Source organism: Paragemmobacter amnigenus, from assembly GCF_009908265.2.
Taxonomy (GTDB): domain Bacteria; phylum Pseudomonadota; class Alphaproteobacteria; order Rhodobacterales; family Rhodobacteraceae; genus Paragemmobacter; species Paragemmobacter amnigenus.
The window spans coordinates 166,486-214,291 of the sequence record NZ_JAAATX020000010.1 but is presented as its reverse complement, the minus strand read 5'-3'; the positions used below and the strand labels follow the sequence as shown (position 1 = coordinate 214,291).

The following is a 47,806-nucleotide window of genomic DNA, read 5'->3' as shown; positions in this document are numbered from 1 at the left end:
TCGAAGGACGTGTTCTTCACCACGCTGTAATCCCGGATCCAGTCAACCCGACGACCCTGCGCACGCCAGAAACCCTCGGGATCCGAAACCGATTCGCCATAAAGACGCTCATAACCAGACGCATCAACATGCGCCCCGGAAATGAAATCGGCCGGGGCCGTGTAGACCCCCGTCTGCTGTAGGGTATCCGCCATCGCGTGTCCTCCGGGTTTCGCCGCAGGCGGGTGTCCGGCTGCCGCCTTTGCGGCAAAGTGCCCTTCACGCCCCCGCGATCTGATGTGACCGGAGTTAAATTCAAATCAAACCATTGATGTCTATCGGAATTTTAGAAAATATCATGACAGGACTGTTTGCAAAAATGTCAATAAATTTACGCGCCACGGCTAAATCCCAGATTATCCAAGCATTCCGGTCCAGCCGCCTCCCGCCCCGTCAAGGCGCCTGGACAAACTGTCGCATCATTATCCATGCATGTGTCATGCGCTAACGGAAGCGCCCTTCCGGCGGTTCAGACCGGCAGGCCCGAATCCGCCTTGGGCTGGTCCATCACGATCTGGCTTTGCACCCGCGCCACGGCGGGATGCGGCAGCAGGCGGTGGTGGATCAGCTGGTTCAGCGCGGGCAGATCGGCGCACCAGACCCGCAGCAGGTAATCCGCCTCTCCCGTCAGGGTCCAGCAACCCACGACCTCGGGCAGGGTGCCGACCAGCCGCACGAAGCCCGCCGCGTTGTCCGCGCTATGCGCCGCCATCTGCACCTGCACGAAGGCCTGCACCGCCAGACCCAGCCGCGCCGGATCCAGCCGCGCGCGATAGCCGGTGATGACCCCCTCCGCCTCCAGCCGCGCCCGCCTGCGCGCCGCCTGACTGGGGGACAGGTTCAACACCTCGCCCAATTCCTGCGCCGTGAGATCCGCCCGCCGCTGCACCTCGGCCAGCAATTTCGCATCCACCGAATCCATCGCGCGCATTTCCCGCATGAAGACGCCATTTCACGCAGTATCCGCGCAAACATACTCGGATCAAGGCCGCACTTTGCGCGCAAACCCCGCGCGTCCCATGGGAAAGTTGACTCCGCCACACCCCTTTGCACGAGGCAGAAGATGGGACCCTTTCCGCATGACGCCCCCCGCGCCGCGATCACCGCGGCCAATCCCGCCGGGACCGACGGCTTCGAATTCGTGGAATTCGCCCATCCCCGCCCCGATGAGGCGCGCGCCCTCTTTGCCCGCATGGGTTTCACCCTGACCGCCCGCCACCGGACCAAGGCCGTCGAACTCTGGCAGCAGGGCGACATCACCTACATCCTGACCGACGAGGCAGGCAGCCACGCCCGCCGCTTTGCCGAGGAACACGGCCCCTGCGCCCCCGCCATGGGCTGGCGCGTCGTGGATGCGCAACACGCCTTCGACCACGCCCTCCGCATGGGCGCGACGCCCTATACCGGCGCGGACAAGACGCTGGACTGGCCCGCCATCGTGGGCATCGGCGGCTCGCTCATCTATTTCACCGATTGCTACGGCGCGGGGGCCAATCCCTATGCCGACGATTTCGACTTCGTCACCGCCCCGAAACCGGCGGGCGTGGGCTTCCACTACCTCGACCACCTGACCCACAACGTCTTTCGCGGCAACATGGACCGCTGGTTCGACTTCTACAGCCGCCTCTTCAACTTCCGCCAGATCCGCTTCTTCGACATCGAGGGCAAATATACCGGCCTCTTCTCGCGCGCCCTGACCTCTCCCTGCGGGCGCATCCGCATCCCGATCAACGAGGATCGCGGCGAAACCGGCCAGATCGTCGAATACCTGCGCCGCTACAACGGCGAGGGGATCCAGCACATCGCCGTGGGCTGCGACGACATCTACACCGCCACCGACGCCATCGCGGACCGCGGCCTGACATTCATGCCCAAACCGCCCATGGCCTATTACACCCTGTCAAAAACCCGCGTCGCGGGGCATGACGAACCGCTCGACGCACTGGCAAAACACGGCATCCTGATCGATGGCGAGGGCGTGGTGGATGGCGGCGAGACGCGCATCCTCCTGCAGATCTTCTCGAAAACCGTCATCGGCCCGATCTTCTTCGAATTCATCCAGAGAAAGGGCGACGACGGCTTTGGCGAAGGCAACTTCCGCGCACTGTTCGAAAGCATCGAACAGGACCAGATCGACCGCGGCGTCCTTTCCACCGCATCCTGATCCCCGCAGGCGCAGGGTCACTCCCCCTGCGCCCCCGCCTCCAGCCGCCGCGCCGCCACGGTCCCCGCCAGATCGGCGCGGCTCTTGGCAAGGTCCCACGCCGTCTGCCCCTGCCCGTTCCGCACCGACGGGTCCACCCCCGCGTCCAGAAACGCCTCGATATTGGCCGCACCCGCCCCGAACATCGCCGCCCGATGCAGAGGGGTCTGGCCATTCGCTTCCACCACCGACGGATCAGCCCCCGCCGCGGCAAGGATCGCGATGTTTTCGGCATGGCGCGCGGTTGCCGCCGAAAACAGCACCGACTGCCCGTTGTCGCACAGGCTGCGCACATCCGCCCCCGCCGCGATGAGGACTGGCAGCATATCCGCCTCCCGCGCCCCCGCCGCATAGTGAAGCGGCGTGCAGCCGTTGGAATCCCGCGCCTCGATCTCCGCTCCGGCGGCCAGCAGGGTTTCGGAAAACTCCGGCCACCCCGTCGCGGCATAGTGCAGCGCGGTCTGCGCGTCCTGCGTCCGCAGGGTGACGTCCGCCCCCGCCGCCAGCAATGCCTGCATGATCTCCACCGGTTTCGCCGTGGACAGGTGCAGCGCGCTCAACCCCGTGGCGTCCTGCACATTCACATCCGCGCCCGCTTCGATCAGCGTCATGGCCGCATCCGGCGTCCCCGCCTGCATGGCCCAGATCAGCGGCGTCTTCCCCTCGGCATCCCGCGCATTGACGTCGATGCCCACCAGCCCCTCAAGGATCAGCGCCTCCGGCTGCACCCAGAACGCATAGCTGCACACCGCCCCGCACTCCGCCGCCAGCCCCGCCACCGGCCACAGCGACACCACCGCCGCCCAAACCCTCACACTCACCCGAAACCCTCACACCTTCTGAACCAGCAGCTTGTCGATCCGTCGCCCGTCAAGGTCCACCACCTCGATCCGCCAGCCGCCAAGTGTCACATGCGCGCCCACATCCGGCAGGCTGCCCATCGTGTCGATCACCAGCCCCGCCACCGTCTCGAAATCGCGGTCCGGCTTCAGCGTCAGCCCGATCCGGTCCGCGAACTCGTCCACCGGCATCCAGCCCGCCACCAGCAGAGACCCGTCCTCGCGCATGACGACCTTCGGCTCGTCCTCGGCATTGTCCGAAAATCCGCCCGTGATCGCCTCCAGCACGTCCATCGCCGTGACGATCCCCTCGAAATGCCCGTATTCGTCATAGACCAGCGCCATGTGGGCGGGCGACTGGCGCAGCATCTCGATCACGTCCAGCGCGGCCATCCCGTCGCGCACCACCGGCGCGGGGATGATCAGCGCGCGCAGGTCGAACGCCTCGCCCCGTGGCCGCGGGTCAAGGAAATCGCGCGACGACAGCACGCCGATCACATTGTCCTCCTCGCCGTCCCGCACCGGCAGGCGCGACCGCTTCGTCTCGCGGAACCGCCGGACCACCTGCGCCGCCGTGTCGGTCACATCCACCAGATCGACCTCGTGCCGCGGCGTCATCAACCCCCGCGCCGTGCGGTCCGCGATCCGCATCACGCCCGCGATCATCTCGGTCTCGGCCTCTTCCATCACGCCCGCCGACTGCGCCTCGGCGATGACCAGCTTGACCTCCTCGTCGGTCATGTTCCGGTCGGCATCGCCCGACTGGCCCAGCATCGCCAGCACCAGCCGCCCCGACCGGTCCAAGAGCCAGACCAGCGGCGCCGCCGCGATGGAGATCCCGCGCAAGAGGGGCGCGATCCGCACCGCCGCCGCCTCGGGCGCGCGCAGGGCCACCTGCTTGGGCACCAGTTCTCCGAAGATCAGCGCGACATAGGTGATGGCCACCACCACGCCGCCCACGCCCAGCGCCTGCGCCAGATCCTCGCCCATCCCCGCCGCCTGCAACCCCGCCGCCGCCCGCACACCCAGCGTCGCGCCCGAGAACGCGCCCGACAGCACCCCCACCAGCGTGATCCCGATCTGCACGCTCGACAGGAACCGCCCCGGTTCCTCGGCCAGCCGCATCGCCATGCGCGCCCCGCGGCTGCCATTCTCTGCCATGACCTTCAACCGCGCGGGACGCGACGACACGATCGCCAGCTCCGACATCGCCAGCACCCCGTTGACCAGCGTCAGGACGAAGACGATCGCAATTTCCAGAAACAAAACCGGCCCTTTCCCGCAGCCCGCACGCAAGTCCGCTATAGAACATCACCCGCGCCACCCCCGCAAGTCCGCGCCCCGCGATCCTTTGGACCAAGGTCCAAAACATCACGGGACCTTGCGTCGATGCCCGCCCCGCCCGCACCTGCCAGATTACATTCCAGACGCCCGCAACAGGTTCCGCCATGCCCCGCCCCGCCAAAGCCCGCATTTCTGCCGCCTTCCCGCTTCCGGGCCTGTCCTTCGGCCTTGTCTCGCTTGTCGTGGTGGGCGCGCTCCTGATCCTCGACCGCCTCGTCTGATCCCGCGCGGCTGGAACCCGCTGCAGGAGATGCTAGCTTCTGTCCCGCAGGGCAAAGGGGCGGACATGGCGCGTTGGGTGGTGGCGGTTGTTGCGGCGGTACTGGTCGCCCTGTCCCTGTGGCAGCTCGAACGCCCCCGCGCGGGTCTGGTGATCGAACCCTTCCCCATCGCGGGCGGCCCCCCCGCCACCCTCTTCCACCTGCCCGACGCGACACCCGCCCCCGTCGTCGTCATCGCCCACGGCTTCGCCGGCTCGCGCCAGTTGATGGAGCCTTTCGCCCTCACCCTCGCCCATGCGGGCTATATGGTCGTCACCTTCGACGCGCTGGGCCATGGCCGCAATCCGCTGCCCATGTCGGGTGACGTCACCTTGGTCGACGGCACCACGCGCCTGATGGTCGACGAACTCCGCACCGTCGCCCGCGCAGCACTGGCCCATCCGCGCAGCGACGGGCGGCTGGCCTATCTGGGCCATTCCATGGCCTCCGACCTCGTCATCCGCGCCGCGCAGCAAGAGCCGCGCGCCAAGGCGACCGTCGCCATCTCCATGTTCTCGCAGGCCGTCACGCCGACCGATCCCGCCAATCTCCTCATCCTCCCCGGCGAATGGGAAACCCGGTTGGGGGTCGAGGCGATGCGCGTCCTCCACCTGACCGACCCCGCAGCCACCGCGGACCAGACGGTGGGCGACCCCGCCCGCGGCACCGCCCGCCGCGTCACCATCGCGCCGGGCGTGGAACATGTGGGCGTGCTCTATTCCGCCACCGCCCGCCGCGCCGCGACCGATTGGCTGAATGCCACCTTCGGCCGCGACATGCCCGCAGAGACCGATGCGCGCGGCGGCTGGATCCTGCTGCTGCTCGCCGCCATCACCGCGCTGGGCTGGCCGCTTTCGGCGCTCATGCCAAAGGGGCAGGGGGCACCCGCCCCCATCCCGTCCCGCGCCTTCTGGACCGCGACCCTTGCCCCCGCGATCCTGACACCGCTGATCCTCGCCCCCTTCGACACCCGCTTCCTGCCCGTGCTGGTGGCCGATTACCTCGCCCTCCACTTCGCCCTCTATGGCGCGATCACCCTTTACCTCCTCCACCGCGCCCGCCGCCTGACCGGCCAGTTCCCCGCCCGCGTCCTGCTCCTGTCCCTCGCCCCCGCGATCTTCGGCATCCTGATCCTTGGCACCGCGCTCGACCGCTACGTTGCCTCCTTCGTCCCGAATGCCGAACGCGCCACGATCATCCTTGCCCTCGCACTCGGAGCCGTCCCCTTCTTCCTCGCCGATGCCCTGCTGACCGAAGGCGGCCGCGCCTCGGCCTTCCGCACCCTCGCCGCGCGGGGGGCCTTCCTCGCCTCGCTCGTCCTTGCCGTGGCGCTGGATTTCGACCGGCTGATGTTCCTGCTCATCATCCTGCCGGTGATCCTCCTGTTCTTCCTGCTCTTCGGCACGCTCTCCGGCTGGATCGGCCGCCGCACCGCCCTGCCGGCCATCGCAGGGCTGGGCTTTGGCCTCACGCTGGCTTGGGCGCTGGGCGTGACCTTCCCGCTGTTCCAGGCCTAGCGTTTCCTGTCGCAGGAAACGCGCCGATTTCTGCGCGCAGAAATCGCCCTGTGCCACGTGTCGGTTCTGAAAGACCTCGTGGCGGAAACGAAAGGCTCATTTCCCCCCCGCAGGCGCATATTCCCCCCAACAACAACCGTGGGAACCGACCATGCGCTATTCCGGCTTCCGTGTGATCGCCGAGGCCCTTACCGGCCACAAAGGGTGGAAACCCGCATGGCGCGATCCCGAACCGCAATCCTCCTACGATTACGTCATCGTGGGCGGCGGCGGCCATGGCCTTGCCACGGCCTATTACCTCGCCAAAGAGTTCAAGCAGGCCCGCATCGCCGTGCTGGAAAAGGGCTATCTTGGCGGCGGCAATGTGGGGCGCAACACGACCATCATCCGCTCCAACTACCTGCTCGACGGCAACGAACCCTTCTACGAATTCTCGCTGAAACTCTGGGAAGGGCTCGAACAGGACTTCAACTACAACGCCATGGTGTCCCAGCGCGGGATCATCAACCTCTACCACACCGACGCGCAACGCGACGCCTATACCCGGCGCGGCAATGCCATGATCCTGCACGGGGCCGATGCGGAACTGCTGAACCGCGATCAGGTCCGTGCGATGTATCCCTTCCTGAACTTCGACAACGCCCGCTTCCCCATCAAGGGCGCGCTGATGCAGCGCCGCGGCGGCACCGTCCGCCATGACGCGGTGGCATGGGGCTATGCCCGCGGCGCGGACATGCGCGGCGTGGACCTGATCCAGAACTGCGAAGTCACCGGCATCCGCACCGAAGGCGGCCGCGTCACAGGCGTCGACACCACGCGCGGCTTCATCGGCGCAAAGAAGGTCGGCGTCGCCGTCGCAGGCTCCTCTTCCAAGGTCATGTCCCACGTGAACATGCGCCTGCCCATCGAATCCCACGTCCTGCAGGCCTTCGTGTCCGAGGGTCTGAAACCCCTCATCGACGGCGTCATGACCTATGGCGCGGGCCACTTCTACGTCAGCCAGTCCGACAAGGGCGGCCTCGTCTTCGGCGGCGACATCGACGGCTACAACTCCTACGCCCAGCGCGGCAACATGCCCGTGGTCGAAGACGTGGCCGAAGGCGGCATGTCCCTCATGCCGATGATCGGCCGCGCGCGCCTGCTGCGCTCATGGGGCGGGATCATGGACATGTCGATGGACGGCAGCCCCATCATCGACAAGACCGATATCGACGGCCTCTATTTCAACGGCGGCTGGTGCTATGGCGGCTTCAAGGCCACCCCCGCCTCCGGCTGGTGCTTCGCGCATCTCATGGCCACCGACAAACCCCATCCCACCGCCACCGCCTATCGCTTCGATCGCTTCCGCAAGGGGCTGATGATCGACGAAAAAGGGCAGGGCGCGCAGCCCAACCTGCACTGAGGGCAAGCCATGATCATCAACCACCCCCTCCTCGGCCCCCGCGACGCGCAGGAATTCACCTATCTCGGCGATGCCGCCCTGATCGACCGCCCCGACGGCCTGTCCTTCCCCGACGCCACCGCCGCGCAGGACGCCTTCCACGACTACCTCTACCTGCGCGACAACCCTGCGGGCGAACACCGCGAGCTCTGGTATCACGAACAGGGCGACCGCTCATGGCTGGTCGTCACCCGCAACACCGTGACCCACGAAATCACCAAGGTCGAACTCGCCCGCGATGTGGCGCGCGCACGGGGGCGCAGCAAATGACGCAAGACAACCGCATCAAGGGCGGCCAGATCGACCGCACCAAGACCCTCCGCTTCACCTTCGACGGCCACCCCTACACGGGCCACCCCGGCGATACGCTGGCCTCCGCGCTGCTCGCAAACGGCGTCCGCCTCATGGGCCGCAGCTTCAAATACCACCGCCCGCGCGGCCCCATCTCGGCAGGGTCGGAAGAACCCAACGCCATCGTCGAACTGCGGACCGGCGCGCGGCAGGAACCCAACACCCGCGCCACGGTGGCCGAACTCTTCGACGGTCTGGAAGCCAACAGCCAGAACCGCTTTCCCTCGCTCAAATTCGACCTGATGGGGATCAACGACCGCCTGTCGCCCTTCTTCGCCGCGGGCTTCTACTACAAGACCTTCATGTGGCCCGCCGCCTTCTGGGAAAAGGTCTACGAACCCATCATCCGCCGTGCCGCGGGCCTTGGCTCGCTGACCCGTCAGGACGACCCCGACGAATATGACAAGGGCTTCCTGCACTGCGACATCCTCATCATCGGCGCGGGCCCCGCGGGCCTGATGGCCGCGCTGACCGCAGGCCGCGCCGGTGCGCGCGTCATCCTCGCGGATGAGGATTTCCGCATGGGCGGCCGCCTGAACGCGGAGACCCTGACCATCGGCAACCATTCCGGCGCCGACTGGGCGGCAGAAACCGTCCGCACGCTGGCGCAAATGCCCAACGTCCGCCTCATGCCGCGCACCACCGTGGTGGGCGCAATGGACCACGGCATCTATGCCGCCGTGGAACGCGTCTCGGACCACCTGCCCGTGCCTGCGCCCGGCAAACCCCGCCAGATCCTGTGGCGCATCTATTCGGCCCACGCGATCCTTGCAGGCGGCGCCACCGAACGCCCCATCGCCTTCGAAAACAACGACCGCCCCGGTATCATGCTGGCGGGCGCACTCCGCACCTATGCCAACCGCTATGCCGTGGCCGTGGGCGACCGCGTCGCCGTCTTCACCAACAACGATGACGGCCTGCGCACCGCCACCGACCTTCAGGCGAAAGGCATCGACATCGCCGCGGTCATCGACACCCGGCAGGAAGGCGAACTCCTCTCCGGCATCCGCCACCTGAAAGGCGCGCAGGTGATCGACTCGTCGGGCCGCCTCGGCCTGAAATCCGTCACCATCCGCCACGCCAACGGGAAAACCGAAACCCTGTCGGTCAACGCCCTTGGCGTCTCGGGCGGCTGGAACCCCAACCTCAACATCGCCAGCCACCACCGCGGCCGCCCCGTCTGGAACGAAGCCATCCACGCCTTCACCCCCCCGACCGACGGCCCGAAGAACCTGATCGCCGCAGGTGCCGCCGCAGGTGCCCTGTCCACCCACGCCGCCCTTGCCACCGGCGCGGCGCAGGCCAACGCCGCGCTTGCGGCACTGGGCATGGCAACCCACAGCCCCGACCTGCCAAGGGCCGAGGACGCCCCCGTCAACATCACCCCCTTCTGGTATGTCCACGAAGGCAAGGGGCGGGCATGGATCGACCAGCAGAACGACGTCACGGTCAAGGACGTCAAACTGGCGAAACAGGAAAACTTCACCTCCGTCGAACACCTGAAACGCTACACCACGCTCGGCATGGCGACGGATCAGGGCAAGACCAGCAACATCACCGGCCTTGCCATCATGGCCGAACTGACGGGCCGCACGATCCCGCAGACCGGCACCACCATCTACCGCCCCCCCTACACCCCGGTCGCCATGGGCACGCTTGCCGGACGCTCGCGCGGGCACGAATTCAAACCCACCCGCCTGACCCCGTCGCACAAATGGGCCACAGAACAGGGCGCGGTCTTCGTCGAAGTCGGCATGTGGCTGCGCGCCCAGTGGTTCCCGCGCGCAGGCGAAACCACTTGGCGCCAGTCGGTCGACCGCGAGGTGCTGCAAACCCGCGCCTCCGTCGGCATCTGCGACGTGACGACCCTCGGCAAGATCGACATTCAGGGCCGCGACGCGGGCGCCTTCCTCGACAAGGTCTATGCCAACACCTTCTCCACCCTTCCCGTCGGCAAGGTCCGCTATGGCCTCATGCTGCGCGAGGACGGGATCGTCATGGATGACGGCACCACCGCGCGTCTTGGCGAAAACGAATGGGTGACGACCACCACCACCGCCAATGCCGTCCCCGTCTTCCGGCACATGGAATACGTGCGCCAATGCCTCTACCCGGACATGGACGTGCAACTCATCTCCACGACCGAAGCCTGGGCGCAATTCTCCGTCGCAGGCCCCAACGCACGGAAACTCCTGCAAAAGGTGGTCGATCAGGACATTTCCGACGCGGCCTTCCCCTACATGGCCTGCGCCAACATCACCGTCTGCGGCGGCCTGCGCGCCCGTCTCTTCCGCATCTCCTTCTCGGGCGAACTGGCCTATGAAATCGCCGTCCCCACCCGCTATGGCGACGCCATGATCCGCGAATTGATGAAGGCGGGCGAAGAATTCGGCGCCGTCGCCTATGGCACCGAATCCCTCGGCGTCATGCGCGTCGAAAAGGGCCACGTCGCGGGGAACGAACTCAACGGCCAGACCACCGCGCTCAACATGGGTCTGGGCAAGATGGTGTCGAAGAAGAAAGACGCCATCGGCATGGTCCTGTCGCAACGCGAAGGGCTGGCCCGCGAAGACGGCCTGCGCATCGTCGGCGTCAAACCCGTCGACCCGTCAAAGCCGCTCACCGCAGGCTCGCACTTCCTCGACAAGGGCGCAGCGGCCACGGCGGCGAATGATGGCGGCTGGCTCACCTCGGTCGTCTATTCGCCCCACCTCGGCTGCTCCATCGCGCTGGGCTACCTCAAGAACGGCCATACCCGCATCGGCGACCGCATGCGCGCCGTGAACCTGCTCGCCAAGACGGAAGTAGAGGTCGAAATCGTCTCGCCCCACTTCTTCGATCCGGAAGGAGAACGCCTCCGTGGCTGACCATCGCCTGAAACCGATCACCCCCCTTGGCCATGACGCCCCCCACAGCGTCACCATCGGCCCCGTGACGATCACCGAAGTTGTGGACACCGCGCTCGCCTCGCTCGCCGCGCGTCTGGGCGAAGCCAAGGCAGTGGCCGACATCGCGGAAACCGCAGGCATCCCCCTGCCACCCCCGGGCAAGGCGGCAAAGGCCGCGACCTATGCCGCCTTCTGGCTCTCGCCCGACATGTGGATGGTCGAGGCGCCCTTCGCCACGCATGAAGACATCGTCAGCGTCCTGAAACCCCATTTCGGCGAGGCCGCGTCGATCACCGAACAGACCGACGCATGGGCGCGCTTCGACGTGACGGGCGCGGACCTGCCCGCGATGTTCGAACGCCTCTGCAACTTCGACCTGCGCGCCCACGGCCCGGGATCGGCCACGCGGACGGTGATCGAACACCTCGGCTGCTACGTGGTTATCCGCGCCGAAGGCCACCTTTCGGTCATCGGCCCCCGCTCCTCGGCAGCGTCCGTTTTCCACGCCCTCGAAACCGCGGCACGCTCGGCCTTCTGAAACCCCGCGCGCCCCGGGCTTGCCCCGGGGCCTCCCCCTCCGGCAGCACACCGCCGGAAGCGAGGGGGTCCGGGACGGGACCGCCCCGACCCTTGACGCTCCCTTTCCCCGTCGCCCGCTGCGTGCTGACAGTTTGCGGCACAGCCATCGGCACAACCGTCGGCCTGTCGGTTTTGCCGACTTGTCCGGCTTCCATCTTTCCCTATAGTAAAAAACGTATCGCCTGTGTTCACTACGGGGACAGTATGGAAGACCTCGACAGCACCTCCGACGTCGCCCTCCCCAAGGCGAAGCCCGCCTTCGTGCAGGACCCGCACCGCGTGCGCGAACTGGCCGAGCGCAACCTCGAAGTGGCCATCGGCCGCTCCGTCCGCGCCTTCCGCCGCCAGCAGGGTATGACGGTGGCCGACCTCGCCGGCGTCACGGGCCTGTCCATCGGGATGCTGTCCAAGATCGAGAACGGCATCACCTCGCCCTCTCTGACGACCCTGCAAATCCTGTCGCATGCCTTCTCGACCCCCATCACCTCCTTCTTCCGGGGCTATGAGGAAAAGCGCGAGGTCCAGCACGTCAAATCCGGCGAACACCTTGAAATCGAACGCCGCGGCACCCGCGCGGGGCACCAGTACCACCTTCTGGGCCATATCGGATCGAACAGCTCGGGCGTCGTGGTGGAACCCTACCTGATCACCCTGACCACCGAATCCGACACCTTCCCCACGTTTCAGCACGAAGGCATCGAACTGCTGTTCATGCTGGAAGGCGAAGTGAAATACCGCCACGGCGACCAGCTTTTCCACCTCGAACCGGGCGACAGCCTGTTCTTCGACGCCGATGCCCAGCACGGGCCCGAAGTCCTGGTGAAACTCCCCGCCCGCTACCTGTCGATCATCAGCTACCCTCAGGCCTGATGCCGCCACACCTCGTACCGGATCCGCCCGATCCGGTAGGCATCCAGAATCGACATCGCCCAGACGAACAGGCCCCCGGCATATTTGCCCACGACCGAAACCTCGGGCGCGGCGGTCTTCATGGTGAAGGCCCCCAACAGGATCATGAAAAACAGGAAGACCAGCCCCCGCACCGGCTGGCGGCAGGCCACATGCCCCACCCCCGGCAACACCACGGCCAACGCCAGAACCATCCAAGGATGCAGCGGTTTCCTCATGCGACCCGTCCCTCCGCCTCGCGCAGGACAGCGTCCCGCAACCCCTTCGCCGCCGCAAGGAACGGCGCCAGCCGCGCGGGCGGCAGCGGCACCCGCCCCATCTCGGCATCGCGATAGATCAGATAGCGCCCGCGATGCGCCTCCTCGGCCAGAAAGACCAGCCGAACGCCCTTGGGCGTGACCAGAATCTCCTTCAGCCGGTTCTCGTCCACCGCCCCCAGCACCTCGCGCAGCGCCGCCTCGAAGGGCACTGCGCCCGGCGCGTCGGCGCGGATGGCGCAATCCTCGGGAAACCCGCGCGGCACCGGCACCTGCACCGGCAACTGCGCGAAATTGCTGAAGCTTTCCATCCCCGTCGGGCGCAGCATCACATCCACCGTGGCCCCCGTCGGCAAGGGGTCCGGCAGGCTGACCATCACCCACAGCGCGGGAAGTTTACGCAGGCTCAAGGTATCCGGAACAACCTGCACGTCATAGTCGGCCCCTTCATGCGTGCCCGCCAACCGTGGAAAGCCGGTCGGTTGCACCACCTCGCGCCGCGCGGTGAAAAGTCCGGCCGCCGCCGACAGGAACGTCCCCCGCCGCCGCGCCCGTGCCGCCTGCTCGCGGCGCAGCGCGACAAACACCACGGCGCCCGCCACAAGGGCAAGCGCCGCAAAGGAAAAGACCGTCACATCCATCAGTAAAGAATTCCTTAACGTATTCGGCCCGCCCCGTGGGCGGGCCGAACCACTGTCTCAATACCCGCGCGGCTTGGGCCAGGGCATCGTGAACTGGTCCGCCCGCTTCACAAAGCGATACCGCCAGAAGTGGAACCACAGCGACACCACGATGTAGAAACTCACCATCGCGATCAACTGGGTGCCATAGCCAAGGAACACCGCGAAATAGGTCACCGAGCACAGCGCGATCAGCAATATCGCCGGGATCGGGTGGAACGGATGCTCGTACCCGCGCTTGATCGTGTCCAGCGGCCACTTGCGCCGGAACAGGATCACGTTGATCGGCATGAACGTGTATCCCAGCAACCCCGACAGGATCGAGAAGGTGATCACCTGATCCAAGGGCGCCCCCAGCGCGAAGATCAGCGCGATGGGAACAAGGAAGATGATCGACCGGTAGGGCGTGCGGTACTGCGGATGCACCGCCCCGAACCACTGCGGCAGGTAATGGTCGCGCCCCATGGAAAACCACGCCCGCGACGCATCGTTGATGCAGCCATTGGCCGAGGCCAGCGTCGCGAACAGCGTCCCGAAGCCCAGGATGATGATCAGCGCATCCGACCCCGTCATCTGCGCCGCGCTGAACAGCGGCGCCACGGCCCCGTTCACCCCGTCACCCAGATATTCCCACGGCAGATAGCCCACGCAGATATACCACGTCAGCGTCGCCGCGATCAGCAGGGTCATGATGCCCGCCAGCGTGCCGAAGGGCAGCGCCCGCGCGGGCGACCGCACCTCTTCCGCCGCCTGCGTCGTGCCTTCGATGCCAAGGTAGAACCACAGCCCGAAATGCATCGCTGCCAGCACACCCAGCCAGCCATAGGGCAGGGCGGCCTGCCCCGACATCAGCTCGCCATGCGCCAGCATCGACCCCTCGCTCCACGGGGCCGAGGCGAAGAACAGCACGAGGATCGCGCAGAACGCAAAGGCCGTGATGATCAGGTTGAAGGTCAGCGTCGCCAGCACCCCGCGATAGTTCAGCCATGCCAGGAACATGATCGCCAGAATGATGAAGGGCCGCTGGTCCAGCGGTTCCGTCGCCCCCGTCATGTCTGCGGCGACCGAGATCAGATAGCCCAGCGTGATCGCGTTCCCCGCCTCAAGCATCGTATAGGCGAAGACCAGATAGAGGCCGACGTTGAACGCCATCAGCGGCCCCACGATATGCTTGGCCTGCGTATACTGCCCGCCCGCGGCGGCGACGGTCGAAGTCACCTCCGAATCGATCATGGCCACGCAGGAATACAGGATCCCCGCGAACCAGCAGGCGATCAGCGCCGCATAGGCCCCGCCTTTACCCACGGCAAAGTTCCAGCCCATGTATTCGCCCACAAGCACGATCCCCACGCCCAGCGCCCACACATGGGCAGGGCCGAGAACCCGCAGCAGGCCGACCTTGGTGCCATGCGGCCCCATGCCGTCCATCGTCTTCGATGTGATGTCGGTGTTTGCCATCATCTCACCCGTTCAGCTTGTGCTGTTCGACCATCGCCTCGATCTCGCCTTCGCGGGAGGAGGTGAGGACATCTTCCGAATAGGTGGTGTCGGTCTTGTACCAGTCCCACACCATGTGCAGCGCGAATAGTCCCGACAGGACCCACGCACCGGTTTCAATCATCGGCCACATCTGTCCTGCTCCCTCATTTCCCGTCGAACTTCTCGGCGATGACCTCGCGGTATTCCTTTTCGGAAAGCCGCAGCATCATCACGAAGTAACCCACGATCACCACGACCATCAGCGCCAGCGCACCCCATGTGAAGGAATAGTCGAACCGCGCGGTGATCATGTCATGGGCCGAGGCCGGATCGGCAAAGCCCAGCGCGTTCCAGCGCTCGACCATCACCTCGTTCTGGCCAAGGCTTTCCCATGTCGGGTTGTCGGCGGGCAGGGGCAGCTTGGACGATCCGGCCAGACCCAGCCACAGCGGGATGTACAGAGCGCCGATGGACAGGATCAGCAGGACGACCACGTCGATCATCTGGCCGATCTTGCTCTGTTTCGGGGGAATGTAACGTGCCATCCGCTCACCTCTTCGCGGCGCGGGCTTCATCAAGGAACTTGATGTCCAGCCCGTACATGAAGTCGCGATCCTCGCGGTAATGGCGCAGCATCGCCATGATCGCGGCGGTGTTCAGCACCAGAACGGTGAACCCGCCGGTCAGAAGCATCGTCCGCGCGCCCGACGACGGCGCGAGGGACCAGGTGGCAATCGCCACGAAGATGACGGCCAGCCACAAACCGATGACGAATGCCCAGGCAACGGACACGTCCCGTTTGTGCATGGCCTGAATCCGTGAATCCAGGTCTGACACAGTTTCCTCCCATGGCCCCCTCTTTTGCCGCTCCGCGTCCGGGCCATGACGCGGGGGTGTTCGCTGTGCGTGAACATTCTTTACCCAAGGGAAGCACCCCTGTGGCATTCTGTCAAAACATTTGCATAGAAAATGTGCGATGTGAAAACATCCTTGCCCTCTAGTTAAAAAAGTTTCTTCCCAGTTGAAACGTAAAATCTTCGGTGCTAGCGTGACCGTCAGAAGCGAACAGAGGAGTCGATGCCATGTGTGGAATCGTCGGGCTTTTCCTGAAGGACCCCAAGCTAGAGCCGCAGCTCGGTGCCATGCTCACCGACATGCTCATCACAATGACTGACCGCGGTCCCGACAGTGCGGGCATCGCGATCTATGGCCGCCCCGAAAAGGGCAAGGCCAAGCTGACCGTGCAATCTTCGGCCCCCGAGGCGGACTTCGCCACGCTGGCCGAAGACCTTGGCCGCGCCATCGCCGCCAAGGTGACGGGCCACGCCAAGGACACCCACATGGTCCTCGAACTGCCCGAGGACCGGCTTGAGGCCGCACGCCACGCCATGCGCGACCTGCGCCCCAAGGCCAAGGTCATGTCGGCGGGCGAAGGCATTGAAATCTACAAGGAAGTCGGCCTTCCCAAGGATGTCGCCGCGCGCTTCGAAGTCTCGCGCATGTCCGGCACCCACGGCATCGGCCACACCCGCATGGCGACCGAATCGGCCGTCACCACGATGGGCGCTCACCCCTTCTCCACCGGTGCCGACCAGTGCCTCGTGCATAACGGCTCGCTCTCGAACCACAACTCGGTCCGCCGCGTGCTGAAACAGGCGGGCATGACCTTCGAGACGGAGAACGACACCGAAGTCGCCGCCGCCTTCATCAGCCACAAGCTGCAGGAAGGCGCCAAGCTGGGCGAGGCGATGGAGGCCACGCTGACCGACCTCGACGGCTTCTTCACCTTCGTCGTGGGCACGAAAAACGGCTTCGGCGTCGTCCGCGACCCGATCGCCTGCAAGCCCGCCGTCATGGCCGAAACCGACCAATACGTCGCCTTCGGGTCCGAGTATCGCGCGATGGTCAACCTGCCGGGCATCGAATCCGCCCGCGTCTGGGAACCGGAGCCCGCCACCGTCTACTTCTGGGAACGCTGAGACCATGCAGACATTCGACCTCGCCGCCCAAGGGTTGCGCGCGCTGAACTCCACGCTCCACGGCCTGAAAGGCCAGACGAACCAGACCTCGTGGGAGATCATCAACCCCAAGGGCGCCCATGCCATCGCGGTGGGCCTCGACGCTCCCGTCGACGTCACTGTGCGCGGTTCGACCGGCTATTACTGCGCCGGCATGAACAAGCAGGCGACCGTCCGCGTCAAAGGCTCGGCCGGTCCGGGCGTGGCGGAAAACATGATGTCCGGCACCGTCATCATCGACGGTGACGCCAGCCAGTACGCCGGTGCCACCGGCCGCGGCGGGTTGCTGGTCATCAAGGGCAACGCCTCCTCGCGCTGCGGCATCTCGATGAAGGGTATCGACATCGTCGTGCACGGCAACATCGGCCACATGTCCGCCTTCATGGCGCAGTCGGGCAACATGGTCGTCCTCGGCGACGCGGGCGAGGCGCTGGGCGACTCGCTCTACGAAGCGCGCCTCTTCGTGCGCGGTTCCGTCAAATCGCTGGGTGCCGACTGCATCGAAAAGGAAATGCGCCCCGAACATCTGGCGCTCCTTGCCGACCTGCTGAAACGCGGCGAGGCCGACCATCTGGCCAAACCCGAAGAGTTCAAGCGCTACGGCTCTGCCCGCAAACTCTACACCTTCAATATCGACAACGCGTCGTCCTACTGAGGCTGCAAGAAGAATGAGCGATTTTCCCCATACGCCGCCCAAGCAGTCGTGGACCTTCTCCAACGACATCAACGCCGAAATCCGCCGCGCCGCCGCAACCGGCATCTATGACATCCGCGGTGGCGGGTCCAAGCGCAAACTGCCGCATTTCGACGACCTGCTCTTCCTCGGCGCCTCCATCTCGCGCTATCCGCTGGAAGGCTACCGCGAGAAATGCGCGACCGACGTCTGGCTCGGCACCCGCTTCGCCAAGAACCCGATCCACCTCGACATCCCGATCACCATCGCGGGCATGTCCTTCGGCGCGCTTTCGGGCCCCGCCAAGGAAGCGCTGGGTCGCGGTGCCTCGGCGGCCGGCACCTCCACCACCACCGGTGACGGCGGCATGACCGAGGAAGAGCGCGGCCATTCCAAGACGCTCGTCTACCAATACCTGCCGTCCCGCTATGGCATGAACCCCGACGACCTGCGCCGCGCCGACGCGATCGAGGTCGTGGTGGGGCAGGGCGCCAAACCGGGCGGCGGCGGTATGCTGCTCGGGCAAAAGATTTCCGACCGCGTCGCCATGATGCGCAACCTGCCCAAGGGGATCGACCAGCGCTCGGCCTGCCGTCACCCCGACTGGACCGGTCCGGACGATCTGGAAATCAAGATCCTCGAAATCCGCGAGATCACGAACTGGGAAAAGCCGATCTACGTCAAGGTCGGCGGCGCGCGCCCCTATTACGACACTGCCCTTGCCGTGAAGGCCGGCGCTGACGTGGTGGTGCTGGACGGGATGCAGGGCGGCACCGCCGCGACGCAGGACGTCTTCATCGAAAACGTCGGCATGCCCATCCTCGCCTGCATCCCGCAGGCCGTGAAGGCGCTGCAGGACCTCGGGATGCACCGCAAGGTGCAGCTGATCGTCTCGGGCGGCATCCGCACCGGGGCCGACGTGGCCAAGGCCATGGCGCTGGGCGCCGATGCGGTGGCCATCGGCACCGCCGCGCTGGTGGCGCTGGGCGACAACGACCCCGCGCTCGAGGCCGAATACAACAAGCTCGGCACCACCGCGGGCGCCTATGACGACTGGCACGAAGGCAAGGACCCCGCGGGCATCACCACGCAGGACCCCGAACTCTACAAGCGGTTCGACCCCATCCTCGGTGGTCGCCGCTTGAAGAATTACCTCAAGGTGATGACGCTGGAGGCGCAGACGATCGCCCGCGCCTGCGGCAAGAATCACCTGCACAACCTCGAACCCGAGGATCTTTGCGCGCTGACCATCGAATCCGCCGCCATGGCGGGCGTTCCGCTGGCCGGCACAAGCTGGATCCCCGGACGCAACGGCTTCTGAAGACACACGGCGCAAAGCCGGACAAAGGACAGGACAGGGAGTTTTAAATGGCAAAAGATCTTGCCAAGTGGGCCGAATCCAAGGGTGTCAAATATTTCATGGTCTCCTACACTGACCTCTTCGGAAGTCAGCGGGCCAAACTGGTTCCGACGCAGGCGATCAACGACATGGCCGTGGACGGGGCAGGTTTCGCCGGTTTCGCGACATGGCTCGACCTGACCCCCGCCCATCCCGACATGATGGCTGTTCCCGATCCCGAAGCGGCCATCCAGCTTCCGTGGAAACCCGAAGTCGCATGGGTCGCCTCGAACTGCGTGATGGAGGACAAGCCCCTCGCCCAGGCACCGCGCAACGTCCTGCGCCGTCTGGTCGACGAAGCCGCCAAGGAAGGTCTGCGCGTCAAGACCGGGGTGGAGCCGGAATTCTTCCTGCTCACCCCCGAAGGCGACAAATGCGCCGACCCCTACGATGCGGCCGAAAAGCCCTGCTATGACCAGCAGGCGATCATGCGCCGCTACGACGTGATCTCCGAAGTGTCCGACTACATGCTGGACATGGGCTGGGAACCCTACCAGTCCGACCACGAAGATGCGATCGGCCAGTTCGAGATGAACTGGAAATATGACGACGCGCTGCAGACCGCCGACAAGCTGTCCTTCTTCAAATTCATGATGAAGTCGGTGGCCGAAAAGCACGGCCTGCGCGCGACCTTCATGCCCAAGCCCTTCAAGGGCCTGACCGGATCGGGCTGCCACGCCCATATCTCGGTCTGGTCGGTGGACGGCAAGACCAACGCCTTCTCGGACCCGACCAAGGAACTGTCCCTGTCGGATCAGGGCCGCCACTTCCTCGGCGGGATCATGAAGCACGCCTCGGCGCTGGCCGCGATCTGCAACCCGACCGTGAACAGCTACAAGCGCATCAACGCCCCCCGCACCTCCTCCGGTGCGACCTGGGCGCCGAACACGGTGACGTGGACGGGCAACAACCGCACCCACATGGTCCGCGTCCCGGGCCCGGGCCGGTTCGAACTGCGCCTGCCTGACGGGGCGGCGAACCCCTACCTGCTGCAGGCGGTCATCATCGCCGCCGGTCTGGACGGCGTCCGCACCAAGGCAGACCCCGGCCGCCGCTACGACATCGACATGTACCAGCAGGGCCATACCGTGAAGGGCGCGCCGAAACTGCCGCTGAACCTTCTCGACGCGCTGCGCGAATACGACAAGGACCGCACGCTGAAATCCATGATGGGCGAGGAATTCTCCTCCGCCTACCTGAAGCTGAAGCATCAGGAATGGAACAGCTACGTGTCCCACTTCTCGCGCTGGGAGCACGAGAACACGCTGGACATCTGATCCGTCTTCCCCTGAAGGCGACCCTTCCCGCCGGAGCGATCCGGCGGGTTTCTTTTTGCGCGGTTCCCCCCTGCAATCCCCGCCCCGGGCCTGACCCGGGGCCTCCACCACCTCCGGCGTACCGCCAGACGCAGAGGTCCCGGGTCAGGCCCGGGACGCACTGGCTTTCCCTTGCGGCGGGCGCTTGCGCGCAGGGCAGCGAAAAATTATACAGCGTACAAATAGCGGACCCGCCCCATGCCCCCCACCACCGGCGCCCTTACCGGCCACGCCTTCATCGCCACCAGCCTCGACGGCTATATCGCCCGCCCCGACGGCACGCTCGACTGGCTCCTGTCCCGCGATGACCCTGCGGAAGATCACGGTTACGACGCCTTCATCGCCACGATGGACTGCATCGTCATGGGCCGCGGCACCTTCGAGTCGGTCCTGACCTTCCCCGAATGGCACTACACCCTGCCGGTCCTCGTCCTCTCCAGCACCCTGCAAACCATCCCCGCCCACCTTCAGGGCAAAGCCACCGTCGCCGACCTCTCTCCGCAACAGGCCATGGCCCACCTCGCCGCCTGCGGCCACCGCCGCGCCTATATCGACGGCGGGCAGATCATCCAGTCCTTCCTGCGCGCCCGCCTGATCGAAACGCTGACCATCACCACCGCCCCCGTCCTCATCGGCGCAGGCCGCCCGCTCTTCGGCACGCTCCCGCAGGACATCCCCCTGCAACACGACACGACAACCGCCTTCCCTTCCGGCCTCGTCCAATCCACATGGCGCATGGCATGACCGCAGGCCGCCCCCGCACGCCGCGCCTGACACATGACGCCATCCTGACCGCCGCGCTGGACCTTCTGACCCAAGGCGAAGCCGCCCTGACCATCCGCGCCCTCGCCACCCGCCTGAACGTCACCCCCATGGCCGTGCAGCATCATATCGGCAGCCGCGACGCCCTGATCCGCGCCCTTGCCGACCGCTGCCACGCGGATATCGACGCCCCCGACCTGCGCGGGCTGATGACCGCCTATACCGCCGCCATCCGCCGCCACCCCGACCTGACGCTCGCCCTCTTCCGCCTCGCAGGCCCCTTGCCGACGCAGGCGCAGCGCATCACCGACCGCCTCCACAGCCTGCTCCGCGACCGTGGCCTGACCGACGCCACCGCCACCGTCTGGCGCGACATCCTGATCGATTGGGCGCATGGCATGGCCCTGTCCCGCGCGCCCGACGATCCCGCCCCCGCGCTGGACGCGTTGCTTCAGGCCATCCGCACGTAGTGCAACCCCGTGAACCGCGCCCGCATCTCGCGCACCCGCGCCGCCACCGCGCCGGGATCGTTCCCCCGCAGCCCCTCGGCAATCAGCGCGGCCAGCGCCGGCGCATCCGCCACCGTCACCCCCCGCCGCACCAGCTCCGGCGTGCCGATCCGCAGCCCGTTCAGGTCGCCGTCAACCGCAGCAATCGGCAACCCGATCCCGCAGGCCAGAAACCCCGCCTTCCGCAACGTCTTGCTCGCCGCCTGCCCGCCGCCGAACCCCGCCGCCTCCACCGCGAACTGGTGGCTTGTCGTCATCCCCCGATCCGCCGCAAAGACGGGCACCCCCGCCGCCGCCAATTCCCGCGCCAGCGCCTGCGCCAGATCGACCATCGCCTGCGCATAGGCCCGCCCATGCGCGCGCCAATCCAGCAGCGAAATCGCCAAGGCCGCCGACTTCCCCGCATCGAAATTCGCCGTCATCCCCGGAAAGGCGATATGGTCCAGCCGTTCCGCAATCCCCGCATCCCGCGTCACGATCAACCCGCCCGCAGGCCCGCCCAGCGATTTATAGGTGCTCATCGTCATCAGATGCGCCCCCTCGTCCAGCGGATTGGCCCAGACACCCCCCGCGATGATCCCGCACTGATGCGCCGCATCGAACAGGACGAACGCCCCCACCTCGTCGGCAATCGCCCGCACCTCGCGCACCGGATGGGCAAACAGGTTCAGCGACCCGCCGATGGTGATGATCTTGGGCCGCACCCGATGCGCCAGCGCCCGCAGCCCCTCAAGATCCACCGTATAGCCATCCGCATTCACCGGCGCGTCATGCGTGACCAACCCATACAGCCCCGCACAGCCCGCCTTGTGATGCGTCACATGCCCGCCCACCGCAGGCGGCGGCGCGATGATCGCATCCCCGGGTTTCGCCAGTGCCATGAAGCCGTAAAGGTTCGCCATCGCCCCCGAAGCACACCTGATCTCGGCATAGGACGCGCCGAACACCTCCGCCGCCAGTTCCGCCGCGATGACCTCGATCTCCTCGATCGCCTCCAGCCCCATCTCGTACTTGTCGCCCGGATAGCCCAGCGACGGCCGCGACCCCAACCCCCGCCCCAGCGCCGCCTCGGCCCGCGGGTTCATCACATTCGTCGCGGGGTTCAGGTTGAAGCACTCGTGGTCGTGGATCTCCAGATTGCGCGCGATCAGCGCCTCCACCCGCGCCTCCACCGCCGCGGACTCCGCCGCTGCCACACGCCCCGCCAGCGTCAGGACATGATCCTCGCAGGCGGCAGGCACCCAGTTCCGGCGTTCAAGATGCGTCATGGCGGAAACTCCTCTGTTGCCCGCCAAGATCAGCACCACATCCCCCTTGCCCGCAAATCAGAAATGCGAAAATCTAGGGTCAGAAAATCTAAGGCTAACCATGCCCGTCGCCCCGCCCCGCCCGAAAGACCTGCCCCTCACCGCGCTCCGCGCCTTCGAGGCTGCGGCCCGCCTTGGCGGTTTCGCCGCCGCCGCGCAGGAACTGGGCGTCACCCCCGGCGCGGTGACGGCCCATGTCAAGCAACTCGAATCCACCCTCGGCGCCCCCCTCTTCACCCGCACCCCGCGCGGCGTGCGCCTCACGGCCCTTGGCCAGCAGACGCTTCCCGCCTTCACGGCCGCCTTCGACGCGCTGGGCACCGCCGTGAACGACCTGCGCTCCGCAGCGGCCCCCCGCACCGTCCACATCGCCACGCTGCCCGCCATCGCGCAACTCTGGCTCTCGCCCCGCCTGCCCGCCCTGCGCGCCGCAGCGCCCGACATCACCGTCTCCATCACCGCCCTCGAAACCCCGCCGAACCTGAAACGCAGCCCCTATGACCTGTCGCTCTTCTTCGACGACACCGCCCAAGGTCGCCTGACCCCCGACACCATCTTCCCCGTCTGCGCCCCCGCCCTCGCCGCCCGCCTGCGCGGCCCCGAAGACATCGCCCGCTTCCCCTGCCTGTCGGACGCCACATGGTCCGACGACTGGCACCTCTGGTCCCAGACCCTCCCGGACCCGCCCCCCATCCCGCAGGGTCCGACCTTCTCGCTCTACGCCCTCGCGGTCGAGGAATGCGTGAACGGCGCGGGCCTGCTGATCGGCCACGAAACGCTCGTTGCCGCCCACATTGCCGACGGTCGCCTGATCGCCCCCTTCCCGCAGCGCCTGACGCTGGAGCGTGGCCTCCGCCTCTGGTCCGACCGCCCCCTCCGCCCCGGCACGGCGGCGCGCTTCGTGGCGGACTGGCTCCGCCGCGCCCCCTTTCCTTCCCCCGCGCCGACCGCTACCCATCCCTGATGGAACCCCACAAGCCCCGCACGATCATCGGAATCGCCCTCATGCTGGGCGCCATGGCGGTGCTGCCCTTCCTCGACGTGGTGGCCAAGACGCTGGGCAATCAGGGCATGCCCATCCTCCAGATCGTCTGGGCCCGCATGGCCTTCGGCGCGCTCCTGACCTTGCCCTTCACGCTGCGCCATGGCGGCGCTGCGGCCATCCGCCCCGACCGCCCCGCCTATCACACGGTCCGCGCCACGCTCCTCGTCGCCGCGACCTTCCTCTTCTTCTCCGCTCTGAAATACCTGCCCATCGCCGACGCGCTGGCGATCTTCTTCGTCCAGCCGCTGATCCTGACCGCCATCTCCCCCATCCTGCTGAAGGAAAAGGTCGGCCCCCGCCGCTGGGCCGCCGTCGCCGTGGGCTTCGCGGGCACCCTCATCATCATCCGCCCCGGCTTCAACGAACTGAACCCGGGCACATTGCTCGCCCTCGGCGCGGGCGCCTGCCTTGCCGTCTACTTCGCCATGACCCGCCGCATTTCCGGCACCGCCCCCGCCATGGTGACCACCTTCCACACCAGCCTGATGGGCACGATCCTCACCACCCTCGCCGTGCTCCCCCTGTGGGAGCCGCCAACCCTGACCCAATGGGGCCTCCTCTTCCTCATCGGCCTCATCGCCACCGTGGGCCACTACCTGATCGTGCGCGCCTACGACCATGCCGAGGCGTCACTCCTCGCCCCCCTCGCCTATACGGAAATGGTGATGGCCACCTTCGCCGGGTGGTGGTTCTTCGGCGACTTCCCCGATGGCCCCACCTTCGCAGGCGTCGCCATCCTCATCGCCTGCGCGACCTACATCTCGATCCGCGAACGCAAGGCCGCGCCAAAGGAAAACCCGACCCGGGCCTGACCCGGGGCCGCCCATGGACCCAGAGGTCCCGGGTCAAGCCCGGGACGGGGTCTTTCCCCCGTCAGATCAGCCCCAGATCCCGCGCCACGATCACCGCCTGCGTCCGGTTCGACGCCGACAGCTTCTTGCAGATCGAGGTGACATGCATCTTGATCGTCGGCTCCGCCAGCTTCAGGTCGTTGGCGATTTCCTTGTTCTGCTTGCCCTCGGCCAGATAGGACAGGACCATCATCTCCTTGTCCGACAGCCGCCCGTTCTTGGTCTGCCGCCCCGCATTGTGCCGCTCGCGCACCAGTTCCAGCGGCATGTAATGCTCGCCCGCATGCATGAAGCGGATGGCATTGGCCAGAGACCGCACGCCCGTCGTCTTCAGCACGATGCCCGACGATCCCGCATTCATGATCTCGTCCAGCATCCGCGGCGTCGGGTTGCCGGTGATGATCGCCACCGGCTTGCTGCCATTGGCACGGATCGCCTTCCGCAGCCCCGCCACGCCGTTCATCCCGGGCATGTTCAGGTCCAGCAGCACCACGTCATAGGGGCCGTTCTCGGTGATCATATCCACCGCGTCGTCCAGATTCTTCGCGGTTGCCACGTCCATGTCGGGGGCCGACGAAAGGTACATCGCAAACACATCGAGGACCATCTCGTGGTCATCGGCAATCAAAATGCGGATCTTGCCGGTTCCTGCACCAGTCATGGACATCTGCCTGTATTCCTCCATTCCAAGAGCCGGATGCAAAACGGACATGTATGGCTCGTCCTGGTCTGCCGACTTTCGCCAGCAACTCACATCGGCAAGGATACGTTCTTCAAACGGTAAGACAATCATCCTCGGGCCGGAACCCGACTAAGTTGAAAGCATACCATACTTACGGATGGGAAGGCATCCGTAATTGGAATAGTGAAACCGCGTCCTTTTGGTATCTTCTGCCCTAATTATCCAATTGTGGAGTTGCCCGATGCCGATCCTGTCCGCCGCCACGCACCGTATGGCGGCCTTTTGCGTTGTCCTTCTTGCAACGCTCGCACCTGCCCGTGCCGAACTCGCCACCCCTGCGGGCGAGGTGATCCTCACCGTGGGCGGCGCCATTTCCGAAACCAACGGCGACGGCACAGCCAGCTTCGACATGGCCATGCTCCAGGCCATGCCCTCCAGCGAATTCTCCACCAGCACGACCTGGACCGACGGAACCAAGGCCTTCAAGGGCGTGCCGCTGAAAACCCTGCTCGACAGCCTCGGTGCCAAGGGCAGCAAGGTCATCGCCACCGCCCTGAACAACTATTCCGTCGAAATCCCGATGGAGGCGATCCGGGACGGGGTACCGATCATGGCCTATACGATCGACGGTGCGGAATTCTCGCGCCGTGACAAGGGTCCGCTTTGGATCGTGTTCCCCTATGACAGCAGCGCGGAATACCAGACCGAACTTGTCTACGGCTGGAGCATCTGGCAGCTCGCCTCCCTGACCGTCGTCGAATGACGCTTCTCCCGGCCCCGATCTCGGGGCCGGTTCGTTTTCCCGGGTAAATGTGATGAGCAAGTTTTTCGACGAAGCCCTCGAAGAGAGCCGCCTCTCGCGCGCCGCCGTCCGGGTGCGGCACGTGATTCTCGGCATATGCTTCTGCCTGACGCTGGGCGCGATGGGTTATGTCTTCGTCAAGATCGACCGGGAACTGGACAGGTCCGCCTCGGTCAACTCCGACAACGTCACATGGACCCTCGCCCAGATCGAGGTCGACGCCCTGAAACTCCAGCGCGCCGTGATCCTCGCCTCGGAACGCCCGTCCGATCCCGCCGCCCTCGACGATCTGCGGCTGGCATTCGACATCTTCTACAGCCGGTTCAACATCCTCTCCCGCTCCGACCAGCTCCGCAGCCTGCCCGTCACCAGCAGCCTGCGCGAGGAACTGTGGTCGCAGGGTGCCTTCTTCGAACGCGTCACCCCCCTGATCGACGGCGATGACGCGACGCTCGGCGCCGCCGTCCCCGCCCTGCGCGTGGAAATGGACACCATCACCGACCGTGTCCGCGAACAGGTTGTGGGCTCGCTCCAGACCCTGATGGAGGCGGGCGATTCCCGCCGTACCGAACTGCGCCGCTCGCTTCAGGTCTTTGCCTCGGCCTCGCTGGGTCTGCTGGGGCTGATGGCCGCGCTCTCGCTCGTCATCATCCTGCAGAACCGCGCGCAGAGCCGCCGCTCGGAAACCACCGAGCGCGCCATCCACAACCTTCGCGCCACCATCGAAAGCTCGCTCGACGCTCTCATCATCGCCGATGTCCACGGCCAGATTACCGATTGCAACGGCGCGGCCGAGGCGCTCTTCGGCCGCAGCCGTGACGAGGTGCGCCGCGTCCGCTTTGCCCAGCTTCTGGGCCGCGACGGCCATGACGACCCGCTGGCCAGCCTGCATCACATGATCCGCTCCAACGCCCCCGAACTGCAGGACGGCCGCCTCCAGATGGCCGCCAGCCGCGCCGACGGCGGCCGCGTTCCGGTCGAGGTGGCGCTCGCCGAAGCCAAGGGCGCCAGCGGCGAGCCGATGTTCATCGCCTTCATCCGCGACATCTCCGAACGCATCGAACGCGAGGAAAGCCTGCGAAAGGCCCGCAACGACGCGCTCAAGGGCGAAGAGGCCAAGTCCCGCTTCCTCGCCGTCATGAGCCACGAGATGCGCACGCCCCTGAACGGCCTCATCGCCGCGACCGAGTTGCTGCAAAGCTCCACCGATCTTGACCAGCGGCAAAGCTGGCTGTCGGAAATCGTGCTCTCCTGCGGTTGGGCGGCGCTGGATCAGGTCAACAACGTGCTGGAACTCACCCGTCTCGGCTCGGAGCAGTCGGCCAGCTATCAGGTCACCGATTTCTCGCCCGTGCAGGTCATCCGCGACCTCATGCTGCAAAACCATCCCCACGCGGCCAAGCGCGGCAACATCCTGCAATTCGAGGAACCCGAAACCCCCGTCGCCAAGGTCTCCGCCCCGCGCCAGCTTTTCCTGCGCGTGCTCTACAACCTGATCGGCAACGCCATCAAATTCACCGATGCAGGCTCGGTCACCGTCCGGCTTGCCACCGACCTGCGCGATGGCGGCTCGCGGCTGCACCTGACCGTTTCCGTCATCGACACCGGCATCGGCATCGCCGAAGGCGACCTCGAACGCATCTTCCACAATTTCGAAACCCTCGACGCCTCCTACGCGCGGATGCGCGAAGGCACCGGCCTCGGTCTCGGCATCGCCAAACTCTCGGCCGAGGCGATGGGCGGCACGATCCGCGTCTCCTCGGCGCTGGGCAAGGGCTCCACCTTCACCTTCGACGTCACCCTTCCCGTCGCCGTCGAAGCCCCCGCCCATGCCAGAGACGATGCCCCGCTGGCCGAGGACGAGGTGCCCGCCCTCAACATCCTCGTGGTCGAGGACAATCCGATCAACAGCCTCCTGCTGACCGAGATGCTCCGCCTGCGCGGCCACACCGTCACCACCGCCGCCGACGGTGTCGAAGCCGTGGAACACGCTGCCGCAATCGCCTTCGACATGATCCTGACCGATATTTCCATGCCCCGCATGGACGGGCTGGAAGCCACCCGCATCATCCGCCGCGAAGGCCTCTGCCGCACCATTCCGATCATCGGCGTCACCGCCAATGCCAGCCCCGACAAGATGCCCGAATTCCTTGGCGCCGGCATGACCGACGTGCTGGTCAAGCCGATCACCCGCGCCGCGCTCGTGGCCGTCATCGCCAATTACGCCCGCGGCACCGCCCGTACCCGCCAGCGCCCCGCCCCCGCGCCGGACGTCGCCGTTCCCGTCATAAATGCCGATGTGTTCAGCGAAACGCTGGAAGAGATGGGCCGCGACTTCGTCGAACGCATCGCCGACCGCCTGCTGCACGAGACCGAGTCCGTGATCATCCAGCTCGAGGATCTGGGCAGTGTCGGCTCCTTCGCCGATGCGGGCAAGGCCGCGCACAAGACGGCGGGGGCCGCGGCGGCCATCGGCCTGTCCGGTCTGCACTCCGCCCTCGCCAGCTATGAACGCGCCGCCAATGAATGCGACGCCACGGCGGCCTCCTCGGCGCTCGACGACATCCGCCGTATCCTGCCGCGCACCGTTGCGGAACTGCGCGACAAGGGCCTCGCCCTCGCGCTCAGCCGCGCCGCGGCGGAATAGTCACTCCTCCGCATCCTTTCCCAGCGCCGCGAACTGCGCCGAAAGGTCGATGGCCAGCGGCTTGGGCTTGCCCGCGGGGGCGATGGATTTGGCCTCTGCCTCATCCGCCGCCTCCAGCGCGGCAAAGGCCGCCGCGGCATCCATCACGGGGGCGGGGCGGGCCCGTGTCGCCGTTGCGGGATCGACGACCTCGGCCTCCTCCATCGCGGCAAAGGCGGCCGACGGGTCCAGCGCCGCCCTGCCGCGCGGGCGCGGGGCAGGAGGGGCCACCGCCTCGCCCCCTGCCACCTCCGGATCGGCGGGCGCGGGCGGCACCCGCATCACCGGCCCCAACTCCTCCAGTGCGGCCATCGCGGCGACATGGTCCACCACCGCCCCCCGCACGGGCGCCAGCATCGCCCGCGCCTCGTCCTCGTCCGCCGCCGCCAGCGCGGCAAAGGCCGCCGCGGGGTCCACCATTCCCGCAGGCGGGTCCGCCGCCACCACCGCCTCGGACAACGCATCCAGCGCGGCCAGCTTGGCCAGATCGGCATCGATCCCCGCAGGCAGCCCCCCCTGCGACGGTCCCGTGGCAAAGGCCGCCAGCGTCTCCATATCCTCGATCACGGGGCCTGATCCCTTGCGCCCCTTGACCTTGCCGCCCTTGGCCGCCTTGCGCGGCGGTGCGGCCACGGCGGGCGGGTCCTCGGGGAACATCGCGCTGTCATCGGCCAGCCCGCTCAGCGACGCCACGGCGGCATCCAGATCGTCAAGGATCACCGTCTCGCCGCCGCGCCCTGCCGCGTCCCCGTCGGGCTCCGTATCGGGCGCGGCGTCCGGCGGCGGCCCGTCGACCTGTTGCGCCGCATCGGTCCAGGATGCAGGCACGAAGGCCTCCGCAGGCGCGGCCCCCGCCGCCTCGGCCACGTCGCCCTCGGGCTCCGGCGCGACGAACAGCAGCTTGGCCGCATCCTCCAGGCTGACCGACATCATCGACCCCTTGGACAGCGCCTTGGGCGGTCTTGGCGGCTTGGGCTCCTCTGCCACAACGGCCACAGGCTCCGGCGGGACCACCACCAGCGGTTCCGGCTCCGCCGCCTGCCTCCGCGGCATCTCCAGCGCCCGTCGCAACAACTCGATCCGCGCCGACAAAAGCACCCGCCGCCGCAAGCCCGGCCCTTCTGCCGCCGCCACCGGCTCCAGCCGCACCAGCGCCTCGTCCGGATGCAACCCCTCCACGGCCTTCAACACCGCGCGCGCCGCCCGCTGCAATGCCGTCTTCTTCCGTGCCGCCGCCATACCGACCCCGCTTCCCGACCCAACTGGCACGCCCCTTGCAAGACCCGCGCCTGAAAGCGCCGGACCCTTCCGGCAGGAACCAGAGGGCACAGACAATGACGGTCGGTTTCCGCGAAACGATAGGGCTGCACGCGCAGGCCCTCGTCCTGCGCGAAAGACGGGGCGAAATCCTCGCCTCCAACATCGCCAATGCCGCCACCCCCAACTTCAAGGCCCGCGACTTCGACTTCGAGTCCGAACTCGCCCGCTCCATGGGCACCGGCGGCCCCGACCGCACCGCCGCCGGCCACATGGGCACCGCGCTGGCCGACGGCCAGCTCGGCTATCGCGTGCCCGTGACCACCTCGCTCGACGGCAATACGGTGGAACTCTCCACCGAACAGATGGAATTCGCGGAAGAACTGAACGTCTACGAAATCGCCGAAATCCTCGGCGTCACCACGGGCCGTGTCAGCCAGATCAAGAAGGCGGCCGTCGGCCGCCTTCGGGAAAGCATCACCGCGATGGAAGGCGACGACTGATCAGCCGAAGATCGGCGTGATCTCGGACCCCGCCGCGATCCGCTTGGACCATTCATGCACGTCCTGCCCGATCCTCTCGGCCAGACCGGGGATCGCGGCAAAGGCGGCAAGCGCCGAAAAGTCCCGCGTCGCATCCGGGGTCACATGGGCCGCGTCGAACCGCCGCCACACCCCGTCCGCGCCCCGCGCCTCGGCATGGGCGGGCGTGCCGCGCACCGCCCATTCCATCCCGTAAAGGTCATAGAGGAACTCGCCCTCGGGCATCACCGCGTCGCGGTGGTGGATCATGTGCATGCGCACATAGTCGAAGGTCGCATTCCGCGTCCGCTTGATGATCTCGGCCGCCATTTCCGGCCAGCCTTCCTCCAACCCGTTGTCCAGCAGCACCCAGGCATCCTCCGTGCCCGTGATGCGGAAGGCGAACTTGTCCGTCTCCTCGTCCCGCGCGATGTCGTGATGCACCTCGCCGATCCGCAGCCGCGCCATCGGCCTGAACGCCTCGGGCTCCGGCTCCGCCGCCAGCACCGGCTCCTCGACCGCCATCCCCTGCGGGTCCGACAGACGGAAGCCATGGGTGTAAAGGATCGCCTTCGCGGGCTGGGTCAGCAGCAGCATCCCGTTCGACAGCTCGGCCAGCCCCGCGATCCGCATGGCCATCGACTCCGCGCTCGACGGCAACCGCCCCGAGGCAAAGCGCATCAGCCCGGTCAGCGCGGGCGATGCCGCGCCCACGTCGATCTCGGCCACATCCTCGATCACGCCCAGCGTCTGGCGCGCCAGAACGCGGATCACCGATCCCGCCATGGCCACGCCCACCGACAGGATTCCCGCCAGTTGGCTCAACTGCTGCAACACCGTCTCGGACAGGTCGCGCGACCGGCTGTCCATCAGCCCCAGCACACCCAGCACCCGCCCGCCCGGCGATTTCAGCGCGAAACCGGCCCAGAAGGCCAGATCGCCCAGCCCCGCCGCCACCATCTCGTCCTTCATCGATCCCGCATCCATCTGCGCGATCCCCCGCCCGTTGGGCAGCAGCGCGGGCGGCAGGTCATGCACCCCCTCCAGCGGCGGAAAGAAGGCAATCCGCATCTCGCCCGTCTCCTCGTCCTGCAGCCGGATGCAGGCCCTCTCGCAGCCCGCGATGGACCGCGCCAGTTCCGCAACGCTCGCAAAATCCGGCGGCTCGACGAACATGCGCGGGGCACGCGGCGCCTCCGGCACCGCCGATTTCAAGCCGTAAAGATGGGCGACTGCCATTCCTGCCTCCTGCGCGTGGGTCCGCTCACCAGAACGGCTTGCCCCGCGCGGGATTTAGGGACGGCTCAGAAGATCACGACGCCCAGCAGCGCGGCCCAGCCCGCCACCGCCCCCGATACCGCCACCGCAATCCACAATCCGCGCGGCAGCGCCAGTGTCGGCACCACCTCGCCGGGACGGCGATAGGCGCGCCCGAAATCGGGATCGGGCCGATAGACCGGCAGGCCGTGGGTGGCGTCGCTCATCTTCCTTGTCCTCACGTTCTGCCGCGCATCGACTCGCGCGGGCATGACGGGCATTGTGCCAGTCGGACGGGCAGCTTTCGCCTTTCCACCGGTTCGCCGATCCGTCTCTTTCGGACAAATACCATCCGTAAGAACGGGTTGGGTGCCGGCCCATGCGGATGCTTCCCTCGCGCCAAAGGTCACGGTATACAACGGTATGCGGCAATCTCTGACCGACCTCTACGATGCCCGCGTGGCACAGGGCACGCTCCGCGCCGATCCGGCGCAACATGCCGTGCTGCCTGCGCTCGACGCCCTGCGCGACTGGCTCGAAGCCAATGCCGAACGCCGCATCGGCCTCTTCGCGGGCCTCTTCGCCAAACCGCTGACCCCGCCAAGGGGTCTTTACCTCTGGGGCGGTGTCGGGCGGGGCAAATCCATGCTCATGGACCTCTTCACCGAGGCGACCGCGATCCGCGCCAAACGCCGCGTCCATTTCCACGCCTTCATGCAGGACATCCACAAAGGCATGCACGAGGCGCGCAAGCGTGGCGTCGAAGACCCCCTCGCCCCCGTGGCCGATGCGATCATCAGGGACACGCGCCTCCTCGCCTTCGACGAAATGCAGATCACCGACATCACCGATGCCATGGTCGTGGGCCGCCTCTTCGAAAAACTCTTCGCCGCCGGTGTTGTGATCGTCACCACCTCGAACCGCCCGCCCGAGGATCTGTACAAGGACGGCCTCAACCGCGCGCTCTTCCTGCCCTTCATCGACCTGATCCGCGACCGGTTGCAGGTGGTGAAACTCGAAAGCCCGACCGACTACCGCCAGCACCGCCTGCACGGCGCGCAGGTCTATTTCCACCCCGCAGGCCGCGTGCAGGGCCAGATCGCCGCCATCTGGTCCGACCTGACGGGCGGAGCGGCGGGCGAACCCCTGCGCCTTGCCGTCAATGGCCGCACCGTGGAACTCCCGCGCTTCGCCAACGGTGTCGCCCGCGCCACCTTCTGGGACCTCTGCGCCCGCCCCCTCGGCCCCGCCGACTTCCTCGCCATTGCGCAGAACGTCCGCGTCCTGATCCTCGAGGACATCCCCCAGCTCTCGGCATCGAACTACAACGAGGCCAAGCGCTTCGTCACCCTCATCGACGCGCTCTACGAGGCGCGCGTCCGCCTCATCTGCTCCGCCGCCGACGAACCCGAACGGCTCTACCTCGAAGGCACCGGCGCCTTCGAATTCGAACGCACCGCCTCCCGCCTGCGCGAGATGCAGGGGGCGGACTGGGGGGCGTAAGGCCGCGCTTGAATGTCGTATCTGTATAGTGTAAAGATACACTATACAGTCTGTACCGAGTGGCCATGAAGATCCGCAACGTCCTGCATAAGGGACTTCGCCGTTTCATCGAGACGGACGATCCGTCTGGCCTTCACCCTCCCGCCGTGGAAAAACTGCGCCGCATCATCTCGTTCCTGCAAGCGATGGATCACGAAGACGACCTGCGCGCGGTCCCGTCGTGGAACGCGCATCTTCTCTCCGGCAACCTGCGCGGAACATGGAGCCTGTCCGTCACCCGCAACTGGCGCCTGACCTTCCGCATCGACCGCGACGGGCTGGAAATCATCGACCTCGACTATCAGGACTACCACTAGGAACCCCAACCGATGCCCCAGGACCTCCAACTGCTCAATCCCGCCCATCCGGGTAGCTTCGTGCGGGATGACATCATCGCCCCGCTCGGCCTGACCGTCACCCGCGCGGCGGAAATCCTCGGCGTCACGCGCGCCGCGCTCTCGGCCGTGCTCAACGCGCGCGCGGGCCTGTCACCCGAAATGGCGTTGCGGATCGAAAAGGCCTTTGGCGTGTCGATGGAAACGCTCTTGCGGATGCAGACCAACCACGACATCGCCCTGACCCGCCGCAGGGCGGCCCAGATCGACGTCGCCCGCTATCACGGCGAACCGGCCACCTTCACCTGACCCGTTGCGGACTGACCGCATCACAGTCCGCTGCGTGCTGACACTCTGCGGTACAGCCATCGGCACAACCGCCGGTACGACCCGCTCAGCCCGCCCAGGCCTGCCACAACAGCCGCGCCGCCATCGCGGTCGAGGTGGCGACCAGCAGCGGCTTGATCAGCCGCGCCCCCACCCGCATCGCCAGCCGCGCCCCCAGCGATGCCCCCGCAACCTGCGCCGCAGCCATCCCCAGACCCACCGCCCACCACATCGCCCCCGACGGGATGAACACGCACAAGCTGCCGATATTGCTGGAAAAATTCAAAAGCTTCGTATGCGCCGTCGCCTTCAGGACGCCATATCCCGCCAGCATCACGAAGGCCAGCATGAAGAACGACCCCGTCCCCGGCCCGAAGAACCCGTCATAGGCCGCGATCAGCGGCACCGCCGTCACGGCAAACACCCCTGGCCGCATCCGCTGCACCCGGTCAATGTCGCTAAGCCCCGGTTTCAACGCGAAAAAAAGCGCCACCGCCACAAGGATCACGGGCATGACCACCCGCAACACCCCCACCGGAACCAGATGCGCCACCAGCGCCCCCAGCCCGCCGCCGATGGCCGAAATCACCGCCATCCCCAACTGGTCCCGCAACCGCACATGCCTCGCGCGGGCATAGGTCACCATCGCCGTCCCCGCCCCGAAGGTGCCCTGCAACTTGTTGGTCGCCAAGGCTTCCACCGGATTTGCCCCCGCCAGCAACAGCGCCGGAACCGAGATCAGCCCCCCGCCCCCCGCGATGGAATCGACGAACCCCGCCACAAAGGCGGCAAGGATCAGCAGAAGGGCGGTCTCGGTGGCGATCTCGAACAGCATGCCGCCTTCATCCCCGCCCCGCAGGGCGAAGTAAACCCCCGTCGCTCCTGCCTTGCGCGGGGTGCGGGCCGGTCGCTAATCTGTCCCGCAACCACGCCGCCGGAGGACAGATTGAAAACGCTCGCCGCCACGCTCCTCCTGTCGCTCGCAGCCCTGCCCGCGATGGCGGAAAACCGCTTCACCATCGACGCCAACGTGTTGATCTACAACACGTCTTTCCCCGTCGACGCGACGCTGGTCGACCCCGCCTCGGGCATGACCGCCGAAGACACGCGCGGCGACATCGCGTATGAGGATATCGGCGCCCTCCGCTCCATCCTCGACCGCAATGCCGACCGGATCGACACGATGCGCCTCACCTCGGACGGCGGCTATATCGAGGCCGCCTATGACATGGCCGCCATCGTCGCCGATTACGGCCTCAAGACCGAGGTGCAGGGCGAATGTTCCAGCGCCTGCGCGGTGATCTTCGCCGCGGGGACCGAGCGGCGGATGAACAAGGGTGGCCGCATTGGCCTGCACCCGCCCAGCTGGGGCGTGGAAAGCATCCGCAGCTACTATCTCGACTGGCGCGAGGATTCCGGCTGGAAGGACGAATTCGCCTTCTCCGAATGGGTTTACGAGGAAGGCCAGCGCGACGCGACCAAGGTCTTCGCCCATTTCATCAACCACGGCGTCAGCGCCGAATTCGCGGTCAAGATCGCGACCATCGGCATGAACAGCATGTGGTATCCCACGCGGAAAGAGATGGAGGAGGCGGGTCTCCTGACCCCCGCCCCGCAGGCGGATTGAGGCAGGACGGCAGGTTAACCCACCGTTTGCCCCTTCGCCCCAGACTGTCCCCCGAATACCCGCCCCGGGCTTGACCCGGGGCCGCCGCCAAAGCCGCGCAGGAGGTCCGATCTCAGACCGCGGGACAAAACCCCACACGGCTGATCCCGAAACGTCGAACTCACGCCACGAACTCCTCGCGCCGATACCCCTGTATGAACAGAAGGGCCGTCAGGTCCCCATGGTTGATGCGTATGTCGCATTCCGCCGCCACCACGGGCTTCGCGTGCAAGGCCACGCCCGCCCCCGCCCGCTTGAGCATCCCCAGATCATTCGCCCCGTCGCCCACGGCCATGACCTCATCCTCGGTGATGCTTAACCGTTTGGTAATATCCACCAGCGCGTCCACCTTCGCCTGCTTGCCAAGGATCGGTTCCGCCACTGTGCCCGACAGGAAATCCCCTTCCGCATTCAGCGTATTGGCGCGGTTCTCATCGAACCCCAGCACCGCCGCGATCCGCGACGTGAACGCCGTGAACCCCCCCGACACCAGCGCCGCATAGGCCCCGTTCGCCCGCATCGTCGCCACCAGCGCCGGCCCCCCCGGCATCAGCGTGATCCGGTCGCGGATCACGTGGTCGATCACCGCCACGGGCAGCCCCTTCAACAGCCCCACCCGCTCGCGCAGTGCCGATTCGAAGTCCAGCTCGCCATTCATCGCGCGGCGCGTGATGTCGGAAACACGCACCCCCACCCCCGCCTCGTCGGCCAGTTCGTCGATGCATTCCTGCCGGATCATGGTCGAATCCATATCCGCCAGCAGCACCCGCTTCCGCCGCCCCTCGGCCCGCTGCACCACCAGATCGACGCGCAGGGATTGCAGCCCTTCCCACACCTCCCACCGGTTCAAGGGCATGGTTTCCAACGGGAATTCCGCCGCCACCCCGGGGTCCAGCCAGACCGCATCCCCCCCGCCCCAGGCATTGCGGACCGACTCCACCATGGCGCGGTCAAGAACGGGCGTGTCGGGATTGGTCAGCAGGGTCGCGATGAACATCAGGTTTCCGATAGTGAACTTGCGCGTCGCTTTCGCACGACGTTCCGCCGCTTTAGGGCAATTTTCCGCCTTGTGCCACCCCGACCGCCCCGCTATCCCCATCCGTGGGACACCCCTCCCCAACGAGGGGCTTTTAGCTGGAAGGCTACCATGACAGACCTGACTCAACCGGCACAGCGCCCGGCCAATCCGCGCTTTTCCTCTGGCCCCTGCGCCAAGATCCCCGGCTTCACCCTGAACCACCTTGCCGATGCGCCGCTGGGCCGCTCGCACCGCGCGGCGGTGGGCAAGGCGAAACTGCAGGAAGCCATCGACCTTACCCGCGAAATCCTGAACGTCCCTGCCGATTACCGCATCGGCATCGTCCCCGGCTCCGACACCGGCGCCGTGGAAATGGCGATGTGGACGATGCTCGGCGCCCGTCCGGTGGAAATGCTGGCATGGGAATCCTTCGGCGAAGGCTGGGTCACCGATGTGGTGAAACAGCTCAAACTCGACGCCACCGTTAAAAAGGCCCCCTACGGCCAGATCGTCGACCTTGCGACCGTGAATTTCGACGCCGACGTGGTCTTCACCTGGAACGGCACCACCTCCGGCGTCCGCGTCCCGAATGGCGACGCCATCCCCGCCAACCGCGCGGGCCTCACCATCTGCGACGCGACCTCTGCCGCCTTCGCGATGGACTTGCCCTGGGACAAGCTCGACGTCACCACCTTCTCCTGGCAAAAGGTGCTGGGCGGCGAGGGCGCGCACGGCATGCTGATCCTGTCCCCCCGCGCGGTGGAGCGTCTGGAAACCTACACCCCCGCCTGGCCCCTGCCGAAAATCTTCCGCCTTACGTCGAAGGGCAAACTGATCGACGGCATCTTCGTGGGCGAGACGATCAACACCCCCTCCATGCTGGCGGTGGAAGATTACCTCGTCGCCCTCAAATGGGCGAAATCCTTGGGCGGGCTTAAGGGCCTTGTCGCGCGGGCCGAGGCGAATGCCCGCACCGTCTGGGATTTCTGCGCCGCCAACCCGTGGATCGCGAACCTTGCCGAAGATGCCGCGACCGCCTCCACCACCTCCGTCTGCCTGAAATTTACCGATCCCCGCATCACCGACGGCGCGGCCTTCGCCAAGGCCGTGGCGAAACGGCTGGAAAAGGCGGGCGTGGCCTATGACGTGGGCGCCTATCGCGACGCCCCCCCCGGCCTGCGCATCTGGTGCGGATCGACCGTGGAAACCGCCGATGTCGCCGCCCTGATGCCGTGGATCGCCCACGCCTTCCACGCGGAAATCGCAGCACTGGCGCAGGCCGCCTAAGGAAACCCCGCCCGGGGCCTGACCCTGGGCCTCTCCATCCCATGAGGTCCCGGGTCAAGCCCGGGACGCGATGCCCCAGAACACATCAGGTGACAAAATGCCCAAGGTTCTCGTCTCCGACGAACTCTCCGAAACCGCCGTCCAGATCTTCCGCGACCGCGGGGTCGAGGTGGACTACATGCCGAAACTCGGCAAGGACAAGGAAAAGCTGGCCGAACTGATCGGCCAATATGACGGCCTCGCCATCCGCTCCGCCACCAAGGTGACCGAAAAGCTGCTGGAACAGGCGACGAACCTGAAGGTCGTCGGCCGCGCCGGTATCGGCGTCGACAATGTCGACATCCCGGCCGCGTCCAAGAAGGGCGTCATCGTGATGAACACGCCCTTCGGCAACTCCATCACCACGGCAGAACATGCCATCGCCATGATGTTCTCCATCGCGCGGCAAATCCCCGAGGCCAACGCCTCCACCCATGCGGGCAAGTGGGAAAAGTCGAAATTCATGGGGGTGGAGCTTTTCAACAAGACCCTCGGCGTGATCGGCGCAGGCAACATCGGCGGCATCGTCTGCGACCGCGCGGTGGGCCTGAAGATGCGCGTCGTGGCCTATGACCCCTTCCTGTCGGAAGAACGCGCCAAGCAACTGGGCGTCACCAAGGTGGAACTGGACGACCTCCTCGCCCGCGCCGATTTCATCACGCTGCACGTGCCGCTGACCGACAAGACCCGCAACATCCTGTCGCGCGAGAACCTCGCCAAGACGAAGAAGGGCGTCCGCATCATCAACTGCGCCCGTGGCGGGCTGATCGACGAGGCCGCGCTGAAGGACGCGCTCGACACCGGCCACGTCGCCGCCGCGGCGCTAGACGTGTTCGAGGTGGAGCCCGCCACCGACAACGTCCTCTTCAACCACCCCAACGTCGTCTGCACCCCCCATCTCGGCGCCTCCACGACCGAGGCGCAGGAAAACGTGGCGCTGCAAGTGGCCGAACAGATGTCGGACTACCTGCTGACCGGCGCCGTGCAGAACGCGCTGAACATGCCCAACGTCACGGCCGAAGAGGCCGCCGTCATGGGCCCCTGGGTCAAACTCGCCGCCCATCTGGGCGCCTTCATCGGCCAGATGACCGATGAACCGATCAAGGCCATCAACATCCTCTACGACGGTGCCGTTGCCGACATGAACCTCGCCGCGCTGAACCAGTCGGTGATCGCGGGCGTGCTCAAGGCGCACAACCCCGACGTCAACCTCGTCTCCGCCCCCGTGGTGGCCAAGGAACGCGGCATCCAGATCTCCACCACCCGTCAGGAAAAGACCGGCGTGTTCGACGCCTATATCAAGGTCACGATGGTCACCGACAAACGCGAACGGTCGGTCGCCGGCACCTGCTTCTCCGACGGCAAGCCGCGCTTCATCCAGATCAAGGGCATCAACATCGACGCCGAGATCGGCCCCCACATGCTCTACACCACGAACGAGGACGTGCCGGGCATCATCGGCCTGCTGGGCATGACGATGGGCAAGAACAACGTGAACATTGCGAACTTCACGCTGGGCCGCTCGGGCGTGGGACAGGACGCCATCGCCATCCTCTACCTCGACCAGCCCATCGATCCCAAGGTGGTCGAGACGCTGGAATCCACCGGCATGTTCCAGCAGGTCAAACCGCTGGAATTCGACGTGGCCTGATCTGCGCGGGAAAGGGCAATTCGACTTGCCCCTTCCCCGTCGCTCAAATATCCCACGGGGGCCCGGGGGTGTGAAACCCCCGGCGCTTTCCACCGGACAAACGGACAGGCACGATGCGCAGCTACGCCATTGGCGACATCCACGGTCATATCGACCTGCTCCTGCACGCCCATGACCTGATCGCGGCAGACCGCCGCGCCACGGGCGACCATGACGCGCCCGTCATCCATCTGGGCGATTACGTCGACCGCGGCCCCGACTGCCGCGGCGTGGTGCAATTCCTGATGGACGGCACCGCGCGGGGCGAGAAGTGGCTGACCCTCAAGGGCAACCATGACCGCATGTTCACCCGCTTCCTGCGCGATCCGAAGGAACCCGAACCCGGTCTGCGCGCCGATCTGTCATGGCTCCACCCCCGCATCGGCGGAGCCGAGACGCTCGCCTCCTACGGGGTGAAGAACGCGATGGACCGCCCCCTCGCCCCCGTCCATGCCGAGGCCACCGAGGCCGTCCCGCAATCGCATCTCGACTTCCTGCAGGACCGCCCCGCATGGCACCGCCGCGGCGAGGTCGTCTTCGTCCATGCCGGCATCCGCCCCGGCATCGCGATGGAGGCGCAGCAGGAAACCGACCTCGTCTGGATCCGCGCGGGGTTCCTCGACGATCCGCGCGACCATGGCTTCCTCGTCCTGCACGGCCATACCGCGCTCGACCGTGCCACGCATTACGGCAACCGCGTGAATATCGACAGCTCCGCCGCCTATGGCGGCCCGCTCACCGCCGTGGTGATCGAAGGGCGCGACGTCTGGCACCTGACCGATAACGGCCGCGTCCCGCTTCAGCCCTGATCCTTGCCGCGCAACAGCGCCCGCGCCGACAGCACCACGGTTCCGGCAAAGAACACGCCCGCGATCCCCACCACCTCCACCAGACCCGGCCCCTTGGGCACGCCCCGCACGGCGATCAGAACGCCGATGAAGGCCAGCCCGGCCAGCGAGAAGATCAGGCGGAACAGATGTTCGCCGCGTGTGGGTCCGTACTTGCTCATCCCCCGCAACTAGTCCGCCCCGCCCCGACGGGAAGGGGTGACAGCCCGCCGGATTTCCGTTTTTCTGCCTCTGTCCAGCAAGGAATGCCCCATGACCAGTGCCAGCCGTTTTCCCCACCTCGCCACCGCCGCCATCATCGCCGTGACCGCCTATTGGCTCTGGCATGTCGGGCGCGTCCCGATCTGCGACTGCGGCTATGTCAAACTCTGGCACGGCCAGACCCTGAGCTCCGAAAACTCCCAGCATCTGGCCGACTGGTATACCCCGTCGCACATCATCCATGGTCTGATCTTCTACGGCCTGCTGCACCTCGTCGCGCGCCGCCTGTCGGTGGCGTGGCGGCTGACCATCGCCACCCTGATCGAAAGCGCGTGGGAGATCGTCGAGAATTCCGAAGCCGTCATCGAACGCTACCGCTCGGTCACCATCTCGCTCGACTATTACGGTGACAGCGTCATCAACTCGGTGGCCGACATCCTCGCCATGATCGCGGGTTTCGCCTTCGCCCGCGTCCTTCCGGTCTGGCTCTCCGTGGTGCTGATCCTCGGATTCGAGGCGCTGACCACATGGCTCATCCGCGACGGGCTGGCGCTGAATGTCCTCATGCTGCTCTGGCCGCTGGAGGCGGTGAAGACATGGCAGGCGGGCGGCTGATCAGCCGCGCAGCGCCTCGTCATTGATCCGCCGCAGGCGCAGCAGCGCACCCGCCGCCGTGGCCAGCGTCATGGCGGCAACGATCTGGAAAAAGCCGCGCTCGCCCATGCCTTCCACCAGCGCACCCAGCAGCACGGGGGACGAAATCCCCCCCACCAGCCCCGCCGCGATGATCGTGGGCGTCACGCGCGGATCATCCCCCATCAACCGCGAGGCGGTGACGAAGAAACCCGGGAAGAACAGCCCCGCAAAAGCCCCCATCGCGATGAAGAAGGGTACCGCCGGAAACAGCGCCGCCCCCGCCGCACAAAGGGCCGCCCCGCACATGGCAAAGGCATAGATGGTAAAGGCCGGCACCAGATGCGCCATGAAGACCAGCGCCGACCGCGCAATCAGAAAGGCCACGAAGAACCCGGACAGCGCCCGCGCCGCCGTCTCCTCGCTCGCGCCCGCACGGATGAGAGCGGTCGGCCCCAGCCCGATCAGACAGGCCTCCACCCCGATGCAGACCACGCCGAAACACAAAAGCCCCGCGCGGAAGCGATAGGGTTTCGATGCCCCCGCCGCCTCTGCCGTCGCGGCCCGTTCCGTCGTTCCGGCGGCCAGCCAGACCAGCGCGCACAACCCCGACACCACGCCAAAGGCCAGCCGCGGGTCCGACCCGATGGCGACAAAACCCAGCGGCGCAAGGATCGCCCCCACCGCGAACATCGCGTTCAGCAGGCTGACCATCGACGGCCCCTTCACGCCAAAGGCCTTCAGCACGCGCGGATTGAACACCACGGTCGAGATGCCATAGCCCGTGCCAAAGATCACCGACCCCGCCAGCGTCGGCCACCACCCGATGCCCGAGGCGATGATGCCGGACCCGATCACCATCACCCCCAGCGCATGGCGCGGCGTGACATGGCGGCCGCGGAAGAACATCAGCGCCACGCCCGTCGCCGACCCGATCCACAGCGCCGACACCAGCCACCCCGCCTGCGCCACCGTCAGGTCGAAGGCCCGCGCAAAGGCCGGCAGCGCCGGACCATAAAGCGATTGACCCGCCCCCATCAGGGCAAAGGTGGTGATGCCGGCAAAAAGCAGCGCGGCATGGGTGCGGATCAGGGCGTTCAACGGGCCACCTTCGGTCACGGACTGCCTGCGGGTTTCCCCCGCCCCGCAGCGACTGTCAATCGCGCCCGCGACACGGCAACCCCTGCCCGTCACGCGGGCACCACCGACGCCACGTCACCGCTGCGCGATGCTGCGCGCCATGTCATCCTGACCGTAAACAGGGGGGCACCATGACCGACATCTTCATCCTCTCCGCCGCACGCACGGCCATCGGCACTTTCGGCGGATCGCTTGCCACGGTCGCGCCGGTCGATCTGGCCACCGCCGCTGCCCGCGCCGCCATCGACCGTGCGGGGCTCGCTCCCTCTGCGATCGGGACAACCGTCATGGGCCATGTGATCAATACCGAACCGCGCGACATGTATCTCTCGCGCGTTGCCGCCCTGCAGGCGGGCGTGCCGGAAACCGCCCCCGCGATGAACGTCAACCGCCTCTGCGGTTCGGGGCTTCAGGCCATCGCCTCGGGCGCGCAGGCGCTCTTGCTGGGAGAGGCCGACACCGCACTTGTCGGCGGGGCAGAGTGCATGTCGCGCGCACCCCACATTCTGCCCTCCGCCCGCTTCGGTCAGAAGATGGGCGACATGCGCGCCACCGACATGATGACCGGCGCGCTGACCTGCCCCTTCGGCACCGGCCATATGGGCATCACGGCCGAGAATGTCGCGCAGGACCACGCCATCAGCCGCGCCGATCAGGATGCCTTCGCGCTGGAAAGCCAGCGCCGCGCCGCCCATGCCATCGCGCAGGGCTGGTTCGCCGCCGAGATCGCGCCGGTGACAGTGGCGGGCCGCAAGGGCCCCGTCACCGTCGACCGTGACGAACACCCAAAGGCCACCACCGCCGGTGCTCTGGCCGCCCTCAGACCCGCTTTCCGCAACGACGGCACCGTCACCGCCGGCAATGCCAGCGGCATCAATGACGGCGCGGCGGCGCTGGTCCTGTGCCGTGGCCGCCGCGACGGGGCCCGTGCCCGCATCATGGGCTACGCCGTTGCGGGCGTGGCGCCCCGTGTCATGGGTCTTGGCCCCGTCCCCGCCACGCAGGCGCTCTGCGCCCGTCTCGGCATGCGCCCGCAGGACTTCGACCTCGTCGAGTCGAACGAGGCCTTCGCGGCACAGGCCATCGCGGTGACCCGTGCGCTGGACCTCGATCCGGCGCGGGTGAACCCCACGGGCGGGGCCATCGCGCTGGGCCATCCCGTCGGCGCGACGGGGGCGATTCTCGCCACCAAGGCCCTGCACACGCTGGAGCGGACAGGGCAGGGCACCGCCCTTTTGACCATGTGCATCGGCGGCGGACAGGGCATTGCCCTCGCGATCGAGCGGGTCTGAAACACGCTTAAGATGCAGCGCATGTGTGCATGTGCAGACTTTGGAACAAGTAAAGACAGACCAAATGGCTGCCGGTAAACTTAGGATTCGAAATGGCGCTATAAAAATCCATGAAATTGCACGTGCCTGCGCCAAGATGCCTTGCAGGGACCAACTTGCCTGCAAGCGTCAAAGGGAATTTACGCGTATGTTGACCGATAAAGATACCGCCAAGCCGATTACCGTGCTGATCGCCGATGACCACAGCCTCGTCGCCGAAGCCATGTGTCACATCCTCGAAGCCTCGGGCGAATACCGCGTCGCCGTCGTCGAGACGCTGCTCGATGCCCGCGCGGCGATCCACGCGCAGGGGGGATATGACCTCGTCCTGCTCGACCTCGACATGCCGGGGATGGACGGGGCCGCCTCGGTGGAAACCGTCGTGCGCGACAACCGCACCGGCCGTGTCGCCATCCTGACCGCGGGCACGGTCGATCTGCGCCAGTCCACCCTTTTTGCCAGCGGCGCGGCAGGCGTGATCCTGAAATCGCAACCCTTCGCCGACATCCTTGCCGCGATCGCCAGCATTCTGGAGGGCGAGCTCTATTATCCCCGCGCCGACGACCGCAACCTTTTCCGCATGTCGGCAGCGGCCGCGATGGTGCCAGTGGCGCTGCGGAACTAGCGGGCGCAAGGGCCGCGCGCGACCGCCCTAGATCAGGCCAAGGTCGCGCGCGATGACCGTCGCATGCAGCCGGTTCTTCGCGCCCAGCTTCCGGCAGAGCGACGACACATGCATCTTCACCGTCGGCAGCGCCAGCCGCAGATCGGCGCATATCTCCTTGTTTCTCTTGCCTTTCGCAATCTCGACAAGGATCAGCATCTCGCGCTTGGTCAGGGTGTCGTTCGACTCTTCGTTCGGGTCCGCCCGCCGCATCACCAGATCGAAGGGCAGATAGCGCTCGCCCGACAGGATCAGGTTCAGCGCATTGACCAGCGACCGCACACCCGACGATTTCAGGACGATCCCCGCCGCGCCCGCGGCCACCGTTTCGTCGATCACCTTGGGCAGCGCCTCGCCGGTGATGATCCCGACGGGCCGCCCGCCCTGCAACTGCAGCGCCCGCTTCAGCCCTGCCACGCCATGCATGCCGGGCATGTTCCAGTCCAGCAGCGCGACGTCGAACGGACCCTCTGCCTCGATCCGTTCGACCGCCTCGTCGAAACTGCGGGCCGTCACCACCTCGAAATCGTGGTTCGTCCGCAGATAGATGGCGAACATTTCCAAAAGCATTTCATGATCATCTGCAAGAAGCAGGCGTGTCTTGCCCGCATTCCCTGCGCCACTATTCATCTGTTCCACGCTTTTTCGGTCCCCGGACACACACCCTAGGCCACCGCAAAATGCAGCTGTGACCGTTTGGTAAAGATTTGTGTCAATACATGTTGACGTCAATCGACGAAGTTCTGGCCGCATTTCTCAGAAGGATAGCTAACATAAAAAAGTATAAATTTATTAATATTAGTATGTCAAAATACATACTTTCGGTTAAAAAATGGCGCGAACCCGCATTCACCGCAGCCTGATCTCGGTTCTGGCCGATCTTCCCTCTGCATCAATAACAGACAAGGACAGAAATCCTGCCTCGAGAATGGGCAGTATGACCTCGCTCCGTCTTTCGCCCGTCAGCACCGGCATCCCGTCCGCCAGCCATGTAAAGGGGGCCTTCCCCCCCTCGACGCGCACCATCACCCCTTCGGGAAGCCGCTCAACCTCGGCCCCGTCTGGAGGAAAGGCCACGACTGGCGCGTTCTGGGCACCGTCAAAGGCCGCCGTTCGCGAACGGAACCGTTGCAGGGGCTGGGGCAAGCGGGCATTGGCCACCAGCAGCGTTTCGGGCGGGGCAGGGGGCTGCGGCACCAGCGCGGGTTTCACCCGCGCAAAGGCCTGAAACAGAACGGGCGCGGCCACCTCGGCCCCGAAGGCCCCCGGAACCGGCGTGCCGTCTGCCCGCCCCAGCCACACGCCCACCACATGCCGCCCGTCGAACCCGATCGCCCACGCGTCACGGTGCCCGTAACTCGTCCCTGTCTTGTAGGCCAGACGGTTCTCCGGCGCGCCCGGCGGCGGGGCCAGTCCGGCAAGGATATCGCCCACCTGCCACGCCGCCGCGCGCGACACCACACGCGCGCCGCCGCCCTGTGCACTTTCCCCCTCCATGCGCCAGCGCAGCGGCAGCGCCACCCCGCCCCGCGCAAGGCCCGCGTAAAGCTGCACCATGTCCTGCAGGCTCACCCCGATCCCGCCCAGCGCGATGGCCAGCCCGGGTTGCCCCGGCGGCAGCCGATACCCCATCCCCGCCCTGTCCATCGCCACCAGCAGCCGCGCCGGACCCATCGCCTCGGTCAGTTCCACCACAGGAAGGTTCAGCGACATCTGCAACGCCTGCCGCACCCGCACCGTGCCGCGATACTGCCGGTCGAAATTCTGCGGCGCATAGGTGCCGAACCGGCGCGGGCGGTCCTCGATCATCGTCTCGGGATGGGCCAGCCCCTCGTCAAAGGCCAGCGCATAGACCAGTGGCTTCAGCGTCGACCCCGGCGACCGCAGCGCCTGCGTCATGTCCACGAACCCCTGCCGCGCATCCGCCCGGAACGCCGCCGACCCGACCGAGGCAAGGATTTCCCCCGTCGCATGATCCGCCACCACGATGGCGACCTGCAACCGCTCGCCCTGATGCTGCACCGTCTCGGCGGCCAGCCGCTCCAGCGCGACCTGCACCCCGCGATCCACCGTCAGCCGGATCACCTGCGCCGCAGGATCCGCCACTCGCGCACGGTCGGCCAGATGCGGCGCGATGGCGGGCACGGGGCGACGCGCCACCGGCACCGTCTCGCGCCGCGCGGCCGCGGCCTGATCGGCGGGCAGGATGCCCTTGGCCACCGCCCGCGCCAGCACGCGGTCGCGCGCATCTGCCGCCGCGTCCGGGTGGCGGTCCGGCCTGCGGCTTTCGGGGCTTTGCGGAATGGCCACCAGCAGCGCCGCCTCGGCCGGTGTCAGCCGCGCGGGTTCCTTCCCGAAATAGGCCAGCGACGCCGCCCGCAACCCCTCGATATTCCCGCCATAGGGCGCCAGTTGCAGATAGAGCGACAGGATCTGCCCCTTCGTAAGACGCCGTTCCAGCGCCAGCGCCACCCGCATCTGCCGCAGCTTGCCCGACAGCCGCCCCGTCCCGCTTTCCTCCAGCAGTCGCGCCACCTGCATCGTCAGCGTCGACCCGCCCGACACGATGCCCCCGTTCCGCACCGCCTGCGCCCCCGCCCGCACCAGCGCGCGCCCGTCCACGCCCGCGTGGTCGCGGAACCGCCCGTCCTCATAGGCGACCAGCATGTCCACGAATATCTGGTCCACCTGCCCGGGCGACAGCGCCAGCCGCCACCGCCCGTCCGCCACCGTATAGGCCCGCAGCAGCCGCCCGTCCCGATCCTCCACTAGAACCGAGGTTTCGGGGACCAGCGGCGGCAACACCGTCACCGCCACCCAGCCGTCGAACGCATCCCGCCCGATGGCGGCCAGCCACAGCCCCGCCGCCAGCGCTAGGATGCCCCGCGCGCGGATCATTCCGTCACGGTGACCCGCCCGGTCTCTCCCACCGCGCGGAAATCGGGACGGTACATATCCTCGACCGAGGCGGCGGGATGGTGGAACACCCCCGGCGACACCGCGCGCACCACATAGGCCAGCCGGAAGGGCTGGTTGTCCATGCGGTCCACCGCGGCAAGGAACCGGTCCTGCCGGTATTCGGCATGGGCCACCGCCTCCAGCAGGCCCAGCCCCGCCAGCGCGGGCACCGCGCCCCCCGTTATCAGGTTCGGGTTGTCGATCTCGAACCCCGCGGGCAGCGGATCGGCCACCATCAGCCGCGCCTCGCCCGTAC

At 66.7% G+C, this 47,806-nt stretch carries 50 protein-coding genes (1 of these 50 cut by a window edge); 28 read left to right on the top strand and 22 right to left on the bottom strand.

What is annotated here, in order from left to right; translation table 11 throughout:
• Together GU927_RS15250 and GU927_RS15245 are read right to left on the bottom strand one after the other, a co-directional pair.
• Positions 1–194: acetyl-coenzyme A synthetase N-terminal domain-containing protein (locus GU927_RS15250; RefSeq protein ID WP_161763317.1), on the bottom strand; the 194-nt coding region annotated here is incomplete at its 3' end.
• 314 nt (positions 195–508) lie between these two features.
• Complete coding sequence (locus GU927_RS15245; protein WP_161763316.1) at positions 509–979, bottom strand: Lrp/AsnC family transcriptional regulator; 471 nt, start codon at positions 977–979, stop codon at positions 509–511.
• A gap of 123 nt (positions 980–1,102) precedes the next feature.
• Between GU927_RS15245 and hppD the strand changes: the two genes are divergently transcribed.
• A complete protein-coding gene (gene hppD / locus GU927_RS15240) occupies positions 1,103–2,203 on the top strand; it encodes a 4-hydroxyphenylpyruvate dioxygenase (RefSeq protein WP_161763315.1) in 1,101 nt (366 codons plus the stop codon).
• Between the two features lie 17 nt (positions 2,204–2,220).
• On the opposite strand, the gene GU927_RS15235 is transcribed toward hppD, so the two are convergent.
• The gene (locus tag GU927_RS15235) at positions 2,221–3,063 is read right to left on the bottom strand and encodes an ankyrin repeat domain-containing protein (RefSeq protein WP_161763314.1); all 843 of its coding nucleotides are present in this window, start codon (positions 3,061–3,063) and stop codon (positions 2,221–2,223) included.
• A gap of 9 nt (positions 3,064–3,072) precedes the next feature.
• The gene (locus GU927_RS15230) at positions 3,073–4,347 is read right to left on the bottom strand and encodes a hemolysin family protein (RefSeq protein ID WP_161763313.1); all 1,275 of its coding nucleotides are present in this window, start codon (positions 4,345–4,347) and stop codon (positions 3,073–3,075) included.
• 364 nt (positions 4,348–4,711) lie between these two features.
• On the opposite strand from GU927_RS15230, the gene GU927_RS15225 reads away from it, so the two are divergent.
• The 6 genes from GU927_RS15225 to GU927_RS15200 all read left to right on the top strand — a co-directional run bounded on the left by GU927_RS15225 (position 4,712) and on the right by GU927_RS15200 (position 12,331).
• Positions 4,712–6,202, top strand: a complete 1,491-nt coding sequence (locus GU927_RS15225) for an alpha/beta hydrolase (RefSeq protein ID WP_217765691.1) — start codon at positions 4,712–4,714, stop codon at positions 6,200–6,202.
• 151 nt (positions 6,203–6,353) lie between these two features.
• On the top strand, positions 6,354–7,604 hold the full coding sequence (locus GU927_RS15220; RefSeq protein ID WP_161763311.1) for a sarcosine oxidase subunit beta family protein: 1,251 nt from the start codon (positions 6,354–6,356) through the stop codon (positions 7,602–7,604).
• Positions 7,605–7,613: 9 nt separating this feature from the next.
• Positions 7,614–7,913: a sarcosine oxidase subunit delta gene (locus GU927_RS15215; protein WP_161763310.1), complete on the top strand. Its 300-nt coding sequence runs from the start codon at positions 7,614–7,616 to the stop codon at positions 7,911–7,913.
• Positions 7,910–10,861 (top strand): sarcosine oxidase subunit alpha family protein, encoded by a 2,952-nt coding sequence (locus tag GU927_RS15210; protein ID WP_161763309.1) that lies wholly within the window; start codon positions 7,910–7,912, stop codon positions 10,859–10,861. The genes GU927_RS15215 and GU927_RS15210 overlap by 4 nt, the downstream gene beginning before the upstream one ends.
• Positions 10,854–11,420: a sarcosine oxidase subunit gamma gene (locus GU927_RS15205; RefSeq protein WP_161763308.1), complete on the top strand. Its 567-nt coding sequence runs from the start codon at positions 10,854–10,856 to the stop codon at positions 11,418–11,420. Before GU927_RS15210 ends, GU927_RS15205 begins: the two co-directional genes overlap by 8 nt.
• Positions 11,421–11,665: 245 nt before the next feature.
• A complete protein-coding gene (locus GU927_RS15200) occupies positions 11,666–12,331 on the top strand; it encodes a helix-turn-helix domain-containing protein (protein WP_161763307.1) in 666 nt (221 codons plus the stop codon).
• On the opposite strand, the gene GU927_RS15195 is transcribed toward GU927_RS15200, so the two are convergent.
• Genes GU927_RS15195 through GU927_RS15170 form a run of 6 tightly spaced genes read right to left on the bottom strand, consistent with a single transcriptional unit; the run spans position 12,322 to position 15,593 of the window.
• Complete coding sequence (locus GU927_RS15195; RefSeq protein ID WP_161763306.1) at positions 12,322–12,588, bottom strand: hypothetical protein; 267 nt, start codon at positions 12,586–12,588, stop codon at positions 12,322–12,324. The two genes, GU927_RS15200 and GU927_RS15195, sit on opposite strands and share 10 nt — an antisense overlap.
• Entirely contained in the window at positions 12,585–13,268 is a 684-nt protein-coding gene (locus tag GU927_RS15190) for a hypothetical protein (protein ID WP_161763305.1), read from the bottom strand. The genes GU927_RS15195 and GU927_RS15190 overlap by 4 nt, the downstream gene beginning before the upstream one ends.
• 57 nt (positions 13,269–13,325) lie before the next feature.
• Entirely contained in the window at positions 13,326–14,765 is a 1,440-nt protein-coding gene (locus tag GU927_RS15185; protein ID WP_232489229.1) for an APC family permease, read from the bottom strand.
• Between the two features lie 4 nt (positions 14,766–14,769).
• Positions 14,770–14,937, bottom strand: coding sequence for a hypothetical protein (locus GU927_RS15180; RefSeq protein WP_217765690.1), 168 nt, complete (start codon positions 14,935–14,937; stop codon positions 14,770–14,772).
• 13 nt (positions 14,938–14,950) lie between these two features.
• Positions 14,951–15,331, bottom strand: coding sequence for a hypothetical protein (locus GU927_RS15175; protein ID WP_161763304.1), 381 nt, complete (start codon positions 15,329–15,331; stop codon positions 14,951–14,953).
• A 4-nt stretch (positions 15,332–15,335) separates the two neighbouring features.
• The gene (locus tag GU927_RS15170; RefSeq protein WP_161763303.1) at positions 15,336–15,593 is read right to left on the bottom strand and encodes a hypothetical protein; all 258 of its coding nucleotides are present in this window, start codon (positions 15,591–15,593) and stop codon (positions 15,336–15,338) included.
• A 275-nt stretch (positions 15,594–15,868) separates the two neighbouring features.
• Here GU927_RS15170 and GU927_RS15165 point away from each other — a divergent pair, with 275 nt between their 5' ends.
• From GU927_RS15165 to GU927_RS15140, 6 genes are all read left to right on the top strand, one after another.
• On the top strand, positions 15,869–16,765 hold the full coding sequence (locus GU927_RS15165; protein WP_161763302.1) for a class II glutamine amidotransferase: 897 nt from the start codon (positions 15,869–15,871) through the stop codon (positions 16,763–16,765).
• Between the two features lie 4 nt (positions 16,766–16,769).
• The gene (locus tag GU927_RS15160) at positions 16,770–17,459 is read left to right on the top strand and encodes a GltB/FmdC/FwdC-like GXGXG domain-containing protein (protein ID WP_161763301.1); all 690 of its coding nucleotides are present in this window, start codon (positions 16,770–16,772) and stop codon (positions 17,457–17,459) included.
• Positions 17,460–17,472: 13 nt separating this feature from the next.
• Positions 17,473–18,798 (top strand): FMN-binding glutamate synthase family protein, encoded by a 1,326-nt coding sequence (locus GU927_RS15155; protein ID WP_161763300.1) that lies wholly within the window; start codon positions 17,473–17,475, stop codon positions 18,796–18,798.
• Positions 18,799–18,845: 47 nt separating this feature from the next.
• Complete coding sequence (gene glnT / locus GU927_RS15150; protein WP_161763299.1) at positions 18,846–20,153, top strand: type III glutamate--ammonia ligase; 1,308 nt, start codon at positions 18,846–18,848, stop codon at positions 20,151–20,153.
• 237 nt (positions 20,154–20,390) lie between these two features.
• Entirely contained in the window at positions 20,391–20,936 is a 546-nt protein-coding gene (locus GU927_RS15145) for a dihydrofolate reductase family protein (RefSeq protein ID WP_161763298.1), read from the top strand.
• Positions 20,933–21,424, top strand: coding sequence for a TetR/AcrR family transcriptional regulator (locus tag GU927_RS15140; RefSeq protein WP_161763297.1), 492 nt, complete (start codon positions 20,933–20,935; stop codon positions 21,422–21,424). Before GU927_RS15145 ends, GU927_RS15140 begins: the two co-directional genes overlap by 4 nt.
• Here the strand turns inward: GU927_RS15140 and GU927_RS15135 are convergent.
• Complete coding sequence (locus GU927_RS15135; protein ID WP_161763296.1) at positions 21,406–22,731, bottom strand: serine hydroxymethyltransferase; 1,326 nt, start codon at positions 22,729–22,731, stop codon at positions 21,406–21,408. The two genes, GU927_RS15140 and GU927_RS15135, sit on opposite strands and share 19 nt — an antisense overlap.
• A 100-nt stretch (positions 22,732–22,831) precedes the next feature.
• On the opposite strand from GU927_RS15135, the gene GU927_RS15130 reads away from it, so the two are divergent.
• Positions 22,832–23,734 carry a LysR family transcriptional regulator gene (locus tag GU927_RS15130; protein WP_161763295.1) on the top strand — a complete coding sequence of 301 codons (903 nt, stop codon included), beginning with the start codon at positions 22,832–22,834 and terminating at the stop codon, positions 23,732–23,734.
• Positions 23,734–24,627: a DMT family transporter gene (locus tag GU927_RS15125; RefSeq protein ID WP_161763294.1), complete on the top strand. Its 894-nt coding sequence runs from the start codon at positions 23,734–23,736 to the stop codon at positions 24,625–24,627. Before GU927_RS15130 ends, GU927_RS15125 begins: the two co-directional genes overlap by 1 nt.
• A 61-nt stretch (positions 24,628–24,688) precedes the next feature.
• Here GU927_RS15125 and GU927_RS15120 read toward each other — a convergent pair whose 3' ends face one another.
• Positions 24,689–25,327: a response regulator transcription factor gene (locus GU927_RS15120; RefSeq protein WP_161763293.1), complete on the bottom strand. Its 639-nt coding sequence runs from the start codon at positions 25,325–25,327 to the stop codon at positions 24,689–24,691.
• A 262-nt stretch (positions 25,328–25,589) separates the two neighbouring features.
• Here GU927_RS15120 and GU927_RS15115 point away from each other — a divergent pair, with 262 nt between their 5' ends.
• Together GU927_RS15115 and GU927_RS15110 are read left to right on the top strand one after the other, a co-directional pair.
• Positions 25,590–26,111, top strand: coding sequence for a molybdopterin-dependent oxidoreductase (locus GU927_RS15115; protein WP_161763292.1), 522 nt, complete (start codon positions 25,590–25,592; stop codon positions 26,109–26,111).
• Between the two features lie 52 nt (positions 26,112–26,163).
• Positions 26,164–28,797, top strand: a complete 2,634-nt coding sequence (locus tag GU927_RS15110; protein ID WP_161763291.1) for a hybrid sensor histidine kinase/response regulator — start codon at positions 26,164–26,166, stop codon at positions 28,795–28,797.
• Here the strand turns inward: GU927_RS15110 and GU927_RS15105 are convergent, their stop codons facing one another.
• Positions 28,798–30,075, bottom strand: a complete 1,278-nt coding sequence (locus GU927_RS15105; protein ID WP_161763290.1) for a hypothetical protein — start codon at positions 30,073–30,075, stop codon at positions 28,798–28,800.
• Positions 30,076–30,170: 95 nt separating this feature from the next.
• Between GU927_RS15105 and flgB the strand changes: the two genes are divergently transcribed.
• Positions 30,171–30,596: a flagellar basal body rod protein FlgB gene (gene flgB, locus GU927_RS15100; protein ID WP_161763289.1), complete on the top strand. Its 426-nt coding sequence runs from the start codon at positions 30,171–30,173 to the stop codon at positions 30,594–30,596.
• Here flgB and GU927_RS15095 read toward each other — a convergent pair whose 3' ends face one another.
• On the bottom strand, positions 30,597–31,853 hold the full coding sequence (locus GU927_RS15095) for a hypothetical protein (protein ID WP_161763288.1): 1,257 nt from the start codon (positions 31,851–31,853) through the stop codon (positions 30,597–30,599).
• Positions 31,854–31,918: 65 nt separating this feature from the next.
• Positions 31,919–32,098: a hypothetical protein gene (locus GU927_RS15090; RefSeq protein WP_161763287.1), complete on the bottom strand. Its 180-nt coding sequence runs from the start codon at positions 32,096–32,098 to the stop codon at positions 31,919–31,921.
• A gap of 196 nt (positions 32,099–32,294) precedes the next feature.
• Here GU927_RS15090 and zapE point away from each other — a divergent pair, with 196 nt between their 5' ends.
• The 3 genes from zapE to GU927_RS15075 all read left to right on the top strand — a co-directional run bounded on the left by zapE (position 32,295) and on the right by GU927_RS15075 (position 34,057).
• Positions 32,295–33,374 (top strand): cell division protein ZapE, encoded by a 1,080-nt coding sequence (gene zapE, locus GU927_RS15085; protein WP_161763286.1) that lies wholly within the window; start codon positions 32,295–32,297, stop codon positions 33,372–33,374.
• Positions 33,375–33,439: 65 nt separating this feature from the next.
• Positions 33,440–33,730 carry a type II toxin-antitoxin system RelE/ParE family toxin gene (locus GU927_RS15080; RefSeq protein ID WP_161763285.1) on the top strand — a complete coding sequence of 97 codons (291 nt, stop codon included), beginning with the start codon at positions 33,440–33,442 and terminating at the stop codon, positions 33,728–33,730.
• 12 nt (positions 33,731–33,742) lie between these two features.
• Complete coding sequence (locus GU927_RS15075; protein ID WP_161763284.1) at positions 33,743–34,057, top strand: HigA family addiction module antitoxin; 315 nt, start codon at positions 33,743–33,745, stop codon at positions 34,055–34,057.
• 85 nt (positions 34,058–34,142) lie between these two features.
• Here the strand turns inward: GU927_RS15075 and GU927_RS15070 are convergent, their stop codons facing one another.
• Positions 34,143–34,907 carry a TSUP family transporter gene (locus GU927_RS15070; RefSeq protein ID WP_161763332.1) on the bottom strand — a complete coding sequence of 255 codons (765 nt, stop codon included), beginning with the start codon at positions 34,905–34,907 and terminating at the stop codon, positions 34,143–34,145.
• Between the two features lie 114 nt (positions 34,908–35,021).
• Between GU927_RS15070 and GU927_RS15065 the strand changes: the two genes are divergently transcribed.
• On the top strand, positions 35,022–35,702 hold the full coding sequence (locus tag GU927_RS15065; protein WP_161763283.1) for a COG3904 family protein: 681 nt from the start codon (positions 35,022–35,024) through the stop codon (positions 35,700–35,702).
• Between the two features lie 160 nt (positions 35,703–35,862).
• Here the strand turns inward: GU927_RS15065 and serB are convergent, their stop codons facing one another.
• Positions 35,863–36,738, bottom strand: a complete 876-nt coding sequence (gene serB, locus GU927_RS15060) for a phosphoserine phosphatase SerB (protein WP_161763282.1) — start codon at positions 36,736–36,738, stop codon at positions 35,863–35,865.
• Positions 36,739–36,888: 150 nt separating this feature from the next.
• Between serB and GU927_RS15055 the strand changes: the two genes are divergently transcribed.
• The 3 genes from GU927_RS15055 to GU927_RS15045 all read left to right on the top strand — a co-directional run bounded on the left by GU927_RS15055 (position 36,889) and on the right by GU927_RS15045 (position 40,584).
• Positions 36,889–38,046, top strand: a complete 1,158-nt coding sequence (locus GU927_RS15055; protein WP_161763281.1) for a phosphoserine transaminase — start codon at positions 36,889–36,891, stop codon at positions 38,044–38,046.
• 97 nt (positions 38,047–38,143) lie between these two features.
• A complete protein-coding gene (gene serA, locus GU927_RS15050; protein WP_161763280.1) occupies positions 38,144–39,736 on the top strand; it encodes a phosphoglycerate dehydrogenase in 1,593 nt (530 codons plus the stop codon).
• A gap of 113 nt (positions 39,737–39,849) precedes the next feature.
• Entirely contained in the window at positions 39,850–40,584 is a 735-nt protein-coding gene (locus GU927_RS15045; RefSeq protein WP_161763279.1) for a metallophosphoesterase, read from the top strand.
• On the opposite strand, the gene GU927_RS15040 is transcribed toward GU927_RS15045, so the two are convergent.
• Positions 40,575–40,784 (bottom strand): hypothetical protein, encoded by a 210-nt coding sequence (locus tag GU927_RS15040; RefSeq protein WP_161763278.1) that lies wholly within the window; start codon positions 40,782–40,784, stop codon positions 40,575–40,577. The genes GU927_RS15045 and GU927_RS15040 overlap by 10 nt on opposite strands.
• A 91-nt stretch (positions 40,785–40,875) precedes the next feature.
• On the opposite strand from GU927_RS15040, the gene GU927_RS15035 reads away from it, so the two are divergent.
• Positions 40,876–41,439, top strand: a complete 564-nt coding sequence (locus tag GU927_RS15035) for a DUF2585 domain-containing protein (RefSeq protein WP_161763277.1) — start codon at positions 40,876–40,878, stop codon at positions 41,437–41,439.
• Here GU927_RS15035 and GU927_RS15030 read toward each other — a convergent pair whose 3' ends face one another.
• Positions 41,440–42,558 carry an MFS transporter gene (locus GU927_RS15030; RefSeq protein ID WP_217765688.1) on the bottom strand — a complete coding sequence of 373 codons (1,119 nt, stop codon included), beginning with the start codon at positions 42,556–42,558 and terminating at the stop codon, positions 41,440–41,442. It abuts the gene before it with no gap.
• Positions 42,559–42,728: 170 nt separating this feature from the next.
• On the opposite strand from GU927_RS15030, the gene bktB reads away from it, so the two are divergent.
• The gene (gene bktB / locus GU927_RS15025; protein WP_161763274.1) at positions 42,729–43,889 is read left to right on the top strand and encodes a beta-ketothiolase BktB; all 1,161 of its coding nucleotides are present in this window, start codon (positions 42,729–42,731) and stop codon (positions 43,887–43,889) included.
• Between the two features lie 190 nt (positions 43,890–44,079).
• Positions 44,080–44,553 carry a response regulator gene (locus tag GU927_RS15020; protein ID WP_217765687.1) on the top strand — a complete coding sequence of 158 codons (474 nt, stop codon included), beginning with the start codon at positions 44,080–44,082 and terminating at the stop codon, positions 44,551–44,553.
• Between the two features lie 27 nt (positions 44,554–44,580).
• Here the strand turns inward: GU927_RS15020 and GU927_RS15015 are convergent, their stop codons facing one another.
• The 3 genes from GU927_RS15015 to GU927_RS15005 all read right to left on the bottom strand — a co-directional run.
• Positions 44,581–45,222 carry a response regulator transcription factor gene (locus GU927_RS15015; protein ID WP_161763331.1) on the bottom strand — a complete coding sequence of 214 codons (642 nt, stop codon included), beginning with the start codon at positions 45,220–45,222 and terminating at the stop codon, positions 44,581–44,583.
• A gap of 219 nt (positions 45,223–45,441) precedes the next feature.
• Positions 45,442–47,490 carry a penicillin-binding protein 1C gene (gene pbpC, locus GU927_RS15010; RefSeq protein ID WP_161763271.1) on the bottom strand — a complete coding sequence of 683 codons (2,049 nt, stop codon included), beginning with the start codon at positions 47,488–47,490 and terminating at the stop codon, positions 45,442–45,444.
• A protein-coding gene (locus tag GU927_RS15005; RefSeq protein WP_161763270.1) for an alpha-2-macroglobulin family protein crosses the window boundary here: on the bottom strand, positions 47,487–47,806 show its 3' portion. It continues 5,086 nt past the right edge of the window; only the last 320 of its 5,406 coding nucleotides appear in the window; its start codon lies beyond the right edge, outside the window; the stop codon is at positions 47,487–47,489. Before GU927_RS15005 ends, pbpC begins: the two co-directional genes overlap by 4 nt.

Coding starts and splice junctions, on each gene's coding strand:
- GU927_RS15215 (WP_161763310.1), top strand. CDS start 7,614: ATGATCATCAACCACCCCCTCCTCGGCCCCCGCGACGCGCAGGAATTC.
- GU927_RS15015 (WP_161763331.1), bottom strand. CDS start 45,222: ATGAATAGTGGCGCAGGGAATGCGGGCAAGACACGCCTGCTTCTTGCA.
- pbpC (WP_161763271.1), bottom strand. CDS start 47,490: ATGATCCGCGCGCGGGGCATCCTAGCGCTGGCGGCGGGGCTGTGGCTG.
- GU927_RS15180 (WP_217765690.1), bottom strand. CDS start 14,937: ATGTGGCCGATGATTGAAACCGGTGCGTGGGTCCTGTCGGGACTATTC.
- GU927_RS15170 (WP_161763303.1), bottom strand. CDS start 15,593: ATGCACAAACGGGACGTGTCCGTTGCCTGGGCATTCGTCATCGGTTTG.
- GU927_RS15210 (WP_161763309.1), top strand. CDS start 7,910: ATGACGCAAGACAACCGCATCAAGGGCGGCCAGATCGACCGCACCAAG.
- GU927_RS15130 (WP_161763295.1), top strand. CDS start 22,832: ATGCCCGTCGCCCCGCCCCGCCCGAAAGACCTGCCCCTCACCGCGCTC.
- GU927_RS15155 (WP_161763300.1), top strand. CDS start 17,473: ATGAGCGATTTTCCCCATACGCCGCCCAAGCAGTCGTGGACCTTCTCC.
- GU927_RS15105 (WP_161763290.1), bottom strand. CDS start 30,075: ATGGCGGCGGCACGGAAGAAGACGGCATTGCAGCGGGCGGCGCGCGCG.
- serA (WP_161763280.1), top strand. CDS start 38,144: ATGCCCAAGGTTCTCGTCTCCGACGAACTCTCCGAAACCGCCGTCCAG.
- GU927_RS15090 (WP_161763287.1), bottom strand. CDS start 32,098: ATGAGCGACGCCACCCACGGCCTGCCGGTCTATCGGCCCGATCCCGAT.
- GU927_RS15135 (WP_161763296.1), bottom strand. CDS start 22,731: ATGACGCATCTTGAACGCCGGAACTGGGTGCCTGCCGCCTGCGAGGAT.
- GU927_RS15200 (WP_161763307.1), top strand. CDS start 11,666: ATGGAAGACCTCGACAGCACCTCCGACGTCGCCCTCCCCAAGGCGAAG.
- GU927_RS15145 (WP_161763298.1), top strand. CDS start 20,391: ATGCCCCCCACCACCGGCGCCCTTACCGGCCACGCCTTCATCGCCACC.
- GU927_RS15055 (WP_161763281.1), top strand. CDS start 36,889: ATGACAGACCTGACTCAACCGGCACAGCGCCCGGCCAATCCGCGCTTT.
- GU927_RS15190 (WP_161763305.1), bottom strand. CDS start 13,268: ATGGATGTGACGGTCTTTTCCTTTGCGGCGCTTGCCCTTGTGGCGGGC.
- GU927_RS15110 (WP_161763291.1), top strand. CDS start 26,164: ATGAGCAAGTTTTTCGACGAAGCCCTCGAAGAGAGCCGCCTCTCGCGC.
- GU927_RS15220 (WP_161763311.1), top strand. CDS start 6,354: ATGCGCTATTCCGGCTTCCGTGTGATCGCCGAGGCCCTTACCGGCCAC.
- GU927_RS15160 (WP_161763301.1), top strand. CDS start 16,770: ATGCAGACATTCGACCTCGCCGCCCAAGGGTTGCGCGCGCTGAACTCC.
- GU927_RS15225 (WP_217765691.1), top strand. CDS start 4,712: ATGGCGCGTTGGGTGGTGGCGGTTGTTGCGGCGGTACTGGTCGCCCTG.
- GU927_RS15080 (WP_161763285.1), top strand. CDS start 33,440: ATGAAGATCCGCAACGTCCTGCATAAGGGACTTCGCCGTTTCATCGAG.
- GU927_RS15040 (WP_161763278.1), bottom strand. CDS start 40,784: ATGAGCAAGTACGGACCCACACGCGGCGAACATCTGTTCCGCCTGATC.
- zapE (WP_161763286.1), top strand. CDS start 32,295: ATGCGGCAATCTCTGACCGACCTCTACGATGCCCGCGTGGCACAGGGC.
- GU927_RS15075 (WP_161763284.1), top strand. CDS start 33,743: ATGCCCCAGGACCTCCAACTGCTCAATCCCGCCCATCCGGGTAGCTTC.
- GU927_RS15125 (WP_161763294.1), top strand. CDS start 23,734: ATGGAACCCCACAAGCCCCGCACGATCATCGGAATCGCCCTCATGCTG.
- GU927_RS15140 (WP_161763297.1), top strand. CDS start 20,933: ATGACCGCAGGCCGCCCCCGCACGCCGCGCCTGACACATGACGCCATC.
- bktB (WP_161763274.1), top strand. CDS start 42,729: ATGACCGACATCTTCATCCTCTCCGCCGCACGCACGGCCATCGGCACT.
- GU927_RS15245 (WP_161763316.1), bottom strand. CDS start 979: ATGCGGGAAATGCGCGCGATGGATTCGGTGGATGCGAAATTGCTGGCC.
- GU927_RS15045 (WP_161763279.1), top strand. CDS start 39,850: ATGCGCAGCTACGCCATTGGCGACATCCACGGTCATATCGACCTGCTC.
- hppD (WP_161763315.1), top strand. CDS start 1,103: ATGGGACCCTTTCCGCATGACGCCCCCCGCGCCGCGATCACCGCGGCC.
- GU927_RS15115 (WP_161763292.1), top strand. CDS start 25,590: ATGCCGATCCTGTCCGCCGCCACGCACCGTATGGCGGCCTTTTGCGTT.
- GU927_RS15165 (WP_161763302.1), top strand. CDS start 15,869: ATGTGTGGAATCGTCGGGCTTTTCCTGAAGGACCCCAAGCTAGAGCCG.
- glnT (WP_161763299.1), top strand. CDS start 18,846: ATGGCAAAAGATCTTGCCAAGTGGGCCGAATCCAAGGGTGTCAAATAT.
- flgB (WP_161763289.1), top strand. CDS start 30,171: ATGACGGTCGGTTTCCGCGAAACGATAGGGCTGCACGCGCAGGCCCTC.
- GU927_RS15035 (WP_161763277.1), top strand. CDS start 40,876: ATGACCAGTGCCAGCCGTTTTCCCCACCTCGCCACCGCCGCCATCATC.
- GU927_RS15095 (WP_161763288.1), bottom strand. CDS start 31,853: ATGGCAGTCGCCCATCTTTACGGCTTGAAATCGGCGGTGCCGGAGGCG.
- GU927_RS15175 (WP_161763304.1), bottom strand. CDS start 15,331: ATGGCACGTTACATTCCCCCGAAACAGAGCAAGATCGGCCAGATGATC.
- GU927_RS15185 (WP_232489229.1), bottom strand. CDS start 14,765: ATGGCAAACACCGACATCACATCGAAGACGATGGACGGCATGGGGCCG.
- GU927_RS15195 (WP_161763306.1), bottom strand. CDS start 12,588: ATGAGGAAACCGCTGCATCCTTGGATGGTTCTGGCGTTGGCCGTGGTG.
- GU927_RS15120 (WP_161763293.1), bottom strand. CDS start 25,327: ATGACTGGTGCAGGAACCGGCAAGATCCGCATTTTGATTGCCGATGAC.
- serB (WP_161763282.1), bottom strand. CDS start 36,738: ATGTTCATCGCGACCCTGCTGACCAATCCCGACACGCCCGTTCTTGAC.